At 64.2% G+C, this 57,671-nt stretch carries 41 protein-coding genes and 3 tRNA genes (2 of these 44 cut by a window edge); 14 read left to right on the top strand and 30 right to left on the bottom strand.

Features of this window, described 5'->3' with window-relative positions; genetic code table 11:
* Nucleotides 1-517: the 3' portion of a transcriptional regulator gene (locus ODI_RS06505; protein ID WP_067759210.1), read on the top strand. Its footprint begins 2 nt before the window's first position; only the last 517 of its 519 coding nucleotides appear in the window; its start codon straddles the left edge of the window (only 1 of its three bases is visible, at nt 1); the stop codon is at nt 515-517.
* A 255-nt stretch (nt 518-772) separates the two neighbouring features.
* Here the strand turns inward: ODI_RS06505 and ODI_RS06500 are convergent, their stop codons facing one another.
* Together ODI_RS06500 and ODI_RS06495 are read right to left on the bottom strand one after the other, a co-directional pair.
* Nucleotides 773-2,818, bottom strand: a complete 2,046-nt coding sequence (locus ODI_RS06500; RefSeq protein ID WP_067759212.1) for a ParB/RepB/Spo0J family partition protein — start codon at nt 2,816-2,818, stop codon at nt 773-775.
* Nucleotides 2,819-2,898: 80 nt separating this feature from the next.
* Nucleotides 2,899-3,729 carry a DUF932 domain-containing protein gene (locus ODI_RS06495; protein WP_067759215.1) on the bottom strand — a complete coding sequence of 277 codons (831 nt, stop codon included), beginning with the start codon at nt 3,727-3,729 and terminating at the stop codon, nt 2,899-2,901.
* Between the two features lie 622 nt (nt 3,730-4,351).
* Here ODI_RS06495 and ODI_RS06485 point away from each other — a divergent pair.
* Complete coding sequence (locus ODI_RS06485; protein ID WP_067759217.1) at nt 4,352-5,161, top strand: hypothetical protein; 810 nt, start codon at nt 4,352-4,354, stop codon at nt 5,159-5,161.
* 35 nt (nt 5,162-5,196) lie between these two features.
* Here the strand turns inward: ODI_RS06485 and ODI_RS06480 are convergent, their stop codons facing one another.
* The 6 genes from ODI_RS06480 to ODI_RS06455 all read right to left on the bottom strand — a co-directional run bounded on the left by ODI_RS06480 (nt 5,197) and on the right by ODI_RS06455 (nt 10,502).
* Nucleotides 5,197-5,706, bottom strand: a complete 510-nt coding sequence (locus tag ODI_RS06480) for a JAB domain-containing protein (protein WP_067759219.1) — start codon at nt 5,704-5,706, stop codon at nt 5,197-5,199.
* A 335-nt stretch (nt 5,707-6,041) separates the two neighbouring features.
* The gene (locus ODI_RS06475; RefSeq protein ID WP_074046853.1) at nt 6,042-6,518 is read right to left on the bottom strand and encodes a Mov34/MPN/PAD-1 family protein; all 477 of its coding nucleotides are present in this window, start codon (nt 6,516-6,518) and stop codon (nt 6,042-6,044) included.
* On the bottom strand, nt 6,506-8,137 hold the full coding sequence (locus ODI_RS06470) for a ThiF family adenylyltransferase (RefSeq protein WP_067759221.1): 1,632 nt from the start codon (nt 8,135-8,137) through the stop codon (nt 6,506-6,508). Before ODI_RS06470 ends, ODI_RS06475 begins: the two co-directional genes overlap by 13 nt.
* Entirely contained in the window at nt 8,134-9,276 is a 1,143-nt protein-coding gene (locus ODI_RS06465; RefSeq protein ID WP_049444931.1) for a CBASS cGAMP synthase, read from the bottom strand. Before ODI_RS06465 ends, ODI_RS06470 begins: the two co-directional genes overlap by 4 nt.
* Nucleotides 9,270-10,271, bottom strand: coding sequence for a CBASS cGAMP-activated phospholipase (locus ODI_RS06460; RefSeq protein ID WP_067759224.1), 1,002 nt, complete (start codon nt 10,269-10,271; stop codon nt 9,270-9,272). The genes ODI_RS06465 and ODI_RS06460 overlap by 7 nt, the downstream gene beginning before the upstream one ends.
* Nucleotides 10,272-10,277: 6 nt before the next feature.
* Nucleotides 10,278-10,502, bottom strand: a complete 225-nt coding sequence (locus ODI_RS06455; protein WP_074046854.1) for a DUF2188 domain-containing protein — start codon at nt 10,500-10,502, stop codon at nt 10,278-10,280.
* Between the two features lie 287 nt (nt 10,503-10,789).
* Between ODI_RS06455 and ODI_RS06450 the strand changes: the two genes are divergently transcribed.
* A complete protein-coding gene (locus tag ODI_RS06450; protein WP_007182527.1) occupies nt 10,790-11,182 on the top strand; it encodes a helix-turn-helix domain-containing protein in 393 nt (130 codons plus the stop codon).
* Nucleotides 11,183-11,184: 2 nt separating this feature from the next.
* The gene (locus ODI_RS06445; protein WP_074046855.1) at nt 11,185-12,054 is read left to right on the top strand and encodes an ImmA/IrrE family metallo-endopeptidase; all 870 of its coding nucleotides are present in this window, start codon (nt 11,185-11,187) and stop codon (nt 12,052-12,054) included.
* Between the two features lie 31 nt (nt 12,055-12,085).
* Here the strand turns inward: ODI_RS06445 and ODI_RS06440 are convergent, their stop codons facing one another.
* The 13 genes from ODI_RS06440 to gspG all read right to left on the bottom strand — a co-directional run bounded on the left by ODI_RS06440 (nt 12,086) and on the right by gspG (nt 39,738).
* Nucleotides 12,086-13,255: a PDDEXK nuclease domain-containing protein gene (locus ODI_RS06440; protein ID WP_067759226.1), complete on the bottom strand. Its 1,170-nt coding sequence runs from the start codon at nt 13,253-13,255 to the stop codon at nt 12,086-12,088.
* On the bottom strand, nt 13,252-14,451 hold the full coding sequence (locus ODI_RS06435; RefSeq protein WP_067759228.1) for a tyrosine-type recombinase/integrase: 1,200 nt from the start codon (nt 14,449-14,451) through the stop codon (nt 13,252-13,254). Before ODI_RS06435 ends, ODI_RS06440 begins: the two co-directional genes overlap by 4 nt.
* Before the next feature lie 238 nt (nt 14,452-14,689).
* Nucleotides 14,690-23,875, bottom strand: a complete 9,186-nt coding sequence (locus ODI_RS06430) for a filamentous haemagglutinin family protein (protein WP_157929734.1) — start codon at nt 23,873-23,875, stop codon at nt 14,690-14,692.
* Between the two features lie 246 nt (nt 23,876-24,121).
* Nucleotides 24,122-27,886, bottom strand: a complete 3,765-nt coding sequence (locus ODI_RS06425; protein ID WP_067759233.1) for a two-partner secretion domain-containing protein — start codon at nt 27,884-27,886, stop codon at nt 24,122-24,124.
* 118 nt (nt 27,887-28,004) lie between these two features.
* On the bottom strand, nt 28,005-29,168 hold the full coding sequence (locus tag ODI_RS06420; protein WP_074046856.1) for a substrate-binding domain-containing protein: 1,164 nt from the start codon (nt 29,166-29,168) through the stop codon (nt 28,005-28,007).
* Nucleotides 29,169-29,284: 116 nt separating this feature from the next.
* Nucleotides 29,285-30,424 (bottom strand): substrate-binding domain-containing protein, encoded by a 1,140-nt coding sequence (locus ODI_RS06415; protein WP_082985500.1) that lies wholly within the window; start codon nt 30,422-30,424, stop codon nt 29,285-29,287.
* Nucleotides 30,425-30,759: 335 nt separating this feature from the next.
* On the bottom strand, nt 30,760-31,962 hold the full coding sequence (gene gspF, locus ODI_RS06410) for a type II secretion system inner membrane protein GspF (protein WP_067759235.1): 1,203 nt from the start codon (nt 31,960-31,962) through the stop codon (nt 30,760-30,762).
* A gap of 20 nt (nt 31,963-31,982) precedes the next feature.
* Complete coding sequence (gspE, locus tag ODI_RS06405) at nt 31,983-33,431, bottom strand: type II secretion system ATPase GspE (RefSeq protein ID WP_067759237.1); 1,449 nt, start codon at nt 33,429-33,431, stop codon at nt 31,983-31,985.
* 2 nt (nt 33,432-33,433) lie between these two features.
* Nucleotides 33,434-36,310, bottom strand: a complete 2,877-nt coding sequence (gene gspD, locus ODI_RS06400) for a type II secretion system secretin GspD (protein WP_408635909.1) — start codon at nt 36,308-36,310, stop codon at nt 33,434-33,436.
* Nucleotides 36,311-36,955: a type II secretion system protein GspM gene (gspM, locus tag ODI_RS06395; protein WP_067759239.1), complete on the bottom strand. Its 645-nt coding sequence runs from the start codon at nt 36,953-36,955 to the stop codon at nt 36,311-36,313. It lies immediately after the preceding gene.
* Complete coding sequence (gene gspL / locus ODI_RS06390; RefSeq protein ID WP_067759241.1) at nt 36,952-38,217, bottom strand: type II secretion system protein GspL; 1,266 nt, start codon at nt 38,215-38,217, stop codon at nt 36,952-36,954. Before gspL ends, gspM begins: the two co-directional genes overlap by 4 nt.
* On the bottom strand, nt 38,214-39,260 hold the full coding sequence (gene gspK, locus ODI_RS06385) for a type II secretion system minor pseudopilin GspK (protein ID WP_067759243.1): 1,047 nt from the start codon (nt 39,258-39,260) through the stop codon (nt 38,214-38,216). Before gspK ends, gspL begins: the two co-directional genes overlap by 4 nt.
* Before the next feature lie 16 nt (nt 39,261-39,276).
* Nucleotides 39,277-39,738 (bottom strand): type II secretion system major pseudopilin GspG, encoded by a 462-nt coding sequence (gspG, locus tag ODI_RS06380; protein WP_269460529.1) that lies wholly within the window; start codon nt 39,736-39,738, stop codon nt 39,277-39,279.
* Nucleotides 39,739-40,088: 350 nt separating this feature from the next.
* Here gspG and ODI_RS06375 point away from each other — a divergent pair, with 350 nt between their 5' ends.
* A complete protein-coding gene (locus ODI_RS06375) occupies nt 40,089-41,780 on the top strand; it encodes a dihydroxyacetone kinase family protein (protein ID WP_067759249.1) in 1,692 nt (563 codons plus the stop codon).
* 74 nt (nt 41,781-41,854) lie between these two features.
* On the opposite strand, the gene ODI_RS06370 is transcribed toward ODI_RS06375, so the two are convergent.
* Complete coding sequence (locus ODI_RS06370; protein WP_067759251.1) at nt 41,855-42,454, bottom strand: nitroreductase family protein; 600 nt, start codon at nt 42,452-42,454, stop codon at nt 41,855-41,857.
* Between the two features lie 264 nt (nt 42,455-42,718).
* On the opposite strand from ODI_RS06370, the gene ODI_RS06365 reads away from it, so the two are divergent.
* The 3 genes from ODI_RS06365 (at nt 42,719) to ODI_RS06355 (ending at nt 45,746) form a co-directional block, all read left to right on the top strand.
* Nucleotides 42,719-43,546 carry a class I SAM-dependent methyltransferase gene (locus ODI_RS06365; protein ID WP_173719645.1) on the top strand — a complete coding sequence of 276 codons (828 nt, stop codon included), beginning with the start codon at nt 42,719-42,721 and terminating at the stop codon, nt 43,544-43,546.
* Between the two features lie 95 nt (nt 43,547-43,641).
* Entirely contained in the window at nt 43,642-44,589 is a 948-nt protein-coding gene (locus ODI_RS06360) for a LysR family transcriptional regulator (protein ID WP_067759256.1), read from the top strand.
* 191 nt (nt 44,590-44,780) lie between these two features.
* A complete protein-coding gene (locus ODI_RS06355) occupies nt 44,781-45,746 on the top strand; it encodes a tripartite tricarboxylate transporter substrate binding protein (protein WP_231968209.1) in 966 nt (321 codons plus the stop codon).
* 90 nt (nt 45,747-45,836) lie between these two features.
* Here ODI_RS06355 and ODI_RS06350 read toward each other — a convergent pair whose 3' ends face one another.
* Both ODI_RS06350 and ODI_RS06345 read right to left on the bottom strand, forming a co-directional pair.
* Complete coding sequence (locus tag ODI_RS06350; protein ID WP_067759262.1) at nt 45,837-46,730, bottom strand: NAD(P)-dependent oxidoreductase; 894 nt, start codon at nt 46,728-46,730, stop codon at nt 45,837-45,839.
* A gap of 38 nt (nt 46,731-46,768) precedes the next feature.
* On the bottom strand, nt 46,769-48,205 hold the full coding sequence (locus tag ODI_RS06345; RefSeq protein WP_067759264.1) for an aldehyde dehydrogenase: 1,437 nt from the start codon (nt 48,203-48,205) through the stop codon (nt 46,769-46,771).
* A 150-nt stretch (nt 48,206-48,355) separates the two neighbouring features.
* On the opposite strand from ODI_RS06345, the gene ODI_RS06340 reads away from it, so the two are divergent.
* On the top strand, nt 48,356-49,039 hold the full coding sequence (locus ODI_RS06340) for a GntR family transcriptional regulator (RefSeq protein ID WP_067759267.1): 684 nt from the start codon (nt 48,356-48,358) through the stop codon (nt 49,037-49,039).
* A gap of 180 nt (nt 49,040-49,219) precedes the next feature.
* Here ODI_RS06340 and ODI_RS06335 read toward each other — a convergent pair.
* The 4 genes from ODI_RS06335 to ODI_RS06320 form a co-directional block, all read right to left on the bottom strand.
* A tRNA-Leu gene (locus ODI_RS06335) sits at nt 49,220-49,304 on the bottom strand.
* Nucleotides 49,305-49,443: 139 nt separating this feature from the next.
* Nucleotides 49,444-49,908, bottom strand: coding sequence for a preprotein translocase subunit SecG (gene secG, locus ODI_RS06330; RefSeq protein WP_067759270.1), 465 nt, complete (start codon nt 49,906-49,908; stop codon nt 49,444-49,446).
* 19 nt (nt 49,909-49,927) lie between these two features.
* A complete protein-coding gene (gene tpiA / locus ODI_RS06325) occupies nt 49,928-50,698 on the bottom strand; it encodes a triose-phosphate isomerase (RefSeq protein WP_067759273.1) in 771 nt (256 codons plus the stop codon).
* A 159-nt stretch (nt 50,699-50,857) separates the two neighbouring features.
* Nucleotides 50,858-51,835 (bottom strand): NAD(P)H-quinone oxidoreductase, encoded by a 978-nt coding sequence (locus tag ODI_RS06320; protein ID WP_067759276.1) that lies wholly within the window; start codon nt 51,833-51,835, stop codon nt 50,858-50,860.
* Between the two features lie 270 nt (nt 51,836-52,105).
* On the opposite strand from ODI_RS06320, the gene ODI_RS06315 reads away from it, so the two are divergent.
* Nucleotides 52,106-52,193, top strand: a tRNA-Ser gene (locus ODI_RS06315).
* 50 nt (nt 52,194-52,243) lie between these two features.
* On the opposite strand, the gene ODI_RS06310 is transcribed toward ODI_RS06315, so the two are convergent.
* Nucleotides 52,244-53,260: a helix-turn-helix transcriptional regulator gene (locus tag ODI_RS06310; protein WP_067759279.1), complete on the bottom strand. Its 1,017-nt coding sequence runs from the start codon at nt 53,258-53,260 to the stop codon at nt 52,244-52,246.
* 202 nt (nt 53,261-53,462) lie between these two features.
* Between ODI_RS06310 and ODI_RS06305 the strand changes: the two genes are divergently transcribed.
* The 3 genes from ODI_RS06305 (at nt 53,463) to ODI_RS06295 (ending at nt 56,758) form a co-directional block, all read left to right on the top strand.
* Complete coding sequence (locus tag ODI_RS06305) at nt 53,463-55,673, top strand: FepA family TonB-dependent siderophore receptor (RefSeq protein WP_082985504.1); 2,211 nt, start codon at nt 53,463-53,465, stop codon at nt 55,671-55,673.
* Nucleotides 55,673-56,566: an alpha/beta hydrolase gene (locus ODI_RS06300; RefSeq protein ID WP_067759284.1), complete on the top strand. Its 894-nt coding sequence runs from the start codon at nt 55,673-55,675 to the stop codon at nt 56,564-56,566. The genes ODI_RS06305 and ODI_RS06300 overlap by 1 nt, the downstream gene beginning before the upstream one ends.
* Before the next feature lie 107 nt (nt 56,567-56,673).
* Nucleotides 56,674-56,758, top strand: a tRNA-Leu gene (locus ODI_RS06295).
* A 164-nt stretch (nt 56,759-56,922) separates the two neighbouring features.
* Here the strand turns inward: ODI_RS06295 and ODI_RS22245 are convergent.
* Nucleotides 56,923-57,177 carry a hypothetical protein gene (locus ODI_RS22245; RefSeq protein WP_157929733.1) on the bottom strand — a complete coding sequence of 85 codons (255 nt, stop codon included), beginning with the start codon at nt 57,175-57,177 and terminating at the stop codon, nt 56,923-56,925.
* A 215-nt stretch (nt 57,178-57,392) separates the two neighbouring features.
* Here ODI_RS22245 and ODI_RS06290 point away from each other — a divergent pair, with 215 nt between their 5' ends.
* On the top strand, nt 57,393-57,671 hold the 5' portion of the coding sequence (locus tag ODI_RS06290) for a hypothetical protein (RefSeq protein ID WP_067759286.1). It continues 81 nt past the right edge of the window; only the first 279 of its 360 coding nucleotides appear in the window; the start codon lies at nt 57,393-57,395; the stop codon falls past the right edge of the window.

The raw sequence follows: 57,671 nt of genomic DNA, 5'->3' as shown, positions 1-57,671 counted from the left end.
GAACGATTTAACCCAGCCACTTTCAGAGACTCATCCGCATCTCAGCGGCTTCATGGACTTCCTTGCCGACTTCAACAAAGAGACAGAGCGCGGAACTGCATTAGCTGCGGCGGCAATGCTCGATGATCAACTCGGTCGGATCATCGAGGCATTCCTCATTCCAAACAAAGGAAGCAAAGCTCTGCTCGATGGCTTCAACGCGCCGCTTGGCACGTTCTCCGCACGCATCGCCTCCTCGTTCGCCTTGGGCCTTTTGTCCGAAGTCGAGTACAAGGAGTGCGATCTGATTCGAAAGGTGCGCAACGAGTTTGCGCATCAGATCAAGGTGTCATTCACGAGTGAGAAGGTCGTGAGTCTCTGCGCGCAGCTTCAGCTTTCGGCGAAGAGCTACGGCGATGTACACGTTGACACCAGAGGCCAGTTCACCACAGCCGCAGTCGCACTGATCTTGAATTTGACGAATCGCCCACACTACGTTGGACAAAGACGGCTGCGGGCGGCGAACTGGAAGATCTAAATCTTGCTGCCCGCCGCATCGGGAACACGTCGGTTTTCAGCCCTGGTTCGACTTCCTTGGAACGTCGATCTACCACCACTGGAAGCTGTTTGAGTGGTGGTTATTCTTCAACGCCTACGCGCCGCGCGTGTTCGACACCGGCGGCGCAATCGCGGGCGCAGCGCTCTTGTCGCCGTGCTGGTGTTCGTGGGCATGGTCTGGTTCCTTGCAACGAAGCGCCCCGGCCCGAGCTGGGGCGCAGGTCTGCGGTGAGCGTCAGGCGGCCAATGCCTCGGCCTGTTCATCCACCAGGGCGGCGCTGGCTTCCGTGTCTTCTTTTGGCTCCACCTCCTGCGGGCCTTCGGCCTTGAACACGGCAGGCATCCAGCCGGTTCCATCCGCCAGCCGTTCGGCTTCGCTGGCAATGTCTCCTTTCTTCAACTTTGCCAGCCGAGTAACGTGCGCTGGGGCGTACTGCTCCACGGCTTCCAGAATCGCAGCTTTCGGCACATGCCGGAAATAGCCGTCAGCGGTGGGCTTCCACCATGCCGCCATGTCCAGCCCCACGGCCTGCGCCAGTTCCGCGCCGGGTTGGTGCGACGTGGCGCGGGGCGTCACCACGTCCACCGTGACGGCCACGCATACCGCCAGCAGCCGCACCAGTTCATCCTGCGACTTCGCCAGCAACACGGCGAACAGTTCGGCGCTGTCCTCCGGCAAGGCTTCGCCTGCCACCTGCTGCAATTCGCGCAGCGCCTCGGCGGCGGACGAATCCGGCATGTCCGGGGCGATGCCTTCCAGCCGGTCTTGCGCTTTGAGGCTCACGCCCAGCGGCAACGCATCATGACGGGGGCCGTAGTGGCTTCCCTGCAAGACGGTCTGCACCATGCCATGCACCAGCGCGGCCAGCGCCACTTGTGGATGCCGGGCGACTTCGATTTGCAGCGCGGCGGTGCGGTGGGCGCTCAACCGCTGCGCCAGCTTGTCGGACATGGCGGTGGTCTTGGGCTGCCCGTCGCTGTCTCCGTCCTCGCCTTCGTCGTCGTTCTCGGCTTCGCTGCCGAAACCCTGCCGCAGCCGCTCCAGCGTGCGCAGCGCCTTGGCTTCGGCTTCGCGCAGCAGCCCGCGATGCACCACGGCATCGCCGCTGCGGTCGATAGTGACAATGGCACCGGCTGCGGCCTTCACGGTCGCGCCGTAGTCCTGCAAGCCATCTTCCAGCGCCTGCAACTGCTCGCCCACGGCTTCGCCTTCCTCCTGCAAGGCGTCGGCCTTTTCCTCGTCGTCAGTGTCCAGCGCTTCATCCACGGCTGCGGCCAGTTCGTGCAGCTTGGTTTGCAGCTTCTCGATACGCTGCGCTTCGCGCTTGGTCGGTTCGCGGCGCTCCCTCGGCGCACGCTGGAAAGCGTGCAGGTCGGCATGGGTCACGGCGGGCGTGGCATCCACCCACGCCCAGCCTTCGGCCTTCACCTCGACGGCGATGCCTGCCAACTTGTCTTGCGCCAGCCGTTCCAGCAGCGGGGCATCCGTCAGAGACACGCCTGCGTCGCCTTCCGCGAACAGATCGCGACGGATGCCGCCGCCTGCGCCTTCGTAAATGTCCAGTCCGACGAACCGCACCAGCGGATGCCGGTAGGCGTCAATCTCACGCTCGGTGAGGCGGTCACGCAATTGGGAAGGGTTGCGCTGCCATGTCGGTGCGTCATAGTAAGCGGCTTCCTGCGCGGCATGGTCATCGGTGATGGCAAGGGCCATCAACTGGTCAAGGCTCACGGCTTCGGCGCGGTAGTCCCCCAGCAGCCGGGGCGAGACGTTCGCCAGCTTCAAGCGGCGCTGCACCACCAGCGGGGACACGCTGAAATCGGCGGCTATGTCCTCGATGGGTCGGCCTTCGGCCACCAGCGCGGCGAAGGCTTCAAACTGGTCTGCCGGGTGCATGGCTTCACGCTGCACGTTCTCGGTGAGGCTGGCCGTGCGGGCGGTTCCATCGGCCACCAGCAGGCAAGGCACGTCCCATTCCTTGCTGATACGGCGCTTCTTCGCCAGCAGCTTCAACGCTGCAAGGCGATGGCCACCGGCCACCACTTCGTAATGCTCACCATCGGCGGCGGCAATGACGATCAGGTTTTGCAGCAGGCCCACGCGCTGGATGCTGGCGGCAAGTTCGGGAATGGACATGCGCGGGGTCTTGCGCACGTTGCGGCCAACAGGACGCGACACTAGCCGCGACAGCGGAACCAAAATCAGGTTCTTGGTCGGGTCGGCGGCTTCCAGTGCGGGGGATTGGATGGCGCGGGCTTCGGTAGTGGTAACAGCGTTCATGGTGATAACTCCTATCGGTTCAGGGATGCAGCAGCGAAGAAAGCGGCAAGGGCTGCTGCCTGCCCCTGCCGCATGGGGAATCAGGCTTTCAACTGGCGCAGGCCATCAGCCAGAATCCAGAGAGCGCGATTGAGGCGCACATCGGAATCAATGCCCTGCACCGGGCGGGTTTGCTGGCGGCGTCCGTTGGCGCTGCGGCCATGCAATCCGCCTTTGGTCAGGTTTTCTTGGGTGCGGTTGAACACGCTCCACAAGTCCGGGCGGCGGTCATCGAACCGGCGCGGCATAAGGATTTGCGATTCGGTGATGGGCGCGGGCTTGTTGTCGGTGGGGTCGTACTTCAAGGCCAGCGCGGAACGGGCGAACACCTCGGCTTCGGAGTCATGGAGCGTGATGGCGCGCATCGCGTCGCGGTTTTCCTTCACCCGCTCGAAGCCGCGCAAGACTTCGTAAGCGCCTTCGATGACATGCCCGGAAACGTCGCCTTTGTGGGGCACGCGCACATCGGCCACGGTGTCGCCGCACACAAGGCCATTGCTGCACACGAACCGGAACATTCCGGCCAGCATCTGATAGCTGCTCGTGCCGTCATGGGAGTTCAGCAGCACGATTTCGTTAGCCTCCGCGCCGTTGATCTGGCTGGCGTGGCGCAGGCGCAGCATGTGCTTTGTATGCTCGCGCTTGCCTTCATCGCGCACGCGAGTCTGGCAAACCATGAACGGCTGGAACCCTTCTTTGCGAAGCTCGGCCAGCACGGCGGCGGTGGGGATATAGGCGTACCGCTGCGAACGGCTTTCATGCGGCGCGTCCGCGAAGATGGACGGCGCTACGCGGTGAATCTGGTCATCGGTCAGCGGGTAGTCGCTGCGCAGCGAGGGGGAAAGGGAAGCGAAACGGGATGCGAGTTGCATGATCTTTCTCCTGACGAAAAGGGTTTGCTGTTCACACCGCACACCGGATTCCAAGATTCGGAGCCCAGCCTTTCGGCTGTTCGGTGCGGTTGGCACGAGGAACCCGGTTGGCCCTGTTGCCACCGTCTTTCCTGAGTTCATCGCCCGCGACGGTCAGGAGCCCACGGACGTGGGCCGTCAAGGAGAAAAGCGTCAGGTAGGTGCGGCCCGCAGGCGCAGCCGAGGACACGGCCTGGCGCGCCTTGACGGCACGCGGACACGGGCTACAGTCGCGGACAAGGTGATGAAGTCAGGGGAGACGGCTGGACATGGCAACGGCCGTCCCCGTGTGCTGAACTGCACGCAAGCGCAAGCGCGCAGGCCCGGATCGAGGATTCCGGGCCGAAGGCGTCAGCCGAGCGGAGCGAGGGAACGATGGAAGCCCGTCAGGGGCGAGACGCCGCAGGCGGCTCGATGCGCCACGCGCACGACAGCGCGACCGGCCATCTCCCAGGGTGCCGGGGACGCCCGGATTGCATTGGCGTGGGTACCTCAGAGCCGGTTCATCAACAGTCGCTCGGGTACCGACAAATCAGGCAGGGTTCAATACGCTGTGAAGCATCTAAAACATCAAGGACAGACCGTGAGATCGTCTCAAACCGTGAATCCGCAGCAAGCCTGCGAAGACCTCCTCCTGGAGGGAAAGCAGTACAACATCGAGCACCACATCCTGCCCAGCGAGAACGCGGTCGCGGATCGCCTGCTGGCGCGTGGCGTCGAATTGAAAGACGCCTACGATGAATTGCATGGAAAGCTCCACGCCCGGCCTCCGGCGCTCCAGGTCTTTCTCGGCCTTGTGTTGAGCACTGCCGCTTTCTGGAATCCACAGAAGATGCTGAAGGCGCGCACCGCCCGCAACGACCTCACCAACGTCAATCAGCAAATCGCGAGGAAGGCGAATGAGTTGGCAGAACTGCTGGATCAACGCACCGATCTGCACAACACCTCGGGTTTCAGCAGCGAAACCCACTATCACGTTGGCGACGTGATCGAGGCTGCATCCCAGAACAACTACCTGTTCCAGTCATACGTACAAGAGAAGCTGGATGCCCTCCGGGGCCAGTTCGATCTGAAGTATTGGCCCTCATTGGGCGACTTCATGCGCGAACTGGCATCGGATGCTGAGAAGGCGGAGATGGCGGCCACAGACCCACTGACGGCCGCCGCCACTGCGGCGACCCGTCCCTCCAAGGCCGACTTCTTCAAGGCACTGTTCGCTTCGATCGAGGAAAACAGCACGGAGAACTACGGCCAACTGCCAAGGGCGTTCAAGCTGACCGATCGGACATTGGCCTCATTGGCGAACTGCGCACTGGATCTCGGCCCCGACGAACTGGTGGACGAAGCCTACGTGAAGCGCCTCCGTCAGCGTGAGCGCAACGGAACCGAGTAGCACGGCGCAGCAAAAAGGGGCCGAAGCCCCCTTCGTCAGATCAGGCCACGTTCGGCAAACGATGTGGTGTCGGTGCCTGCAACGATGATGTGATCCAGCACGCGCACGTCCACCAGCCCCAGCGCCTCCTTGAGCCGCTGGGTCAGCGTCCTGTCGGCACCGCTCGGCTCGGGATTGCCGCTCGGGTGGTTGTGCGACACGATGACCGCCGCCGCGTTGAGCCGCAGCGCCTCCTTGACCAGCTCGCGCGGATGCACCGATGCGCCGTCGATGGTGCCTCGGAACATCTCGGCGTACTCGATCAGCCGATGCTGCGTGTCCATGAACAGCACCGCGAACACCTCATGCTCGAAGCCGGCCAGCTTGGCGCACAGGTACTCCTTGACCGCCGCCGGCGACGTGAACGAAGTACCACGCTGCATCTTGCGCTCGATGGCCTGGCGCGCGGCCTCCAGAATCTGCTCGGCAGTCGCGAGGAGGTAGCGCCCCTGCGCGTCACGCACCATCAGCGAGGAATCGAACGAGGAAAAGGACAGTTGCGACATGATCGTGCTCCGGTTGCTCGGGCGGAATTGCCCGGAACCGTGGAGAGCACGGCGCAGCGCAAGCAGTCAGGGATCGGAGACGGCCATCAGGCCGCAAGCGTGCGAGCACGCGCAGTCATTGACGGCGAGAACGCCGTGATACGGTGAAGGGAACAGCAAGACCGCCTACACCCTCCCATTGCACACACTCGCCCTTGTGCAAGCGGAGCGCGCAGGCCCGTCAGGGCCGAAGGCGTCAGGGGTCAAAGCCGAATGGCCGCGATTCGGCACGAAGCGCGGGGCGCAGCCAGTGAACCCGACGGCTGCACGCCGGGACGCACTGGATTGATTGTGCGCTACTCCACGGGAGCGAGTACCAAACCTCGGCCTGATTTCGGCACCAATTCGGCGTATAGAGATTTTCGTCCGACGATGACAGCAATCATTGGCCGCTTGTCCCGACGCTTCGCTGATAAGCGGTTCCATTCCGATCTATCCAGACCAGAAGGGTGAGGATGATCCTCTGGATGAGTGTGCCATTCCCCCAAGTAGCGGATGGTCCCGTTACTCCCCGTCCATCGCGCCAGGGCAATAGATTCGTGACCAAAGGGCATACGCTCGAATAGACATCTGAATCGTTTGTCATATTCCGTAGGGGCCGTTGCTTCCTCGATAATCATGTGAGCCCCATGAACTGAACCAAGCAGAATTCCACCAGCTTCACAGGCGGTATCAATAACCTGAATATGCTGGCAAAAAGTCTCCAGTGTGGAATCCGTAAAATGCAGCAGCGTCCTCCTGTCGCCAGTGGCCCAAGAACTCATGAATTGCATACAGGACATTCCGGGTTCCGCAGCGGATCACAGTCGGGCGTGGCAGATTGCTGGGTACGGTCGATGACCCTCGTTCGAAGTGCGGGGGAATGGACGCCGTTAACCCAATCAAGCGCCATCTCTGCGCCCAGGCTGGCAGCATGCACCGACACCGAGGCAGGAAACGGCACGTATAAGCCCTCACATCCGTGCCCCGCCAAGATGGCAGGAAGAGGATCAACTGTAGAGCGGAGTTCACCTCTTCTATTGCTATGCCAAAGACATCGGTAGCAAGCACCAGACGCGTGCGTTCTCAATAGTGCGCGGACAGCCGTACCCGGCCCCTCTATCCAGACCGAAAGCATGGGCGTAGGTGGTGGATAGTGGCCGCACAGCCAATGCCCGAGGGATTCCTCCCCGGTGGCATCTATGAGAAGGTCCAGTTCTCCCAACTGGGCCTGCCTGACATCAACGGGAAGAGAACGAATCTCGGCCCCTGGCGCCAAGCGGTTCAGTTCCTTCGCCATAGCCTCGGCTTTGTTAGACAGCAGATCTGGAAATCCCAAGCGATGGCGCCCAATGTTCTGCGGGAGAAGGCAGTCGAAGTCCACTAACGTGAGTTTTCCGCCGCCTGTCCCCGCCCCGGCCTTGACCAGCATGTCCGACAGATATCCGCCGATCGTGCCGCATCCCACGACGGCTAGGTTCTTACCTGCAAGCGTCTTTGCCTTAGGCATGTTCCGCTGGGCAAGGTAGCGATCATCTATTCTGACCATTGAGATGGGTATCACCTTCAATCCATAGCTGGAATCCCTGCGATCTGCGAGCTTGCTCTTTTGCACAGGACGTTGGCGGTCATAGAGAACCACGAAGCCATACGTCATCAACGGGGATTCGACGACGATCAGAACGCCCTTGGCCTTTTTCCTTTCTCCTTCCTTGATGCGTTCGTGAATCTTGCGCCGGCACCGAGGGTCAAGGGTGCTTTGCCATGCCAAGATATCCCTCACTGTTTCAGGAGGCCAATGGCTGGTCAGAGGACGGGGTTTAGCACCCGTCTTTACCCGGTAAGTCAGCACCGTTCTATCGGTGACTTGGTAGCCGAGCGACTTCAGTTTTTCTGTTGTTCGATCTTCGTTGTCGGTGATGAACCACAAGGGATTCCCATTGGCCTGCGCGACGATGCAGTTCTGCCGCCCCAAATCCTCGCCTTGCATGTCCACGAAGCAAAGCCCACCGTGCCAGTAGGCGAAGAACTCTTCCGCGAGATCTTCGATCATCTCTCCCTTCAGGATCTGCCCGAACAAGACGGCCGCGTGTTGCAGGCATGCCAGCGACTGTCCGACAGGATCGTAGATGTCCAGGACGACCGTGCCCTTGGCGAGATAGCAAAGACCGCCATCTGCGCCAAGATGAGGAACCGCAGCCGGCAGTTCGGAGGGGATTTCCAGCAGCCGGATGCGAGGCAAGTCAAAGAATGTGGGGTCGAGTTGGACTTCGCACGGACAACCCTTGCCCGCACCGGGTGGGTTCAAACACCCGTGCAGCTTGAACCAGCCGTCATCCGTCTTGCCAACAAACGCGAAGCCTTGCTGCTCAAAGGCCTCGATCACGTTTGCGACCGCTATAGCGCCGCTCATCCGGCCTTCGTTCGTCCGACGAGTTCGCTCGGACCAGCGGCGGCGGGAGCGGCGGCGATGGTGGCGACGATGGATACCACCTTGACCCGATCCGGCTCATTCGGAAAACGCGGGCCGAATTCGCCCTGCATCCAGATACAAGCTTGTGAAGGGCTGCTGGCGTCGGTTGCGCCGCGAAGCACCTTCTCAAATTCTTCGAACGCCTTTGCAGCTTCTTCGACACCGGCTTTGCCCAGCCGTACCGTAAGCGATTCGGATTCATCCACGGGGTTGTTCACCCCCGCACGCAATCGGGCCGGTAGTGCCGCGACGACATCTAGCAACGCGAGGTCGTCGCGCCGATCACGCTTTTCAAATAGCGGAGCCGCGGCGGCCATCAGCAGGATCGAAGAGGGCCCGCCGCTGGACCACCTCCAATCGCGGAATGCCTTCAAGTAACGAACCACGCGGCGGAACTGCTCCCCCTTAGCTTCCACTTCGCCCAGGAACCACTCCTTTACAGGCCTAGGATCAGAGGGCATCCAATTGCATTCACGATGGGCAAGTAAAACCTTGTCGCGCGGTAATGCCGTCCACGCATCTCGCTCCGCTTTGATAATGGCATCCATCACCGAATCGTAGCCATATCGCCTCATTGAGGCCTCGGCCAGATTCACGAACTCCTGATCGGGGATGGCATATAGTGGGATGTCAATGTGGGCATAGGCAGCAATGACAATGCGAATGCAAGTCGGCTTGTCAGTGACAAGCTTCCACCCCTTTTCTTCGACCAGCGGCCTTAACGCCTCTTCCGCAGCAGTAAAGAAAACTGTTGCCGCTGTGCTGGGGCGCTGCGTCTGCGAGACGAAACTCATTGGTAGATAGCAACCATCATCGACATCCGCCTGCTGCGGGCGTTGTGCCGGCGAGTTCAGCGTCTTGTATGCCCACGACCCCTGCGTAAAGAAGCGCGGCTGCGGTACGTCTTCTGTGTATCCGCCAGCTCTCATCACACGAGGAATGCCCGTGCGTAGGCAGCTTCTGACATCCGTCCGTGCACTGGCGATCTTGGTACGCTGTTCAGGCGTCAAATCCAGCTCATCATGGATGCAGGATTCGTCATCAACAGTGGTAAAGAAAAGCGGGCTCAGGTTCAGCATGCGGCCTCCGGTACATTCTTGTTGGGGCCGTGATAGAAAATGGGGGCGCCGGCCTGGTGCGCCCGAAATGGTTGAAAAAGAGGATCGCCAAGCGCGCGCTGGGCCGCGTGGTTGCCACGATCCTTGAGCGTATTCGTGGCGCCAATGGAAACCCGATCCAGCGCCTTCACGTCCTTGCTCTGATCCGGCGTTGCCTTGTCGTCGATCTGGAAGTAGTTGTTCCCCAACAGCTGCCTCAGCATGTAGTCCACGGACGATTCCTGGGCGGAGATCACCAGATCGAAGAGTCCTCCGCGCCACTTACCGAATCCTCGGTCAAGGCTAGCGCCGCCACGGACGGTCGCACCAATCGTCATCGTGCCGATGGAAAGAACCCGAATCCGCACATCCTGTTTCGGTGCCAGGAACGTGTTGACTTCATGCAATCCGAACAGGCCGGGGGCATTACCTACCAGTCCGCCATCCGCGAAGACACCGCGGTCGTTGCGCGCCAGCGGAAAGTAGACGGGCGCGGCAGCGGTCGCCAACGCAACATCGACGATTTTCATGCGGTGATCAAATTCAAAGGAAGGGTGGTGAGGTGTCTTGAAAAACTGTCCGCGACCTGTCGAGTAGTTGACTGCTGGTACAAGAACACGATGCTTCAGGTCGCCTACGGTGGTTCCCTGGAAGCGTTCGGTCAGCACTTCCCGCAACCCTGCCGAATCATGTTTTGCAGTCAGCCAGAATCCCAGAAGCCGTCTTGAAAGACTGCGGCAACCAAAGATGCGGCTGCCTTCCTCTTCGAACAGTGCTTTGAGTTCGCTGGCAGGGATTTCCGCTGCCAGTCCCAAAGCCAACATCCCTCCTGCCGATGTGCCACAAATCAGATCAAAGTGGGAAGCGATAGGCCGGCCCAGCACGGCTTCAAGCTCGGCAAGAACCGTGGCCGTATAAAGGCCGCGATAGCCTCCCCCTGACAGGGCGAGCACATGGTAGGTAGGGATGTCAGTCATGACGTCTCAACCTTTCGGGGGAAAGGAGTCGTTGCCGTGGCTATCCTTGTCACGGATACGGCCATCTGGACGATGGATGACGAGTTCGGACTTCTGGTTGCGTGCAATATCCCGCGCTGCATCTATTGCTTGCTGCTGCGTGTCATGCACAGAGGTCGCCCGCTCGTTGCCAGCGCCTTTAACGGCCCAACCGTCTTGATGAGGAACAACATGCTGATTTTTTCCGGCCATGATGGCACTCCTACAATGGAACTATGGAAGTCCCAGCCAGCCGGCTGGGTTGTCAATGGTCGCCCGCTGTAGCACAATATGTTGCTTATGCAGACAACAGGAAGACCAAGCCAATCCAACCCGTAGCAGGCGTAAAATATGCCTCCGTTGTCTGGCTAGACAACAATGTATCAGAGCATGTGCGCTGGCGCAACACCTGCGCAACATGCGCCTTTAGACTCGACTGAATGTGGGGTTGATGCAACAGAGGGCTACGGCCTTCCCCCGCAACGCAAGGATCAGAACTCATGCCACAAACAGGCTTGGGCGTCGCTATCAAGACGCTACGCGAACGCAGAACCCTTTCCCTGCGTGAAATTGGGCAGCTGTCGTCAGTGGACCATGCATACGTCTACCGCCTCGAAACTGGCGAAAAAACAAACCCCTCCCAAGACCTGATTGAAAAGCTATTGAAGGTTCTTAAGCCAACGGAGAGAGATGCTGCACTCGTAACTTGGCTGGTTGACCATGCGGACGCCGACCCGAACCTCGTCGAATTTGTGCTACAAGATTCGTCTATTGGTATCGACGTATTTACGATGGCGGCCGGCGTCAGGCATCGGGGTAACGCAAGGCCTGATCCCGCCACATTGATTACCCGGATCAAAAAGGCCCTTGAGGACGACGACGAGGACGATTGAACATGGACGAATCGGATGTCAGACAGAAAGCACGCGCGTTCATTGCGAAAGTCGATGTTTTTAACATCCGAGAAGACCTGTCTCCCTATGTGACCGCTGCTAATGCCAAGGTCAAGAAAGATGAGCTTGGCGAAGGAGAGTCTGGCTATACCATTACCAAGCCGAACGGGAAGCACATAATCACTGTGAACTCCCTGGAGACTGAGGAACGCCAGCGTTTCACTATTTGCCACGAGATAGCGCATATCGTGCTCGACCTAGAATCGAGTCACGAGGAAGTCCCGTCCTGGTCTTATGCCAAACGGCATCCCAACGAGATCGCCTGCGACACATTTGCCGCTGAACTGCTGATGCCTTATCAGCGATGGCTTTCTGTCGTTCCCAAGGAAGATCCCTCCTTGGACCTTATCCAGCGCATGGCCGATTTGTTTGGCACTTCATTTCCCGCGGCTGCGTCGAGATTCGCCAGTCTCAGCGATGTGCCGTGTGCCTTCGTCACCATGGAGCGTGGCGCAGTACGGTATGCGGCACGCTCCACGTCTTTGAGACAAGCTGGAGCCTGGATATCACCCAGGTCGGTGATCCCGGCTGGCTCAGTGGCTCATCGAGTCAGATCCTCTGGGAACAGTACAACTGATACGGGGGAAGTCTCCCAGGACGTATGGTTCGACAACTGGGAAAAGGGTCTGGATCTCTGGGAACTTTCAAGGCACTACGCACGCACTGACACCACTATTTCGTTGCTATGGTTTGACGGCGAAGACCTGCCGGAGATCGAAGTGAACCGCTTCGGCGTGCGAGTGGAAGACGATGGCGGCCTACCAGAATTAACTGGTGAGTTGCCGTGGCCAGGGCGCAGCAAGCGTCGCTAGCTAAGCCTGGCAGCATCACGCTGCAACTGCCCTAGTTTTCACTGGGCGTATTGTGGGATGCCGGTCTACGTGATTCGAGCAGACGCCGCGTGTTCTCCAGCTCTTTTTGCAGCAACTCGGCATCCGGCAACACCGTCCGATAGTTCGCCGCCATCACCTTGGTCGGCAGACCATCCAACGCATACCGCGCCAGGGCATGGCCCTTGTCAGCGCACAGGATCAGGCCCACCGGCGGATTCTCCTCCGGATAGGCCCAATGCTCCTTGGCATAGTTGCAGTACAGATGCATCTGCCCCACATCGGCATGGGTCAGACTGCCCAGCTTCAGGTCGATGATGACCAGGCAACGCAGCTTGCGATGGAAGAACAACAGATCCACCCGATACCAGGTCTGGTCGATGCGCAGCCGACGCTGCCGCCCAACGAAGGTGAAGCCTTCCCCAAGTTCCAGCAGGAAATCTTCCAGTCGCTGAATCAAGGCCGCTTCCAGATCAGACTCTGAATACTCGTCCTTGAGGTCGAGGAACTCCAGCACATACGGGTCTTTGATCGCATCATTGGGTGTGACCGCATCCTCGGGCTTGGCCACCGAACCCTTGACCAGCATCGTGGCCTTGTCCTTGGACAAGGCCGTGCGCTCGTAGAACTGACTTCCAATCTGCCGGTCGAGCTGGCGCACGCTCCAGCCGCCGCGCAGCGCCTCGGTCTCGTAGAACTGGCGGGCATGGTCATCCTTGACCGAGAGCAGCCGAACATAGGCCGACCACGGCAGGGTGAAGACCTGGGCCAGTTCGGAGAGGTCGAATTTCCGAGACACCATCTCGGAATTCTCTATGGGCAGTCCGTCTCCAGATTTCCGAGACAGTGTCTCGGAAATTGCCTCAAGGGGGTAAGCGACGTAGAAGCGCCGCATGTTCTCCAGGTTGTCCGGGCTGAAACCGCGCCCAAATCGTTCCGTCAGGTCGGCGGACAACCGTGCCATCAACTGCTCGCCGTAACCAGCCCGCCGCCTGCCTTTCTGCTCGGCTTCGACGATCCTGCGGCCAATCTCCCAATAGCTGGCGGTCATCAACGCATTGACACTGCGCGCCGCCGCCTGGCGCGCCGCGTCCAGCAGCTCCACGATGCCGCCGTGGATGCCGGCATAGCCAGCCGGTACGGCAGCGGGTTTCCGCGTTGCCACGGGCGTCTTCCTTGTCATGCTGTCACCTCCATAGAACGGGACGCCCCGGTGATCGCCAGCCGCCGACTCGCCACCAGTTCGGCCGCATCCCGCACGGGCTTGTCCTCGGTATGAACATAGTGCATAAACATCGCCACGGTCTTATGGCCTGTGAGCTTCATGCCCACCTTGGTTGGCACGCCCGAGTTGGCAATGTCGGTCGTCGCTCGGTGACGGATGCCATGCGTGCCGACGTGCGGGATGCCAGCGGCCTTGAGCACGCGCGTCCAGCCGCCATAGTGTTCGCCGTGGGTCATGTGCCGGGTCGGGTCATTCGGCGACGGCAGGACATAGGGGCAACCTTCCCGGCGCGGCGCTGTGGACAGCAGCTGATAGGCTTCCTCGCTCATGGGCTTGGAAATGCCGCCGGTCTTGCTGTCGGGCCAGACGACACGGCGGTTTTCCAGATCAATCCAGCCCCACTCCAGCGGGCAGATTTCGGAGCGGCGGGCGGCGAACTCGAATTGCAGGCGGATCGCCAACGGGATGACGTAGTTCTCCAGTCCTTCCGCCTCCAAATGCTCCAACTGGCGGAAGATCCGCACCAGTTCATCATCCACGATGAGCCGGGTTTCCTTGCCGGGCGGATACATCGGGACGTGACGGCACGGGTTCGTGCCGTCAGGGCGCAGTCCCCATACTTCGGCCAGGTTGAACATCTTGCGCAGCACGCCGAAGGTGCGGTTCGCCTCGGCCTGCTTGTAGGCCAGCTTCTTCATCAGCGCTGCCACATCGGGGCGCTTTACGTCTTGTACCTTCATCCGACCCATGATCGGGATGATGCAACGGTCGATAACCCCCTGATAGCCGCGCTGCGTGCTGGGCTTGTTGCGCTGCTTGGAGTAATCCTCCATGAAGGTATGGCAGAACTCCTTCATGGTCGGCGCCTTGCGGGCGGCGTTCTTGGCCGCACTGGGGTCGCCCCCCTTGCGCACCTCGGCCAGCCACTCCTGCGCCATTGTGCGTGCCTGATCTACCGTCAGTTCCCCGTACTGGCCCAGGGCGGGCTTGCGGCGCTCGCCCGCGTTCGTGCGGTACTGGAGCATGAACACCTTGCGGCCTGCCGGAGTGATCTTGCACAGGAAGCCGGGCACCACGGTGTCCCGTAGTTCAACGGCCTTGTCTTGGGGTTGTGCCGCATCTACTGCGGACTTGGTGAGCTTGATCTTCGCCATGATGACTCCTCGGAAAGCCCGGTTTCCAAGAGCCGCATGGGAGCCACGCGAGGGGAAGCCGGGTCAGGTTTCAGAAAGCGCCGGCATATCTTGAACTCGCCTAAGTGATTGATAAACCTGCTGTATCGAGCCTTGGCGTAGTCCAGCGAATTGCGGTACTGGAGTCATCGTGAAACAAAAAAACAAAGAGCTAGGGGTTGGGGCCGCCCGACATACGCCAGGCGACTCCTCGGTCAATTTACAAAGCGTTTGCACGCTCCTTCGCAGTCAGTTGCGTACGTTCCGCATCGGAAAGCTGACCATTCCCCACAAGCTGAATCGTGCTGCTCGGATTGTAGCTGACCGGCTGCACCGACGAGGAGCGAGCGGGCGGCGGTGGAGAGACGTCATCCGTAGCGCCACCTTCCGCACCAAAACCCAAAATCTGGACACTGATGATGGAGGGTAAGGCCTGACGCGCAGCCGCACGCGAGCGGGCAACGGTATCTTGCGCGGCATCTGCAGCAGAACTGGCTGCCGCACTCGCATTCGTCAGCGCACCAACATTGACGGCGGCAACCACAGGAATTCCGGTTGCATCACCTTGAACTTGGATGTTGGCAGCATTAACGACCTGCAAGGCCGCGATATTCACGTTACCGGACACGCGAATTCCTGCCTCTCCCGCATCAATCGTGCCCAATGGCGCTATCAAGTCGACGTCACCTGGCACCACCTCTGGAAGCGGATTCAGCGTTGCGATACCTGCCCCCGTGCTGGGAACATCAGGCGAAATCGAGACGTTCCCCACACTGTCGTAGACCCGACGCGGGGGGGTGAACACCACTGTCGTCTTGCTGCCCCGGCCCGCGTTGATATCGCCTTGCGCCGACCAGGCCAGAATATCCCCACCGAAAGTCGTCATGACACGGCTTTGGCCCAACAGGATGCTTCCCAGGGAATAAAGCTGAATGTTCCCTTGGCCTCGCGTGATGAGCCCCGCCGTTCCAGGAGGTTGCGCCCCCTCTACACCGTAGGTTTGCGAACCACCCGGCGTCAAGATTTGAATATCGCCGCCCACATTGGTGTGAATGCCAGCACCGCCATGCATCAAAAGGTCGCCTCGATACACGATTGCCTCGCCGGCGTCATTTGTCTCGGGGAACAAGGTCGCGATGGCATTACGGCCACGCAGGTAACTACCGAAACGTGGGCCGTCGGCGTCGTTGTATTCACGCCCTCCCTCACGCAGCTCTGCAAAATAGACCTGCCTTGCAAAAACGCGCTGCTGAGCGGAAGGCAGACTCATGAATAGCGCACGGGCAGCCTCGATCACCGAACCATCGGTTGGCGCAACAAAACCGTGATGCACAGCCAACCAGTCGATCAATTCACTCTCGTAGGTCTTCACCACGCGGCCAGCTTGGCCAGCCAACGGCAAACCGGTCTGGATCCGGTTATCAGGATCAAGATAGCGAGCCAGGAATCCGTTCCAGTTGGCTCCCTGCGCACCCATGCCAGCCTGCAAGACTATGCTGGCGCCCCGGCGACTGTCGCCCGCGACGATGGGCCCCAAGCTGGTCAAGCTGGCTCGATCTTCCTGAACGATATTGCGCCCGGCGGTGATGTCGAGCGTTCCAGGACCTGCCACCATCAAGTTGTGATAAAGAATGTCTCTTCCGGCCTGAACCACCGACACGTCGTTTGCATGACCATGCACAAACAGATTGCCGTTAAAGGCAGGCCCGGCGCTTGACGTTCCCCCTCCCACTTGCGACGGCAGAGCCAGCGGGTTCTCACCCTGCAACGTACCTGTATTCACGATGTCACGCCCGGCCAGCATCCACACAGGATTTGCACCGATGTAGTCGACCTCTCCCAAGCGTGCCATTCCATTTGTTGCGTAACGCGCCTGCGCGCCTGTCCTGACGCCCACCAAATCTCCTGTGCCCGCGTAGAACCGCACAGGCTGGGAAGGCGAGTCAGACAGTCCGACAGTCTGCCCCACAGTATTCAAGCCAAATACCAGCATGGGTAGCGCACCAGCGCTAACCACCGCAGCACTGTTGGAAGTATTGCTGAAGCGCACCCCCCCGAGCTCTGCCCCCTCCGTGAATCCAGCAAATGCCGGCTGGAAAATCGTGGCCATGATCCGCTCATCGGCGCCGGACTGGCTGATGGGCAAACCACTCGCATATAGAGAATCACCCGCCGCAATTGACAGAGCGCGAGGCCCGATCGGCGCTTGCAGCACAAAACCACTGGCCGCATTCTGATAAGAGGATGACTGGCCCAGATAGACGTTGCCTTCAGGTGCAGCTAGGTTGACCGCGCCAGGCAACATGAACCAGCCTCCCGCCGCAGAGTAGAGGCCCGTACGATCCACACCGAACTCGCTGACTCGCGTATCAGAGGCAAGACTGCCTCCCACGGAGAGCGCCTGCACCGAAGTGTTGGGCGTCCACAACGTGAACCAACTCAAGCCGGCCTGTCCGTTGCGCTCCCCTGAATAAGCTTGATAGTTGCCTGTCCGTGCCCGGCCCGGGTCTCCTGTGCCACCCAGCACCAGGTCCCCGCGGCTAGTCAGCGACGCGGCTGAATCCCCAGTGACCAACATCAGGCCTCCGGTGGAAAGCGTCATGCTTGAGGTGTAGGGATCGGTTGCACGGGTCTCTCGAGGATCTCGTTGGCCTGCACGCCCGCCATAGATACGCTCCATAAGACCAATTTGGCCCGCAGAAACCTGTGTGGCCCCCCGAAGGTTCACCACGGCGCCGTACAAGGAGTGCGCCTGGGCGACTGAACCGTTTTGCTTACGCAAGCGTGCATCGACTCCGGCGTTCCATCCTCCTGACACGCGCAAGTCGAGATCCCCTCCTCCCGTGAATACCAACTCCCCGTCCGGCAACACCCGGCCCGAGCTACCTACGGCAAGCACCAACCCTTGGGAGCGCGGTGTCTGCGACTTGACTTGAGCGGCAGTCGCCACATTGGCGGAGCGCGAGGAGATCAATCCTGCATCTCCTCCAACACGTAGGGACAGGTTTCCACCACCCAGGGTGCCCATACCCGTAAAGCCTGTTTGCGCTGGCCAGAAAGGCGTCGTCACGCCGCCCAGTACGGCTTGGAACTGTGGATCGGCCACGTAAGTACCGAAATTGATCCACCACGCCGTGGGTTGGCTGTTCACACCGGCACTGGCGCCCGTTCCCTGACGCCACAACCAATTGCCAACACCAGTGCTGTCAGTGTTGAGCTGATTGCTTGCACCCCATGCATCTCCCGAGACATTGCCCCCTGCCTCAAGGAAGAAGTTGCCGCCGTATTCTGGATACCAGGCACGGTAGGCACTGGTGCTACCACTGACCAAGCTCTCATACGCGGCAGCCTGAGCTCCCGCCCCCGCTCCCAATACCGACGCGCCCCCAGCCGCTTTGCCACGAGGCTGATTGAACAAGGCATCCATTGCAGCACTCCCCAACGAGGTGGGAGTACCAGCGGTGTAAATGCCGTACGGAGACTGCATCGAGACATCGCCCGAGGAGATGAGATCGAGATCACCCGTACCGGTGCGCACGACGCTCAGGGCAGGTGCCTTGGCATCTACCGCGGTCACGCGCTCGGGGATGACTTCGGCAGGCATCAGCGTGCACGAATACACGCCCGAAATGCATCGGGTACGGTCGATCGCCACGGTGACCGTGCCCCCAGGCGTCGCCCGGGCGGGATGCGCCGTGCCCCCGGGCGGTACATATCCTGCCCCCTGGTTCCAGACCCATCGTTCAGGCTCGTTACGTCCGGGCTCGATGACGACTTGTGCGGAATAATGCGTGTCGGCAAAAACCATCCTGCCAGCCCTGCCGGGCAAGACGCGACGGCTGTCTGCGGCGAGCCTGTCAGCGCCGGCCACCAGGCGGACATCCCATGATTGCGACCCCTCGGCCAACATTTGCGAGAGTGCCCAATTCCTGGTCCCACCCGCTGCTCGCAACGTCACGGCGATGGTTCCACTGGCCAATTTGACGTCCACACCCGCAGGCAGCAGCGCTCCCAGGGGGAGCGTCATCGCACCATCCTGGACCAAATTGACGGGCAGGGGGACGCCCAGAGGCCAAGTTAGACGAGCCACGGTCACGGCCGCAGGCAGCCGGCTGCCTGCCAGGAACTGCGCGCCCGCCGGCAAGACGAGCCCGCCAGCGGATACCGATGCGCCTGCTGCCAGCAACACGGATCCATCGGAGGCCAAGACATTGGCCGCCAACGCGGTTCCCTCCGGCAAAGTCAGCGGCGCGCCCAAGGTGACCGCGACCGGCAGCAACGTCCCGACAGGAAGCGCGACATTACGTGCCGTAACGGCATAGTTGAGCGTCTTGCCCTTGGGATAGACCGTGCCATCAGCAAGTTGCACACCACCGATAGGGATACGGACATCACCGCCAAAAGGCTGCACACCCGGAACAAGCACCCAGCCACTATCGTCGGGCGTTGTCGGAGCAGGTGCAAATCCATCATTGATGCTGCCAAGAATCTCCAGACCTTCCTGCGCACGAACGGTCAGCGCACCCGCTTCCCCTCCGCCGTAGGCGGGATTCGTCGCCGCTGCGCCAGCGACATACGGACGAACCGTCGGATTCAGGCTGGCATAACGATGCCGGGAAATATCCAGGTCACCCGTCACGACCAGCGCACCCTCGCTGGTGATCTCGACGCCGGGACGTAGATGGAAGGCATCACGGTAACGGTTGTTGTTAAGACCAGCGAGCTTCTGCTGTGTCAACGTGCTATTACCCAAAGCGGCATTGATGAAAGCTACGCTGCGATCATGTTTGGCGTCCAGATAAGCCTGGTTGATCTCACGATAGGCCTCGTCATCCGCCTGATTGTTGGCATCAAGGCGTGGCGTGGCCCCGCCGTGGCGCCAACGCTGGACCAGCGCAGGATCCGAATCGTCATATCGCTGCATTGCATAAAGCGCAATGGAGCGGGCGCCTTGGATATCGATAGAGTTGCTCGCATCCACCAATATGTCGCCGCCCGTCTCGCTGACACGCGGCGCATACAGACTGAGCTGGCCCCGTGCAACAGCATCATGCAAGCTCGGGTCTGCTTGCACCCGCGCGTCAGCCGTGCCGTGCCGCAGATCCATGCGCGCGCCACCCGCCAATGTCAGCAATCCATCACCCGCATTCAAGTCAATCACGGCGCGATTGGCAGCGTCGATCACTTGGCCGTAGCTATCCAGTCGCAACACCGTGCCATGCGCATCCAGCATGGCGGTGCTGGCAATTGTCAGCCCTTGCTTGCCTGCCAGCCGGATGGTGCCGACTTGGGAACCGCTGGCATCGATGCGGCCCGCAACTGTCAGATGGCCAGCATCCAGGGACACATCGACCACACGCCCGGCAAGCTCATCCCCGATAGAAAGGTCGCCCTGCTTCAACTGGAACTTCCGCTCATCCAGGAAACCACCAGCGGTCAAGCGTGCATTGACGTCCGCGAACGCCTCGCTCAGCGAGCCGCCCTCCCCTATATGTTGAGCGCGAATATCAACGCCACCCGACCGGTGCGGCACCCAGGTGCCGCCCGCGTCATGCGTTCCCACGGTGGTCCCACGCAGAGCCCCACCCAAACTCACCCGACCCGCGCTGGCGTCCAGCGCAAATGCCGAAATCAAACCTGCATGGTTATATTGGGCTGACACGTCAATGAGCGATCCAGCGGACTGCAGAATATTGCCCGCCACGCTTTCAAGCACCACATCGCCGCCCCAACCGTAATAGCTCGCATCATGGACGTCGACGCGGCGACCAGCCAGATCGAGTTGAGCGCCATCCAGCAGGCGCAAATCGCCTTGTGACTTCATTGAAACCTTGCCGCTGGGCATGGCGATGCGGGTATCAACCGTGACCGTTCCTCCTTCCAAGGCCAACTCGGCGCCCGAGGCAATCGTTGCGGCCGGTGCTGCTGTAGCCCCGGCCCCGCGCAGCACCAACGCCGCACCCGCCTTCAAGCGATTGACCGACCCGCCTTCGCCGGTCACCAGAGGTGTCGTCAAAGTCAGGTTGCCCCCCTCATACTGCGGTCCCTGCTCATCCACACCAGACTGGCGTGCATAAACAGCAAGACTGCCCTTGTGATTGGCGGTAAAGCGTTGCGCGGCCTGGAACTCGACACCCTGAAAACCGAGGACAAGCCGTGCATAGTCGTCAATGCCGTTGGGCTGGGTGTTGGGGCCATAGCCCATTTCGATCACGTCCGCCGCGATGCGCAAGCTACCACTGCCCGTCCCCCGGCCGCCCTGGATAGGGGCAGGCGCAGCGCCTGACAATGCCGCCCAGGTCAGCGTGCCTGTCGAAATCGTGGCGATATCGCCAGCTTGACCATGACCATAAATGGCTGGGGTGGAAAGGACCAAATTGTCCAGCGTCGAGCGACCGGTGATGGGATCTCGTGTGGTCAGCGCGACGTTCCCAAACAGATTGAAAGACTGCCCGGCCGTCAAGACAAGTCGTTCCAATGCAGGCGCGCCATGCGCTTGGTCTCCCTGCAGCAAGCGATCGAGCAATCCCTGATTCAGGCTCAGACCGGGCGTCAATACCCCCCGTGCCGCTGCATCTTCCAATGCGGCGCGTTCGCCTGCGTTGACGGTGGACACCGCCAGCACCAAGTTCCGCGTGCCATAACGGGCGGTATCCGCCATCTCGAAGGCACGCGTGGTTGCCGCGAGAATGGTGCCTTCGGAATAGAGTTGGCTGCCCGCATGGCAACTTACCGTGCACGTTCCAATGCGAATCGCACCCGCGCCGCGAACTGGCGCCGTTGCATCGGGCTCTGGCGCCAGGACATCCAGCCAGGCATTTGACACAGCGAGAACGCTGGCAGGGCCCGGCCGATACACGTACCCCTGCTCAGACCCGTAGGGCACTGCACCGGCCCCAATCGAGATAATGCCCGCTCCATCCTCGACGGTGATGCCACCGGTGGCCGTGTTCGTGGCCAGGAATACTTCAGGCGCACGCAAGACGGCACCACTACGCAGAACGATATTGGCCGCGCTAATCGAGAAGTCCAAATAATTGCTTTCGTTGGTGCCGTTGCTCTGTTCCCCATGGAAACTCACGGCAATCCGACCACCCACGGCCAAGCGTGGCGCACCGATGGCAGTCAGGTCCGACGCACGCAGTGTCAAGCCATTGAAGCCGGTCGTAGCACCTGCGCCTGCGCCGACAATCTCGACGCTGCCTTGGTTCGCCAACGGGGACACCGTGGCCGTGCCGCCATATCCTCCCTTGGCAGGCGTGAAGCGCGCCTCCCCCTGGAAGCTAAAGTCGCTGCCAGACGCGGCGACCAGGCGCAACCACAAGGATTTTCCATCTTCAGGCAACAGTGCCCGGGGAATACCTTGCAACGCCGCTTGGTTGCGCAGGAAATCCGAATAGCCGGTTTCGTTGTACTGAGACATCCGCCTGACGACATCGGCTGGCGTGACGATCCACTGTTCAGCCAAACCAGCGACGTTGTCTGTATTCGCCGTCCGTTGCACGCCAGCCACGACAAAAGAACCGTTGCGCAAGCGCACGCTTTGCCGAGAAACGCCAGCCAGTTGCCCTCCGTTGCGTTCCACACGGAAAGCGCCTGGCAGTAGCGAATATTGGGAAGGCAACAGCGTATAGGTTCCGGCGGGCAATCCGGGCACGCCCGCACCGATCACAACCTGCCTTCCTACCGCTGGGTCTATCGCGCCGACACCATCCCATGCGGGGGTGTAGGGGGCAGCATAGCCGGGCACCAGGGCATAAACGGGGTTGGTATCCAGGCCGGGCAGATCAAAGCCCGTGCCTGTCAGGCGAATCATCGGATTCAATCTGGCATCAGTCGACCCACCGCGCCCAGACACGAACCCCGCGCCGGTCAGTTCGCCGCCCCCCGACAAATCAAGAATAGCGCCTGGCTGGACAGCGATGGATCGGCCCGCAAGGATCACGGCACCTTGAAGCGTACTGCCGACACCCTGCGGCGTGATATCCGCATCACGATAGCGATAGCTGACGCCGTCCATCGTGCCGCCGTAAGGCATGACCAGGCCCATTGCGCTGACCGACGTTTCGCTGCCGGGCGCAAGCACGACGTTCAGCACATCCTGGGCAGTGCCCAGCGTCAGCGTCCCCAATGGGGCGCGCAAGACACCGCCCTGATAGATATTCGCGGCTCGAAGCGTCAGGCCGCCGAAAACAGAATAAGGCTGTGCGGGCGACGACGCGTCTCCGACATGTGCAATACGCAGTTCCGCCTCGGGATTCAATCCCGAGGCCGTGCGACCCGCCACGACGCGGGCCTGCACATGCGTGGCCGGATAGACCTGGCGCGCCGTCATCATGACATCGCCAGCCGACAGCAACTGGGCGGTAAACGTGTTGACCGGCGCGCCTTCCAGGAAGCGGATATCTCCCTCGCTGCGCAACTCGGTGCGCGCGAATCCCTCGCGCTCGACCGCCAAAGTGCCAGTCTGGAGCGGCAATGTCGTCTTGACGCCCAGGCTGACGCTGCCCTTGATATCGATATGATTGCCCGATACCAGCAGTTGGCCATCCGTTGGCCCCGACCCTGCCGCCGTGTCGGGGCTGCCGTCCACCACGGGACGGATGTGGGTATCTGCGGGAGAGTTCGTATCCGTGATACCGGACAACAACACATAAGGCGCGGCCAGGCGGACCTGCAACTGCGCAGCGGCGTCCTGGGGCTTGGCAAACGCACCGGAATAGATCCGGAGCTCTCCTGGCATGGTCAGGTCCAGGGAGCCGGCCACGCTGACCAAGCCTTGGCTGAAGAGCGTCAAGCCATCGAACCCACCGGCCTGCACCTGATCCACACCAAGCGCACCCTGCCCATACACCAACGCCGAGGGCAGGGTATCTGACGCAACACCTCGCGTTTGGCTCAGCACCAGCTCCCGAGGAAGCCGGACCGCGTTTTCCGCTGCACGCAGATAGGCAGGCACATCCAGCCCGACTGTGAGTCGCCCACCCGCAGCGCCCTCGCCACCCGCATGGGCGCGCATGACGCCATCCAGGTAAAGGCCACGGCCCGACACCAGCGAGATGTCGCCGCCATCAGAGTAAAGCGTCCGGGCGCCCCTGCCATCCAGGTCCAGGACGGCGGCACCTCCCGAGGCATCCAGCACCGCACCGGGGCGGATCACGATGAAGGCATCGGAAGCGGGCGCACGGCTGCCCGCCTCCAGCACTTCCCCGCCCACCACGATACGACCGCCCGCCAGGAGCTGCCCATACGGGCGGGCTGCGGGATCCAATTCGACGTGGCTTGCCGCCGACACATCCACGACGGCATGCTCACCTAGCCAGATCGCACGCTGGCTGGCACGGGCGTCTGCCTCGTTCCCCCCCTCTTCAATGGGCAACGTGGAAAAACCGGTACGCGCCCCCATCAAACTGATCGCTCCGCCTCTTGCCGTCAGCTCGCCCTCCATACGCAAGTCAGAGCGCGCAGAGAGCGAGATGGACTGACCTGCATCCACTGCCAACCGGGCACCGGCGCCAATCGTCAGCGTCCCCGCATCGCCTGCCTGGGCGCCGATGCCCTGGCGGCCCGCCGCCAGGGAGACGCTTGCGCCGCCCCGCTGGCCAACCGTGCGAGCAGCCTGATCAACAAGATACTCGGGAGGCAGCCAGGATTACAGGAATTCCTGTGTCACAGCCTCGCCGGCCTGCCCGCCCTGCCAGACAGGCCGGGTAGCTGCCAATTGTGTTCCCGGCGTGACCACCAGACCGTGATGGCCACGCACCTGGTATTGCGCGAAACCTGACTGGAACAGTTCAGGCGCCAGCTGCGTCAGGCCAGACACTTTGACCGGCCGAGACAGGACGCTGCCCGCCTGCAAACGCAAGCCCGCCCCGAAGGTGATGTCCTGCGGTGCGATGCTGCCTGCGGCCAGCACGACTTGCGCGGGCTGGTTGATGGGGGACAAAGGCACCCCAGAGGGGAACACATCGGCAGAGACAGTCCAACCAATTGGTGCCGACCTGGGATTAATCACGAAAGTCGTCAGGACGGTCCCAGCCGGAATCGTCGGACCGGTCCCGAAATTTTGCATCCAGTTTCGGCCGTCAGCCGAAATGATGATGGGCAGGCTACCGTCAAAAACCGCAAATTCGGGCGGAAGCTTCCAGTCAGCCTCGACCGTGATTGTTCGTCCCGAAGCGGGAAGAATGCTTACCCCGCTCGTGGCAGACAACGCCATGCCAGGCAACAAAGTCCAGGAGTCGTAGCGATGCTCTACCGGCAGCACCTCTCCTGCACGAATGATGAAATCTTCCGCTGTGATGACATCCACAGGTAAAGCCTGCCCGACCCGGACCAGATTGCCCGAATCCAGCACCTCGCCACCAATGACCACCGCGCTACGCGACTCGATGTCGAGCGTTCCAGACCGGTTGCCTCCCAAGGCCCGAATATCACCATCGAGCGTCAACGTTGCTGCGTCCGGGCCATCCAGCAAGCCAGCGCCCAGGCGGACAGAACCGCCACCGCCAAGCTGGATTGCGCCCTTGGCATTCACCACCGCCCCGGCCGATGCGTCAATGAGGCTGCCGTCCGACAGGCTGACGTCATGAGTGCTGCGCAGGACAATCGAGCCGCCATCGATGTACGGCATGGCGTGAAATGCCGCGGCATGCTCGTTCGCCTGCAGGCCCCGAACGTCCAGCGTGGCTCCCTTTCCGATAAACACACCCGGCTGCACGGAGGACGAGACTGGCAGCGCGACATCCTGCACGGGCGTATCGGCCAGCAAGGTCGGTTGCGCCAGTACATTGCCCAGGAGGATGCGCCCTGAACGCGCTACCAGGTCGGCCCCGACATCCACGCGGGAGGCATGCAGCGCGATCTCGCCCCCGGGCGCAACGGAAACCGATTCCGCCACGGTTACTGCATCCTTGGCCGCGACACGAAGCGCTCCTAATTGCGCGGTGTTCAGCCAGCCGGTATCCAGCACCAGTTTTCCTGCACGCGTCGGCGCCACCGCCTCATCCAAAGTCAGCACTTCCGCCTCTGGACCACCGGACTCGCCAAGATGCACCTGCTCAGCCAACGCGGACAAGCGATAGCGCAACAAACCTTCTTTCGGGTAGTAGTGCGGGATATATTCGCCAACGATCAATTGTCCTCGACGCGCCACGGCCGCCTGCGACTGGTACAAACCGTCCAGGCTGGCCTGCGCCGCCTGCGTCTGGCGCGCACCTTGGTAGACATCGCTGACGATCTCGCCCTCGAGCAGGGCACTGGTCGTGCCGATGACAAGCCGCCCTGCGTCCCGCCCGACGGTGTAGCCCGCTTCCTGACGCTGCGTGGGCGCCATCATTGCATCGTAATAGCGGCGCGTCTGGCCCCAGCGGGTCGAGTGAACTTCGTAGCCCCGATAAATGCCTTGGTACAGCAGGTCAGCGGGCGCCCGGTCCGCAACGTAAAGTCTTCCGTCCGCGCCACGCAACCAGGTCTGGCGCAGTGCGCCATCCTGCACGTCCAGCGTGCCACCTGACAGATTGATGCCGGAGCCCGCGCGGGTTACCACATCCGCGCCCGCAAAGCTGACGGTGCCCCCCTGCGCCATCCACTCGCCCACGGTCCGGCCACTGGTCGCAAGGTAACCGCTGACTTCAAGCAAGCCGCCCGCGGTGTACCAACGATCCGTGTCGTAACCCTGGGTGCCAGCCGGAACATAGACAAGAGAGCGCCTGTCGAGCCAGATGTCCGAGCTGTTCAGGTTTCCACCGTCCCGGTTGATGGGCGCATCTCGCTGCTCATTACCCTGGGCATTGATGCGCAGGTTATTGGCCTCCATGGCCACTCGGACGCCCATGGCCCCGGCGACGTCCAGCTGGGCGCCCGCCCCCAGCAAGGCTCGCTTGGCCGCCTGCACCACGATCTGGCCGCCCGTCGCCAAGGTCAGGGAGCCTTCCGCATCAGCGGTATTACCCTGGAATTCGACCGTGTTGTCACTGGTGATTTCGATGCGGGACAGGTCGCGGAAATCATTCAAGGCATAAGGTGCGTCGGCATCGCCGCCCGTGCTCGGATTTGCCCGGCCTGCTTCGCGTTGACTGTCGAAGGCAGTGCTGGCGCTGTCATCCAGCACCACCGCGGTGACGCTGCCGGGCGCCAGGGTTACCCGGCCCTGGCCATCGCTGGCCGACACAGGGTTCAACAGGTGCACGGTGCCTCGCACCGACGTGGACGTGGTGGCGATGACGACACCGACCTGCACTACTTCACGTCCCGTCAGTGTGATGTCGCCGGTGGCGGCCTGGATCAGGCCCGCATTGGTGACACGGCCCACGCCGCTGGCGGCGTCCGCCAGATGGGCGGCGGACGACGCGGGCGTCACAACATTGCCGCGCGTGGTGGAAAGCGGGTTGCCATCCGTGCCATAACCCCTGGCAATGACGAAATTTTCACCCGCAGCCAGAAGTGCCTGGCCATTGGGCGTGGAAATGGCGCCCGCGTTGACAACCTGCTGCCCAGCCAACAGCACATATCCCCCTCCCTCCGTCGCTGAGGTCGGCACAGGGGTATTCAGGCGGGCTCCCGCCCGGACCTCAATATTGCCTAGCGCCTCTTTGAAAGTGGGCGTCGTGCCGTTGGAATAAATGCCGCGAGCCAGAAACTGCGCGTCCAGTTCGGCGTCCGGCTTGGCCGCCGCAGCCACCAAATTTCGGACGTCGACCTGACTCGTGCCGCTGAAGACCACACCGTTCTGGTTCACCACCATCACCGTGCCGGCGGCCTGAATCCTGCCCTGAATCTGACTGGGCGCGGCGCTGGCACCCACGACCTTGTTCAGCACGGCGTCCGTGGCCTGCTGGTCGAACTTCAGCGTGGTGTTGCGGCCAACGTTGAAGGTTTCCCAGTTCAGGATTGCGCGATCTGCGTTCTGCTTGATAGCCACCGTGCGGCCATCGGCCGACACCACGGGACCATCCGCCCCCACCCATCCCGCCTTGGCACCCGTGGCGACCTCAAGACCGCCCGCCACCAGGCCATCGGGCACTGAGGGCGGCGCCTGGTACGCCAGCGCGCGCGCAGCTTCCTGTGACGCTTGCTGCGCGGCGATGGCATTGGCCGTGCGATTCAGGTTGGCGATGGACTTGGTCAGTTGTTGGCGCGCCTCCCTCTGCTGGCGCGCCGCCGAAGGCGTTGCCATCCCCTGGACGGGACCTCTCTGCTGGGCGCGTGCCTGGGCGCCTGCCTGGGCACCCGCCGCGAACCAGTTTCCTGTGGCGTGAGCGGGAACCACCGAGGACCCAACAAAAAACAGGGACGCGATCGCGGCAGCCAAGGGCGTGGCCCGGATTCGCGCTCGCGCTTGGACGGTACTAAGCCGGAAGAGAGGCAGGCTACGGATTTGGGTGTGCTTCACAATGCGCTCCAGATTGCGGGTCATCAGTAAGACGAAACCAACCTCTCGAAAGCGACACTGTGCCGGATGAAGATTTCAACTAAGTGGAGGTTGAAATAAAACCGACACACATCCTCAACCCATCGCCGCCTTCGAATAAGCACTACGGTGACTTCCGCCCCTTATTGCTACAGGTAACAGCATTGCCAATGGCGAGCTCACTTGTTGGAGTCAGAAAGGCCATATTGATGGCATTTTTCCAGGCTGCAAACAAGGGAAGAGCCTGATGCTCCCGCAGCAGTTGATCTGAGGCCAAGATGCCTGCCAACAGCGCTGCAACGGCCTCGGCTGTGCTTTCGTCCTCATAACATTGCCCTATAGTCAAATTACCGTAGCCCATCACGGGATAGGCACCCGGAACAGGAGGAAATGAGAACTCAGGGGACCACGCCAGAGGATGTTCCCACTGGGGCGGAGACGGCGGCGACGAGGTTACGTGCGCTTGCATCAAGGTCGTGCTCAACAAGGAAGGAAGAACACCCCGTACACGAGCCACCTGGGCATTGTCGTTAACGTCCACATGGGAGGCCGCAACATATCCCAAGCGCCCCTGAGCTTGTTTGGTCACGAGCGCCATGTTGCGCCCTCCATGAACGCCTATCCAATTTGCCCTAATGCCTCCTACGTTACTCATGACCTGAGCGAAGTTGTTAGATACCTGAAAATTTTGGGCACATTGAGACGAGAGAAACCTGGCCATGATTTCCGTCGTCCCGCTTTCGTCAATTCGATATACCAAATCAATCGTCCCGGAGGCACCGGAGACCAGTTGACTCCAATTCGTGATGTTTCCCGAAAAAATGGCGCATATCTGTGCGTCAGTAAGATTCAAGTCACTTATTCCAGAATTTCGATAGGGAAATGTCACCGTTGCGACCATGTATGGAACCTGCACTACAGGACCAAAATCAGCCACCAATGAGGCAAAGCCATTGTTATATCTATGGTTATATTCATCGAGCTGAGAAATAGTCAACTTGCTTTCACTGCTTGAGTAAGCGACCAGCACCTTTGGCACATAGACAGGGAACCCTCCTATCGTGAGATTATCGGAATCATTCTCCAGATAAGCCTGCTTTCCTTTTCCGCTGCCGATCCCTACATACTCAGCGTCGATGTCAGTTTCGGAGAAGAATTCCTCGAAAAATCCCTGTGAAGCGGTGGATCCTCCTCCGACCAATGGTTGGGCGTTCGCTTGGAATACCAAAAACATGCTTGCAATACATAGCGCAAGGACACACCGCTTCCCGAAAATCAGTACCAACATAATGATGAAATCCTAAAAAAAAGGAAAAAACCGGCCGAGATTTCCTCGGCCGGCTGCATGACACATCAAGGGAATGTCAGTGAACTACTGATCCCGTCACCCCTTCTTTCACGACATCAGGGACGGCCGTTCGTGCCGCAGGCAGTCGCGTTACCGATGCCCAGCGGGCTGGTAGCGTCGAGGAACGTGCTGTCGATGACAGTGTTCCACGCCGACGACAGCTTGATGAAGTTGTGCTGATCGATCAGGTTGGCGGTGGCTTCGCTGTTCAGCGCGTTGATGCGAGCGACGAACGCCTTGACGTTGGCTTCCACGGTGCTGTTCGTGTAGCACTGGTTCACCAGCAGGTTCGTCGTGCCGAAGATCGGGTAACCCGAGGCCGGCAGTTCATAGGCAGGAACCCAAGCCAGCGGGTTCGCACGGTCGGCCACGTCCGGCGGCGTGGGCAGCGCGGCTTGGATGGCGGAAGCCAAGGGCTGGGCGCCGTTGATCGAAGCCACTTGGGCCGGGTTCGAACCCGTGAACACGGGGTCCGGGCTCAGGTAGCCAATGCGCGCATTGACGTTGGCCAGGTAGGCAGCTTGGCCCATGGCACCGCTGCCGCTCACGCCGATCCAGTGCGAGGGAATGGCGCCGATCGCACCCGAGACGACCGTCGAGAACTGGTTCGACACCTGGAAGCCCCAGCCTTCGCAAGCTTGGCTCAGGTAGTTGGCCAGCAGTTCGGTGGTGCCGCTGCCGTCAGTACGGTAGACCACGACCACTTGGTTCGTGTCGCCGTTGCCCAGGACTTCGCCCCAGGTTTGGTCCGGCACGCCGAACACTTGGCAGACTTGCTCATCGCTCAGGTCCAGGCCCGTGGCCGGGGCGCTGGCCAGACGATAGGGCAGCAGAACGGGCGTGGCGAAGGCCGGAACCTGGATGACCGGGCCCCAGTTGCCGCCGCTGGTGGCGGCGTAGGTATTCAGGTTGCCTTGGGTCAGGGCCGAGTCGCTACCGGCGTAGTGCGCGGAGCCGATGGCATTGAACAGCGATCCGTTGTTGGTGACGAAAGCCGTCTTGCCGGTGCCACTACCCGTGCCGACGTAGGGAGCGAACTGGGTCGAGAATTCGGTGCTGATCAGGTCGGAATAGAAACCTTGGGGCAGCGTAGCACCGCCCCCCACCACGGTTTGAGCCGACGCCGCAGCACCGACCATCGACAGGCCAGCCAGCACGACGGCGGCGACCGACTTCTTCAGATTGAAAGCGTTCACGGAATTTCTCCTTGGCACTACGTTGAGAAAAATCTGGGATTAACTCGAGCCGCAAACGGATTAAGTGTGAGAGGCCTTGATCCGTTTACGACTGCCGTCTCGCTGACGGCCAGAGCATCTTCTCAACCGATGGTGACAATCTACAGACTAATGTCGCGGGACATTTTCCTTAAGGAGCGTGAAAAATCGCCCGGATAATCACTCAATAATGACAACTGAATTAATCAAGCCCCGGGACATTCATTAACTGTCATACGCGGAAGAAAATCCATCGCGGGAAATGCGAGCCCAAACATGAAAACTCACGCCTCCCCCTCCCAGAACCCGCGCCAGCCCTACACCAGCGTGTTCATCTCGATGATCGGCATCAGCACCGCCAGCACGATGGTGAGCACCACGCCGCCCATGATCAGGATCATCAGCGGCTCCAGCAGCGCCGTCATCGCCATCGCGCGGCGCTCGATGTCCCGGGACAATGTGGCGGAGGATCGCTCCAGCATCGCCGACAAAGTCCCGGTACTTTCGCCACTCGCGATGAGGTGGATGAGGAGCGGCGGAAAACTTTTTTGTAACTTCAGCGCCGCGCCCAGCGAGACGCCCTCGCGCACACGGCCGGTCGCGTCATCGACCGCGGCGCGCAGGCTGTCGTTGCCCAGCGTTTGGCGCGCCGCATCCAGCGCGCGCAGGAGCGGCACGCCGGCATCGGTGAGGATTGCCAGCGTGGAGGCGAAGCGCGCGGTGTTCACGCCCAGCGTGAAGCGGCCGATGAGCGGCAAGCCCAGCACACGGCGGTGCCAGGCAAGACGGGCCGCGGGATCGCGCAGCCACATGCGCCACAGCCAGTACGCACCCACCAGCAACAAGGCCGTCAGCCAGCCCCAGTTGCGCACGAAGTCGCTGGCGGTGAGCATCGCAATGGTGAGGCCAGGAAGATCCTGGCGCGCCTGGCTGAAGGCGCTGACGACCTGCGGCACGACGTAGCCCAGCAGGAAGATGACGATGCAGACGGACACCACGCCGACGATGGCGGGATAGATGAAGGCCGTGAGCACCTTGCCGCGCAAGGCGTTGCACTCTTCGATGTAGTCGGCAAGGCGCTCCATGACGCGCGCCAGGTCGCCGGAGTCTTCGCCAGCCGAGATCAGCGCCCGATAGATCTCGGGGAAGTCGCGGGGCCGCGCGGCCAGCGCGTCGGTCAGGCGCGTGCCGCTGCGCACGTCGGCGCGCACGGCATTGAAGGTGTCAGCGATGTGCTTCTTTTCCGCCTGGTCGATGGTGGCGGTCAGCGCGGCTTCCAGCGGCAGGCGCGCGGCCAGCAGGCTGGCCAGCTGGCGCGTGGCCCAGGCCAGGTCACTGTCGGACAGGCGCGGGCTGAAAGCGCTGCCGCCCGCGCCGGCCTTGCGACGCTCGGCCAATGCGATGGGAAACAGGCCTTTGCCGCGCAGGGCGGCACGCGCCGCACGTTCGCTGTCCGCGTCGATGGAACCCTGTTCGATCTTTCCGCCCGCGTCCGAGGCTTCGTATTGGAACGTGGCCATGCGGCCCTCCCCTGTCGGTCCTAGGCGTCGCGCGTGACGCGCACGATTTCCTCGGGCGTGGTGGCGCCGCTTTCCACCCAGCGGCGGCCGTCGTCGCGCATGGTGTGCATGCCATGCGCCACCGCGGCTTCGCGCAGCGCCTGTTCGCCACGCCCTTCATGGATGAGGCGGCGGATGTGGTCGTCGACGACGAAGAGTTCGTGGATGCCGGTGCGGCCGCTGTAGCCCACGTGATTGCAGTGCTCGCAGCCTACGGCGTGATAGACGGTGCTGCCATCGGGCAACAGCTCGGCGCGGCGGCAGTGCGGGCACAGCCGCCGCACCAGGCGCTGGGCCAGCACGCCCAACAGCGACGAGGCCAGCAGGAAAGGCTCCACGCCCATGTCGGTCAGGCGCGTGACGGCCGAGACGGAGTCGTTGGTGTGCAAGGTGGCCAGCACCAGGTGGCCGGTGAGCGAAGCCTGCACGGCGATCTGCGCGGTTTCCAGGTCGCGGATCTCGCCGATCATGATGACGTCCGGATCCTGGCGCAGGATGGCACGCAAGGCCAGCGCGAAAGTCATGTCGATCTTGGCGTTGACCTGGATCTGGCTGATGCCGGGCAGGTCGTATTCCACCGGATCTTCCACGGTCAGGATGTTGCTGGTGCTGGCGTCCAGGCGGGCCAGCGCGGCGTACAGCGTGGTGGTCTTGCCGCTGCCGGTGGGGCCGGTGACCAGCACGATGCCGTGCGGTTGATGCACCAGGCGGTCCAGCGGCTGCAGCACGCCGGGGGCCATGCCCAGTCTTTCCAGTTGCAGGCGGCCGGCCTCCTTGTCGAGCAGGCGCAGCACCGCGCGTTCGCCGTGGCCGGTGGGCACGGTGGACACGCGGATGTCGATGGGCCGGCCCGCCACGCGCAACGCGATGCGTCCGTCCTGGGGCAGGCGTTTCTCTGCGATGTCCAGGTGCGCCATGATCTTGATGCGCGAGATCAGCGCGCCGTGCAGCGCCTTGCGGGGGCTGACGACATCACGCAGCGTGCCGTCCACGCGATAGCGCACGACCGAGTGCGTTTCGAAAGGCTCGATGTGGATGTCGCTGGCGCCGTCGCGGGCGGCCTGGGTGAAGAGCGCGTTGATCATGCGGATGACCGGCGCGTCGTCCTGGGCATCCAGCAGGTCGGTGACCTCGGGCATGTCCTGCATGAGCCGGTCGAGGTCGATGTCGTTTTCCGCGGCGCCCACCACCGAGGCGGCATCGCCCGCGTCCGCATAGGTGCGCGCCAGCAGCGTGTCCATTTCCGCCTCGCTCAGGCGCGAGAGCGGCAGCGGCACGTCATCGCCCAGGCGGCGCTGCACTTCCGCGATGGCCCAGCCGGGCGTCAGCGGGCTGACGGCCAGGCCCAGCGTGTCTGCCTCGGCGCGCAGCACCAGCCGCTGCGCCTTGGCCCAGGCATACGGCAGCTTGGCGGCCAGCGGCGCGCCCATGGTCACTGCCCCACCGAGATCGCGGGCCGGTAGCCCAGCTCGCGCAGCACCTGCACGGCGGCATCCGTTGCCGCGGGATCGCGTGACACATCGGTGCGCACGACATAGCCCATGCCGCCGGGCCCGGCCATCGTGTAGGCCTTCAGGCCGCTGATGCGCACGCGCTGGGCGATCTGCTCGGCGGCGGACTGGCTTTGCACATCGGCAATCTGCAGCACGTTGGTATCGGTGCGCGTGTGGCCGTAGAAGGCATCCGGGTCGGAGGCAATGGTGAGCCCCGTGGGCAGGCGCGTGCGGACCGTCTCGCCGGGCGCGGCATTGTCGGCGGGCGTGGGTTGCTGGCGCAACGCCGAGGACTGCGTGACGGGCGGCGGCGCCTGGCGCTGCGTGTCCTCCCAGGACCCGGGGCGCAGGTCATAGGCCTGCTCGCCCGCCGCCTGCGGCACGCCGGGGGGCGGCAGGATGGGCGCGTTCATGTCGGGCAGCGCCCAGTGCCTGCCGGGCTGGACGGCGGCCTGCGTGCGGCGCATGAAGTTGTAGCGGTCTTGCGTGAGGCCGGCGCCCGCCTGGGCATCGCGCACCACGTAGGGGCGCAGGAAAACCATGAGGTTGGTCTTCACGCGCTGGCGCGAGTCGTAACGGAACAGGGCGCCCAGCACGGGCAGCGAGCCCAGCAAGGGCACGGCATCGGTGGTGGTGCTGACGCTGTCTTCCAGCAGGCCGCCCAGGACCATGATCTGGCCGTCGTCCAGCAGCACCGAGGTGTCGATGGCGCGCTTGTTGGTGACCACGCCCGCTTCGTTGCTGAGGTTGTTGTCGATGCTGCTGACTTCCTGATAGATGTCCAGCTTGACCGTGCCGCCTTCGGATATCTGCGGCCGGATGTTGAGCTTCAGGCCGATGTCCTCGCGCTGGATGGTCTGGAAGGGATTGTTGCTGCCGCCGCTGCCCGAGGTGACGTATTGCCCTGACACGAAAGGCACGGTCTTGCCCACCATGATGCTGGCGGGCTCGTTGTCCAGGGTCAGCAGGTTGGGCGTGGACAGGATGTTGGCGCCGCCCTTGGTCTGCAAGGCGCGGGCCAGCACTTTCAGGTTCAGGATCTCGCCCACGCCGGGCAGGTTGACGGTGCCGTCGATGATGCCGATGTTCATGCCCCGCGGCACGGCGTCGATGGTCGTGGCGGCGTTCACGTTCAGCCCGCTGCCGCTCAGGTTGGCACCGCCGAAATAGCGGCCGTTGCCTGCCATCCACTGGATGCCGAGTTCCGCCGAGTCGTTCTCTGTGACCTCGACGATGAGGCTTTCCACCAGCACCTGGGCGCGGCGCTGGTCCAGCAGGTCGATGACCTTGCGCAGGCTGCGATACATGGGGTCCGGCGCGGAGATGATCAGGGTGTTGGTGGACGCATCGGCCTGCACGGTGACGCCGCCCGCCGAGAACGCCGAGGAACTGCCCTGTCCGCCTATGCCCCCCTGGCCGTTCTGGCCAGACGCGCCGCCCATGCCTGTGCGGGCGATGCGCGTGTTGCTGCTCATGCCCGAACCGCTGCCGCTGGTGGAACCGCTGCCCGAGGCACTGGCGCCGTTGGCGGCCGATGACCCCGACGCGCTGCCCGTGCCGCTGTTCATGCCGCCGCCGCCCAAGGCCGCGCGCACGGACTCGTCGCTGCCCCCACCCATGCTCCCCTGCCCACCGCTCTCGCCCGTCAGCAGGCCGCGCAGCACGTCGGCCAGGTGCAGGGCCTGGGCATTGCGCAGATAGACCACGTGCAGATTGCCCGGGTCGCTCTGGACGTTGTCGAGCTTGATGATGAGGTCGCGCGCCAGTTGCGTGCGGGCCGGGCTGCTGGCGCGCACCACCACGGAATTCGAGCGCGGATCGGCCACCACCACGATGCGCTGGGTGGGGTCGTTGCTTTGTGCGTCGAGCAGGTCGGCGGCCATGGCGGCGATGTCCAGCGCGATGCCGTTATGGATCTTGATGACGTCGGTGTCCAGCGCCGTCGGCGTGTCGATGGACGCGATGATCTGGGCGATGCGCGCCAGGTTCTCCGCGTAATCAGTAACCACCAGCGTGTTGTTGCCGGGATAGGCCGTGACCGGATTGTTGGGCGGCACCATCGGACGGATCACGTTCACCAGGTTGGTGGCGTTCTCGTAGCTGAGCCGGAAGGTGCGCGTGGCAAGACCGCCTCCCCCGGCAGGCGCGTCGGCGCCGAGCACCGTGCCGCCGATGAGCTTGGCATCGGCCTCGGGCACGACGCGGGTCAGCCCTTCGGACTCGACGATCGCGAAGCCCTGCATGCGCAGCGAGCCCTGCAGCATCTGCAGCGCCACGCCAGCCGGCACGGGCTGCTCGGACACCAGCGTAAGCTGGCCTTTCACGCGCGGGTCGACCAGGAAATTGCGGCCGGTGAAGCGGGCCAGCACGCGCAGGACGGTGGGAATGTCCGCGTCGACGAAATTCAGCGTGACGGTTTCGTCGTTGCCGGCGCCGCCTGGACGCGCCGCCGCGGCCGGCATGGGCGCGGCCGGAGGCCGGACGGCCGACCGCGACGCGCCCGACGTGGGACGGATGACCGGTCCCGGCGGCACTGGCGACGACGCACGCTCGGCCGTGGGCGTCGCACGGCCAGGCTCGGCCTGGCCACGGCGCGTTGCGGGCGGCGAGCGCAGATCCACGGGCTCGGCCTGCGCCTGGACGAGCGGGTCGGCGGGCGGCACGCCCGCCGCGGAAGGCTTGCGCGTGACGTCGTCCTGGCCGGGCGCCGCGCAGCCCAGCACGCTCAGGCACAAGCACACGGCGCTGGCCACGCGGGTGCGGCGCAGGAGACGGGCGCGCCGGTCAGCGCGGCCTTGCGTGGGGTGCTGCTTCATCTAGGGTGAATCCTTGGAAGGAAGGGACGCTGGCAATGCGAGGCGCACGTCGCCGCGCACGCGTCCCGCCAGGGCACGGACATCGATGTCGGTGTCCGGCGGCAACAGCTCAGCGGATTGGGTCAGGGACACGCCGCTCACCGCCAGGCCCAGCTCGGCGGGCGCCTGGAACAGCCAGGCCATGACGGCACCTGCCTCGGCGTCATCGAAACGCACGCGCCAGGCTGGCGCATCGGCAGCAGTCTCTTCGTCGGCCACCAGGGTATAGGCGCCCGGTGCCACGGCATCCAGGCTCCGGGCCAGGCGCGCGGGCAACTCGCCCGGCGCGGGGAGGACAGGTGTCACGGGCACGGCTGCCTCATCGAGCACGGCATCCAGCGCACTGGACTGCGACCGCAAGCGGGGCAGTTCCGTTTCCCAGTGATCGATGCGCTTGAGCGCCGGCTCGATGGCCAGCACCCAGCCGCCCACGACGACGACCAGCACCGCGCAAAAGAGCACCAGGCGCCGCTCGCGCGCGGCCAGTTGCGACCACTGCGCGCGCGCCTGCGCCGACCAGGCATCCATGCGCTTGCGCAGGACGGGCGGCCATCCCGGCCGCCGCAGTCCCAGGCCGGCCGGCCTGCTTGCTGCGGGGCGCGTCATGATCGTGTCCGGCCAGGCTGGCTGGGTTTGGCCTGCCGCACCGGCTGGCTGGCTGCCCCTTCGGAAGACGGCGCGCTGGCGCGCACGTGCCATCCGCTCTCCGCCGGTTCGACCGAGAGCCCCGCCTGGCGGGCCTTTTCGACCCAGGCGGGCGACGTCGGGCCATCTTGCACGGCGCCAGGCGTATCCAGGTCGAAAGTCAGTTGCCCATCGGCGTAGCGCAGGGTCTTCACCTGGCCATCGGCGAATGGACTGTGCAGCAGCGTCAAGCCTAGCAAGCCCGCGAACCCTTCTCGCGCAGCCGCGTTGGCGGCCTGCGTGCGCGCGTCCCGCTGCTGGCGCGCCTGCTGCAGGGGGTTCATGATGACGCCCAGATTCGGAAACGCGGCTTTCACGCGCGCATGCATGTCTTGCGTCATGGCTTGCCCGGCGGACGCGAGGCGATGGGCCTGGACGTTCAGGCCCACCACCCAGACCAACGCTGCGGCGATTCCCGCCGTGATCGGCCAGCGCCAGGCGCCTGGCGCCACGCCTCGGGATTGCGCGGCGCACGTCAGCGACCAGGCAGGCGAGGCAGCCAGCCACGCCTGCGCCGCGTCGATCTCGGAAGACGGCACATCCAGGGCGATGGGGCGGAAAGGTGGCACGCTGCCCACCCACGCGATGTGGGAAGGCGTGCCCTGCACGAGCAAGGGAGACAGTTCGTCGGCCTCCCACTCCGCTGCGCCAGGCAAGACACGCGCCCGCGGATAGACGAAGCCGGTGTCCATGCCGGTGCGGACGACGGCGTAGCCCTCTTCATTCAGGTGCACGGTCCAGCCGGCGTCCGGCACAGGCAAGGCGCAAGGGGCGGGAAGGAAACCGGAGACGGTGAGCTGGCAGCCGCGCAGGCAGGCTTCGGCCCGCTGCAAGGGTTCCCGCGCCGTCCAGGCCACGGGTACCTGGCCGTCTGGTGCGCGAGGGCCATGCGCCAGGATGACCTCGTCGGGATCGCCCAGCAGCAGGCCGTCCATGGCGCCGGCTAGGGCCGCGCGCAGCTTGGCAGCGGGCAACGGCGGCAAGGCGACGCTGGCCAGCACCGCGTCGTGGGGGTGCAGGATGGCTTGCACGCGCGCGCGAGGCCAGCGGACAGCCAATGCGCTCAGGGGAAAACGGCCGGCGGCCTGGAAGCCACCTCGGCCATCGCCTTGTGCCGCATCGACCTCGGCATCGGCGTCCAGCCGGCTGAGCCGGGGCAGGCGGATGCGCAGCAGGGTTTTCATGCACCCTCCCGCAGCCATACGACACGCGGGACAGCACGGGGGCTGCGCTGGCGCTGGATCAAGGCCTGCATGGGCACTGTGGCCTGATCCAACGTTGCGACGCTGGAGAGACGGAACCACTGGCTGAAGGCGCTCATGCGCACCCTGGATATCCCGATGTCCAGCCGCCGCAACCGGTTGACCAGATCGCCCCGGTTGCGGAACCACTGGCCCGCATCCCTTTCATCGGTGAGCGCTTGCGCCTGGGTCACGGTCAGATCGGGTATGGCGGCAGCCAGGACACGCGCCGGCGCGGTATTGATATTGATGGCGGTGTTGGCAGGCAGCACCGTGACATAGGGACGGAGGCTTTCCAGCACGCCCGCGCTCATGCCATCCAGGGGAAGCAGATCCTCCAGCACCCGGATCATGGGCGCCTGGGCCACTTCCGGCAGCGCGAGCGTGGCGCGCCCTTCCCGGCCATCGCCCCCTTCTGCGGCATCGTCTTCGGCCTCGGCGTCATCCCTTTCGGTCTCCTGGCTCTGGCCGCGCGGGTGGGCCATCACCACCCGCTGCACGATACGGCTGGCAAGCGCGGCGTCAATGCCAAGCTGCGCGCACAAGCGGCCGAACATCTCCACGTCCTCGGTGCTGACCTTGCCCTGCCGCACGACATTGCGCAAATTGAACTTGGCCTGCTCGTCATGCAGCCTGCCCGAGAACGTGCCGACCAGGCGCGGATTCTCGCTGCCGAAGCGGCTGCGCAGGATGGGCCTGGCCCAATCACCCCCCAGGTGCGTGACCGGACCGCGCTGCGCATCGGCCTGCAGCACGCCGCGCGCCCAGTCCAGCCCGCCACGCAGGAGCCAATGCGCCTGTCCCCGCGCCTGCTCGGCCTGCACGGAACGCAGCAAGGTGGCCTGGCGTTGCGTCAGGCTGGCAGCCACCACGGTGACGAACGCCACGATGAGCAACGCGCTGATGACGGCCATGCCTTCCTGGCGGCGCGCCACCGCGACGCCCCCCGTCAGGGACGGCGCGGCGCGAAGCGGGCATTGCTGCATGATTGGAACCCCAGCCTCAGAGTTGCCAGGAGCCGATGTCGGCATCCACGCCCTCGCCGCCCGGCTTGCCATCGGCCCCGAAGGAGAACACGTCGATCTCGCCGTTGGCGCCGGGATTCAGGTATTGATAGGGATTGCCCCAGGGGTCGTCGGGCAGGCGCTCGAGATACGAACGCGCGGCGGCGCCCGAGGCACCGGCAGGCGGCTTGACCAGGGCGTCCAGGCCTTGCTCGCTGGTGGGATAGCGCGAGTTGTCCAGGCGGTAGAGCTTCAGGGCCTGCATCAGCGCGGAGATGTCCTGGCGGGCGGCCACCACGCGCGCCTGGTCGGGACGATCCAGCAACCGGGGCACGACCAGGCTGGCCAGGATGCCCATGATGACGACCACGACCATGATCTCGATCAGCGTGAAACCGCGCTGGAACCGGGACGGGCGGGACTGGCGGGGCATGGCGGGGAAAGGACGACGTGAGGCCATTGCGGGGTCCGCTCCGTTGAGGTGACACAGATAAGCTACCGGTTGCGATGTTCGCAACGGCATGTGTCAGCGACATGGAGAATGTCCCGGGACATCGGCGGGCCTGGCTGGGGCCAGCGTGTTGCCCCATCAGCCGACGAAAGCGCCCACAAGCCGCATGACCATTGGCGCCGTGGCCTCTCCCGCCGGATCGGCGGTGAATGTCGAGGCACACCACGGACGCGACGAGTCCCGGGACATTCCGACTGAACGGCCGGAAAGAAAGACGCCATACTTCCCCTTCGAACCCCTGCGGTGGCATGCTGGCAGGCTACGGTTCCTCCGCCCTCATCCGTCATACAGGAGCACGCATGAAGAAGCTGATCAACGACCCTCGGCACGTGGTACGAGAGATGCTGGAGGGTCTGGTCGACACCCACGAACACCTGGCCTTGATGGACGGCGAGAACGTCGTCCTGCGCGCGGAGCCGCGCTCGTCCGCACAGCGCCGGGTAGCCGTGCTGTCGGGCGGCGGCAGCGGGCACGAGCCCGCGCACGCGGGCTACGTGGGCCAGGGCATGCTGAGCGCTGCCATCGCGGGCGATGTCTTCACCTCCCCCAGCGTCGACGCCGTGCTGAGCGCCATTCTTGCGGCCTCGGGCCCCGAGGGCGCGTTGCTGGTCGTGAAGAACTACACCGGAGACCGCCTGAATTTCGGGATGGCCGCGGAGCTTGCCCGCGAGAAAGGCATTCCTGTCGAGGTCGTCGTCGTCGCCGACGACGTCTCCCTGCGCGAACTCGTTCCCGCCGATCGCCGCCGCGGCATCGCAGGGACGGTATTCGTGCACAAGATCGCGGGTGCGGCAGCCGAGCAAGGCTTGCCGCTTGCGGAGGTCGCCGCTGTCGCGGCCCGTGCCGCCGCAGCGCTGGGCTCCATGGGCGTGGGCCTGGGCGCGTGCACGGTTCCCGCCGCGGGCACGCCCAGCTTCACGCTGGGCGACACGGAAATCGAATACGGCCTGGGCATCCACGGCGAGAAGGGCGTCGGCCGTCGGCAGATCCAATCCGCGGATACGATCGTGGACGACATCCTGGCCCATATCCTTCCCGAGCTGCCTGCGGATACGCGGCGGGTTGCCGTGCTCGTCAACGGACTGGGGGGCACGCCGCCCATGGAGTTGCAGATCATCGCGCGTCACGCCTTGGCCGCGTTGCGCAACCAAGGCCTGGTGCCTGAGCGTGCATGGGTCGGCAATTTCATGACCGCGTTGGAAATGCCGGGCTGCTCGCTGACGGTGCTGGCGGTCGACGATGCCCTGCTGTCCCTGCTCGACGCGCCCACCCAGGCGCCTGCATGGCCCGCATCAGGCCGCATTCCCGGCACGCGCACTGCGGCGCCCGCACCGGCGGGCGTGGCCGAGACGCCAGCGCCCGTGCCTGCCGGTCCGCTGGCTGAAGCCTTGCGGCGTGTGGCGCTGGGCGCTGCCGACACGATCATCGCCGCCGAGCCGGAGCTCACGGATCTCGACAGCCAGGCCGGAGACGGCGACCTGGGCGCCAGCATGGCGCGCGGCGCCCAAGCCCTGCGCGCCCTGCCCGGCCACGCCTTCCATGCCCCCGACGTGTTCCTCGCGTCGCTCAGCCAAGCCATGCGCCGGGCGATTGCCGGCAGTTCCGGCCCGTTCTATGCGATTGCCCTGCTGCGCGCCAGCCGCGAGCTGGCGGGTGTCGCCACGCCCACGCCGGCGCAGTGGCAAGGCGCCTTTGCTGCCGCCATCGACGCGATCATGCAGATGGGTGGCGCCAAGCCCGGCGATCGCACCATGATCGATGCACTCGCTCCCGCGGCCCGCGCCTGGCATGACGCGCTGACAGCCGGCCAGCACGGCCTCCAGGCATTCGACGCCGCGTTGCAGGCGGCCCGCCACGGCGCGGACGAGACCACCCGCATGAAACCTCGCCTGGGCCGCGCCAGTTACCTGGGCGACCGCGCCGTGGGCATTCCCGACGGCGGCGCGGTCGCCGTGGTGCGCTGGCTGGAAGGCATCCGCGCAGGGCTGTGAATCCCTTTGGCGCTTGCATGAAAAAACGCCTGGCACTTTCGTGCCAGGCGTTTTTTCATGGTGCTGCCAGCCGATCAGCCGGCCACGCGGAAACGCTCGGCGTCGTCCATGAAAGCCTTGTCGCCAAACGGCGCTTCGTTCGAGCCGAAGGGCATCTGGGCGCGCAGCTTCCACGACGCGGGGATGTTCCACTCGCGCGCCACGGCGTTGTCGATCAGGGGGTTGTAATGCTGCAGGCTGGCGCCCACGCCAGCGACGGCCAACGTCGACCACACCGACAGCTGGGCCATGCCGCCTGCCTGTTCCGACCAGACCGGGAAGTTGTCGGCGTACAGCGCGAATTGCTCCTGCAGCTTCTTCACGACGTCCTGGTCTTCGAAGAACAGCACGGTGCCCACGCCAGCGGCAAAGCTCTTCAGCTTGGCTTCGGTCTTCTCGAATCCCTCTGCCGGCGCGACCTTGCGGACCTCATCGGTCGCCAGCGACCACAGCTTGTCGCTTTCGGCGCCGAACAGCACCAGCGCGCGCGAGCTTTGCGAATTGAACGACGAGGGGCTGTGCTTGATGGCGTCCTGGATCAGCGCAACCAGCGCATCCTTGGATTGCGTGACATTGCGGCCCAGCGCGTATTGGGTGCGGCGCTGCTTCAGGGCGTCGAGGTATGCGTTGCTCATGGCGTCATATGCCTTACAGAGGAATGTGGGTGGGAGATGTCGTGGGAAAAATTCTACCCAGCAGCCCCTGACACCGCCATGGATCGGAGATCAAAAAAGGGGGGGTCAGCCGGAACAGATTGTCCCATTAAAAACGCCAATGCATGTCCATATAGCCGTAAAACAGGACGTTGCCGCCTATGGCCTAATGATTTCGGCATCCCCCAAATGAGGATGATATTCATTTCTGCTTTAATGTACTGGTCGATATCCCCCGCTGCGCCCATGCCACCCGCCTCTTCTCCCCCGCTGTCCGCCGTCCCTTCCACCCTGCGCATTCCACTCGCCGCGCGTGCCCTGGGCGGCACGCTGTTTCCCCAGCTGGAAGTCGGCGACACCCACGCTTCCCGCCTGCTGCAGGCAATGGGAGACGATGGCCAGCAATGGTTGCAAGACAGGCAAAGCACCTATGGCGTGCTGGCGCGCACCCTGTGTTTCCGGGATCATGCCCTCGCCTTTCTGGCCCGCCACCCGTCGGCGCACGTGGCCAATCTGGGTTGCGGCCTGAGCCATTACCTGCAATGGCTGGACAACGGCCAACTGCGCATGACCGACGCCGACCTGCCGGAAGTCATGGCATTGCGCCGGCAACTCCTGCCAGCCCAATCGCCACGCCATGTGCAGACCGAGCTGGACCTGAGCGACCCGCGATGGTGGGATGCGCTGGGACTGCCCGCCACCCGGGACGAGCCGCCGGTCTTTCTTTTCAGCGAAGGCGTCTTCATGTATCTCACGCCCTCCACCGTGCATGCCATCCTGGCGACCTTCGGAAAACGCGCGCCAGCGGGATCGGCGCTGTGCTTCGACGCCATGTGCTGGCTGGCGATGGGCCGCGCGAAGCACCACACGTCGGTGCGCAAGACACACGCCGAGTTCCAATGGGGACCGAGGAAGCTGGCAGACCTGACGCGCCCGCATCCGCGCCTGCGACTGCGCAACAGCGATGGCGTCATGGCGGGATACAACCTGTTCTACCGCTTGCTGGAACCTGCCTTCCGCACACTGGCCGGCGTGCCGTTCTATGCGGTCCATGCGCTGGAGGCAAAAGCGTGAGCCGTCGGCGGATTGATAGAATGGGATCACCCTTTCCCAAGCCCCCCAGCCGCTGACAGACCCTCCGCGCCCATGGCCGGACCCTGGGCCAGACCATGGCACTGAACATCAAATACCGGCCGCTCAAGGCGTTCCTGCTGGCCGTGCAGACCAAGTCGTTCACGCACGCCGCGTCGCTGCTGGGCGTGACCCAGCCGTCCTTCACCGCCTTGATCGCGGACCTGGAATCCGTGCTCGAGGTCAAGCTGTTCGAGCGCACGACGCGACAGATTTCGCTGACCGCGGCCGGCGTGGAATTCCGCGATCGCATCGAGCGCCCCATGGCCGATCTCGAGGAAGCCTACCGCAGCATGCAGGACCTGGCGTCCGTGCGGCGAGGCGCCGTCGTCATCGGCGCCCTGCCATCCACCTCGCTCACCCTGGTGCCGCCCGCCCTGGGCGCCTTGCGCCAGCAGCACCCGAAATTGCAGATCCGCGTGGTCGAAGCCCACAACGACGAGCTGATCGCCATGCTGCGCACCAACCAGATCGAGTTCGCCCTGGCCACCCTGCTCAGCGACGCCCCGGACTTGAAGTTCAGCCCCCTGGTCGCGGACGCCTTCTTTGCTGTCTACCCTTCGCGCCATCCGGTGGGACAACTGCCCAGCCTGCATTGGGAAGACCTCACGCCTCTCGATCTGGTGCTGCTGGCGCAAGGGTCCAGCGCACGGCACCAGTTCGACCGCGCCGTCATCAGCGACAAGGCGGCCACGGGTTTGCGCTATGACGTCACGCACATGACGACGGCCGTCCGCCTGGTCAGCCAGGGACTGGGCGTGGCGGTCTTGCCGCGCCTGGCACTGCCGTCGCTGGGACTCGGCTCCCTGCGCAGCCGGCCCATCGAGGACGAAAGCGCGCGGCGCACCATCGGCGTCCTGCATCGGCAGGACCGCCTGCTGTCTCCCGCCGCGCAAGCATTGGTCGATACGCTGCGCCAGGCCGCCGTGGAGATCGAACAGGCGTTGCCGCCGCTCGCGCAGCGCGCAGCGGCACGCAATAAATAGCCAAAAACTAAAAATCCCAGACAAATATCAATTTGTGGCTATGAATACGGGCAGGCACTATGCCGCCAAGGGACTGTAGACCGGACACGGTCACGGCACCCGCCTGAGTGGGGCGGCGCGCCCGCGCCGCCATGAGAAAACAAACAAAGTACGGCCGCATCACGGCCAGGAGACATTTGCCCATGTTTGCCATGAAGACTTGGCTCGCCGGTTTCGGCGCGAGCTCGATGGTGCTGGCCACGGCGCTGGCCGCCACGCCGGCCGCTGCCGCCCAATGGCCCGAACGTCCCATCGAATTGATCGTCGGCTTCGCCGCCGGCGGCGGCACCGACATCACGGCGCGCACCCTGTCGGTCTTCCTGGAAAAGGAACTGGGCGGCTCGGTCGTGGTGGTCAACAAGCCGGGCGCATCGGGCGCGCTGGCAATGTCCATGGTGGCCCGCGCCAAGCCCGATGGCTACACCCTGGGCATGACCAACATGCCCGGCCTGCTCACCCTGCCGATCGAGCGCCCTGCCGGCTTCTCGGGCAAGGACTTCACCTACCTGGCCACGCTGGTGCGCGATCCCAGCGCCTTCAGCGTCAAGGCCGACTCGCCCTACACGTCGCTCAAGGAACTGATCGATGCCGCCCGCGCCAAGCCTGGCATGATCAGCTACGGCTCGACTGGCGTCGGCACCGACGACCACCTGGCGCTCGTCATGTTCGAAGCCGCCACCGGCACCGACCTGAACCACGTGCCCTTCAACGGCGCGGGCCCGCTGCGCAATGCCGTCCTGGGCGGCCACGCCGACGTGGGCGGCATGAACCTCGGCGAAGCCATGCCTTACAGTGGTTCGCAACTGCGCATCCTGGGCCAGGCCAGCGAGAAGCGCTCGCCGCTGGCGCCGGATGTCCCCACCTTCAAGGAACAGGGCGTGGACCTGGTGTTCGCTTCCGAGCGCGGCGTCATCGGCCCCAAGGGCCTGCCGGCGGAGGTGGAGCAAAAGCTGGCCAAGGCCCTGGAGACCATCGCCGCCAATCCCGAGTTCCAGAAGAAGATGCTGCAGCAGTTCACGGAAATGGATTACCTGCCGGGCGACAAGTGGCAGGCACGCCTGAATGAAGCGGACAAGCAGTTCCGCGCCATGTGGGCCAAGCAGAAGTGGCTGGACTGATGACGCGAGGCGCGAAAGCGCCTCGCGGCCTTTCCCTCCAGCAATGAAATAGGCCCCGCATTCGCGGGGCCTATTCGCTTGGCGCGCGGATCAAGCTTGCGCCGGCACCGCGGGCTTGCCCCAGTCCGCCCATACCTTGGCGATCGCGGCATAGTCGTCACGGCCGTGGCCCGCCGCGACGGCGATGTCATAGATGGTGTGCGAGCCCTGGATCGCGAAGAGCGGCACGCCCAACGTCTGGGCCAGCTCCAGCGCCAGCACCGAGTCCTTGCGCGCCGCATCCAGCGGCATGCCGCCTTCGTAGTTGCCCTGCACGATGCGCTCGGCGTAGCGATGCGTCAGCGGACGATGCAGACCCATCTGCGGATCCGACAGCAGCCCCACCAGCTTCTCGATGCTGACGCCCGATGCCGTCGCCAGCGAGCCGGCCTCGGCCACCACCACCATCACCGCGTGGGCAACGGCGTTGTTGATCACCTTGGCGGCCGCCCCGGCGCCGCTGTCACCGAAATAGATCTGCTTGGGCGCAATGGCATCGAGCACGGGCCGGGCATCGGCAACCGCCTGCGCGTCGCCGCCCATCAGCAACATCGCGGTGCCGGCCTTCATCTGGCTCACACCGGCCATCACCGATGCATCGACCAGGCGCAAGCCGAACTTCTCCAGCAGCTTGCGGCTGGCATGGATGTCCTTGGGATTGACAGTGCTGGTTTCCAGCACCACGGCATGCTTGGGCAGCCTGGCGGCAATCTGGTCCAGCACCGTCAACGAGATCGCGGGGCTGGGCAGCGACAGCACCACCACATCCACATCGCCCAGGTCATCCGGTCCCACGATGGGCACGGCCTTGAAACGCTCCTGCGCGCGGCGCACCTGCGCCGCATCCAGGTCAGCCACCTTGGTCGTGAACTGGCTGGCAATGCGCTCGGCCACCAGATAGCCCATGTTGCCCAGGCCATAGACTGCGACAGTCGAAATGTTCATGTCGTAAGACTCCTACAGATAAAGACGGGGCGCGCAGCTTATTTCGCGACGGACAGCGGGTTGGCGTGCAGGCCGAAATACATGCTCTTGACCTGCGCATACAGCTTCATGCCGTCGATGCCCTTCTCGCGGCCGATGCCGCTGTTCTTGAAGCCGCCGAAAGGCGTGCTGGTCACCGACTGCTTATAGGTGTTGATCCACACCGAGCCCGCCTCCAGGGCACGGCCGATGCGCCAGGCCTTCTTGAAGCTCTCGGTCCAGATGCCGCAGGCCAGCCCGAAAGCGGTGCCATTGGCCTGTGCGATCAGGTCCGCCTCATCCTTGAAGGGCAGCGCCACCAGCACGGGCCCGAAAGCCTCTTCCTGGCAACTGGCGGCGTCGGGTCCCAGGCCATCGATGATGGTGGGCAGGTAGAACGCGCCCTTGTCGTAGTCGCCGCCCGCGGGCGCCTCGCCGCCGCACAGGATGCGGCCGCCTTCGGCGCGCGCGCGGTCGACGAACGCCGCGACACGGTCACGATGATGGAAGGAGGCCAGCGGCCCGACTTCCACGCCCGCGGCATCCGGCAAGGCCACCTTCAGCGTCTTGGCGCGCGCCACCACGACTGCCAGCACCTCGTCGTAGATGGCTTCCTCGATGAAGAGCCGCGAACCGGCCACGCAGGACTGCCCCGACGATCCGAAGATGCCGGCCACCACCGCCGCCACCGCATGCTCGCGGTCGGCATCGGCGAACACCACGTGCGGCGACTTGCCGCCCAGCTCCAGCGCCACGGGCACCAGGCGTTCGCCGGCCACCTTGCCGATGTGCGCGCCCGCGACCGTGCCCCCGGTGAAGGAGATCATCCGCACGCCCGGATGGGCCACCAGCGCCGCGCCCAGGTCGGCGCCGCGCCCCTGCACCACTTGCAGCAGGTTCTCGGGCAAGCCGGCTTCCCGCGCGATGCGCGCCAGCTCCGGCCCCAGCAGCGGTGAATCCTCGGAAGGTTTCAGGATGACCGCGTTCCCCGCGGCCAGGGCCGGCGCCACCTTGGTGGCATCGTTCATGATGGGCGAGTTCCAGGGCGTGATGGCGGCGACCACGCCAAAGGGCTCGAGCACGGTGAACGACACGTAGTCGCCGCGCGGCGGCGTCACGTCGGTTTCCAGGGTCTCGCAGACACCAGCGTAATAGCGGAAGGTGCCGATGGCGGATTCGACCATGCCGCGGCACTCGGCGATCGGCTTGCCGTTATCGCGCATCTGCAGCTGGGCCAGGGCCTCTTTTTCGGCCATGATACGATCGGCGATCGCGTGGAGCACCAGCGCGCGGCGATGCGGCAGCAGCGCTTTCCAGCCCGATTCCTTGAACGCCTGCCAGGCGCGTGCAACGGTGGCGTCGAGTTCCGCCGGCGTGGTGATCGCCACGCGTCCGATCTCCTGGCCGTTGGCGGGATCGATACTGATGATGTCCTTTGGTGTGCTTGAAGCGTTCATGCTTGTCCTTGTTGTTCAGCGCAGAAAAGTCTAGGGACTGCGCGGAGCCAAAACAACAAGCACGTTGTCGCCAATCTTGGCAATGAAACTATCAATAAGATTCCTCGCCAGGCCGCCTGGCCGGCGGCACGGCAGCGAATTGCGCCCATCATGAGCCTCAGCAGTTTTTCCTCGCTCATCCTCTCCGAAGCCAAGCTTCCCGAGCAGGTCGCTAAGGTCATGGAGGCGATCGAGACCGACATCATCCGCGCGCGCATCCTGCCCCGCACCCGCCTGATCGAAGACCATCTGATGGAAGACTACGCGGCCAAGCGCCACGTGGTGCGCGCCGCGTTGGCCGAGCTGCAGCGCCTGGGCGTCGTGGTCAAGCCGCCCCACCTGGGCGCGCAGATCCGCCGCTTCAACAAGCAGGAGCTGGAAGACCTGTATCACATGCGCCGCGTGCTGCATCACACGGCCATCGAGATGATCGAGTTTCCCGTGGCGCCGGAACGCCTGGCGTCGGTCGAGGCAGCCTGCCTCGAGCATACGCGGGCAGCGGCCTCGGGCGAGCTGATCGCCATCCACCGCAGCAACATGGCGTTCCACCGCGAGTTCTACGGCCTGTGCGACAACCTCTATCTGGCCGAGTCCATCCGCCTGCACGACTGGCTGAGCTTTCCCGTGCGCGCCTATGGCGTCGCCGACGCCGGCGCGCTGGAACAGGCTTGCCGCGAGCACCAGGCCATGGTGGACGCCGTGCGCACCGGCAACCGCGCGGCGCTGGACGCCCTGTCGGTGGCGCACATGGGGCGGGCGCGGGACATCTATGAAGAGAAGTACCTGACGCGCTGAGGCTGGCGCGAGACCTTCCGGCAGCCCGAGGCCACCGTCGCCGAGCGGGTCCTGCAGGCATCTCCGCAGGCCTTGTTCGACTTCACGGTCCTGACCACGGATGCATGATTGGCATGCAAAGCAAAAAGCCCATGTCTCGTTCGAGAACATGGGCTTTTTTTGCTTGCGGACTTGCTTGTCTGGTGCCGACGGCGAGACTCGAACTCGCACAGCTTTCGCCACTACCCCCTCAAGATAGCGTGTCTACCAATTTCACCACGTCGGCTTGGGGTACTGCCTGACTGCCATCCCAAGCACGTTTGCGCTTGGGTTCAGTCACTCTTTCCGCCTTGCATGGGCCGTTTGAGGAGTTCGGCCTAGGCAGAAAAGCCAAGCATTCTATCACGAATGCCTGGCATCACCTATCACTGGGCGGGCTGGGCCGGTGCTGCAGGCACCTCGGCGGCCGGGGCCGGCTGCTGCTGGGGCGCGGCGGGCACGCCCGGGGCGGGCGCCTGCGGGGCGGCAGGCGCTTGCGGCACCGAGCTGGCGCCTTCCGGCGAGGCCGGCGCGGTCTGGCCAGGCAGCGTGGGAACCGAACGGTCCTGGTAGTCCTGCATGACGCCGCCGCCCGTGCCGGTGCGGCTGCCGGTGTTGTGGCCCAGGTAAGCCAGGCCGGCGGTGGTGGCGAAGAAGACCACGGCGGCCCACTTGGTGGAGCGCGACAGGAAGTTGGCCGCGCCGCTGGCGCCGAACAGGCTGCCGGCCGAGCCGCTGCCGAAGGACGAGCCCATGTCGGCGCCCTTGCCCTGCTGCAGCAGCACGAGAACGATGATGGTCAGCGAGGAAATGACCTGCACGGCAAGCAGGACGGAAAGCATCATGGACATTGCAAAAGACTCCGGAAACTTAGGCTGCGGCGATGCGCAGGAATTCGTCGGCGACCAGCGAGGCGCCGCCCACCAGGCCACCGTCGATGTCGGGCATGGCGAAGAGGCTGGCCGCGCTGGCTGCCTTGACGCTGCCGCCGTAAAGGACGCGGACACCGCCCGCGCCAAGTTGTTCGAGGGACTGGCGGATGGCCGCGTGCACGTCCTGCGCCTGTTCGGGCGAGGCGGTGCGGCCGGTGCCGATGGCCCAGACGGGCTCATAGGCCAGCACCATGCGCGACACGGCGGGCGCGCCCAATGCCAGCACGGGCGCCAGTTGGCGGGCAATGACGGCCAGCGTGTCGTCGGCTTCGCGCTCGGCCAGGGTTTCGCCCACGCACACGACCGGCGTCAGGCCGGCAGCCAGCGCCGCCTTGGCCTTGTCGGCCACCTGGGCATCGGTTTCCGCATGCAGGCTGCGGCGCTCGGAGTGGCCCACCAGCACCCAACGGCAGGCGAAATCAGTCAGCATGGCGCCGCTGACTTCCCCGGTGAAAGCGCCCTGCTCCTGGGCGCTGACGTCTTGCGCGCCCCAGCTCACGGTCGAGCCGGACAGGGCCTGCTGGGCCTGCGCCAGATACGGGAAGGGCACGCAGACCCCCACTTCGGTGCCGCCTGCCTGCACACCCTGGGCCAGGGCCGAGAGCAACGTGGCGTTGTCGGCCTGGTTGCCATGCATCTTCCAGTTGCCCAGCACGAGGCGCTGGCGCGTGATGGACGAGGCCTGACGGGGATTCACATCTGCATTCATGCGGCGGGGAATCTAAAAAGGGGGAACGGGGATAAACCCAGCATTGTATCCTGTTACGCCGGTTTTTAGGGCAGACCCGCCCAGGCGTGGTGCGCCCGGCACAACCGTGCCAGGCGGCTGACCCGCCCCTTTTCACCTGCCGGCACCCGTAAGGGCTGCTCAGTTGGTCAGGATGACCTTGCCGATCAGGTCGCCCGACTCCATCAGCGCATGCCCGTCGGCCGCTTTTTCCAGCGGCAGGGTCGTGTGGATGACGGGCTTGACGGTGCCGCGCTCCAGCAAGGGCCAGACATGCTCGCGCAGGGCCTGCGCAATGCCCGCCTTGAACTCCACCGGGCGTGCACGCAGCGTCGATCCCGTGATGGTCAGGCGTCGGCGCAACACCTGCCCCGCGTCGAAATTGGCCTTGATGCCGCCCAGCACCGCGATGATCACGATCCGGCCGTCGTCGGCCAGGCAGGTCAGGTTGCGGGCGATGTAGTCGCCGGCGACCATGTCCAGGATCACGTCCACGCCGCGTCCGCCGGTGGCCTCCTTCACGACCGCCGCGTAATCCTGGGTCTTGTAGTTGATGCCCAGGGTGGCGCCCAGCGCCTGCACCGCGCGCACGCGCTCGTCGCTGCCCACGGTGGCATACACCTGGTGGCCCAGCGCACGGGCCAGCTGAATGGCCGTGGTGCCGATGCCGCTGGCGCCGCCATGCACCAGCAGCGTTTCCTCGCCCGACAGGCGGCCGCGCTGGAACACGTTGCTCCACACGGTGAAATAGGTTTCCGGCAGGCCCGCGGCCTCGACCAGCGACAGCCCCTTCGGAATCGGCAGGCATTGCACGGCGGGGGCCACGCAATACTCGGCATAGCCGCCGCCCGTGACCAGCGCGCAAACCTGGTCGCCCACGGCAAAGCCGCCGGCCTCGGCGTCACCCGCCACGATCTCGCCCGCGACTTCCAGGCCGGGCAGGTCCGACGCGCCCGCAGGCGGCGGATAGTGGCCCGAGCGCTGCAGCACGTCCGGGCGGTTGATGCCGGCCGCCGCCACTTTGATCAGCACCTCGCCCGGCCCCGGCACCGGCACCGGACGCTCGATGGGACGCAGGACCTCGGGACCGCCGGGGGCGGTGATCGCTATGGCTTTCATGCTGACAGGCTCCTCAAATAGTGTGGGAATACAGGCCCCTTTTGTCGCCGGGCCGTCCCAAGACAAAAGACGGCTCCCTCGGAAGGCAGCAAGCCGAAGGCGCGGCGTGGGGGCCCCTATTATGACCGCCGCGGCGGATGCCCTGTCCCGTGTCCATGCCAGGGCGACAGGCAGCGCGCGAGCGCGCCGGCCACGTACGCTACACTCTCGCTCTTCGACGGGACGGACGGGCTGCGCAACGCAGCCGTGCCAGCTGTCCCGGACAGACCAGGAAGCGTGGCAGAGTGGTCGATTGCACCGGTCTTGAAAACCGGCAACGGGCAACCGTTCGTGAGTTCGAATCTCACCGCTTCCGCCAGGTCCAGCCTTGCAGGCCCCCCTCCCCCACCCAGACCGACCGCGCCCGCCTTACTGGCTGGCCCGCACATGCCCCGGCGCCACGCCATAGCGGCGCCTGAACGCCGTGGAAAAATTGGCCGCGCTGGTATAGCCGGCCTGCCACGCGGCCTGCGCCACGCTCATGCCCTGCTGCTCCAGCGCCACGCGCGCGCGCTCCAGCTTGGCGTCCCTCAGGTAATCGAAGACCGTCCGGCCCCAGGCCGCCCTGAAATGCCGCTGCAGGGTGTTCACGCTCATGCAGGCATGGCAGGCGATGGCCTCCAGGCTCAGGGCATCCGCCTCGCCGCTGTCCAGCCACGCGCGCAATTGCGCCATGCGCTGCACGTCACGCGGCCGCAGCCGGGCGTTCGGCTCGCTGGCCACCGTGGGGCCGGGTTCGGTCTCCCAGGCCGCGAAGGCCTCCGCCAGCAGCCCCAGCGCACGCGACTCCAGATACAGGTTCCAGAGCGTCGGCACGGCAATGGCCGGCATCAGCATCTGCTCGACCGTCGCCACGGCCTGCGGCGACAGCGTCCAGCTGCGCACGGCCAGGTGCTCGCGGGCGAAGGCACGGATGGCAGGCCCGTTGGCCCCGCGCGCCAGCCACGTATCGAGCCACGGCCATGGCACCGTGATGGAAACCGTCCGTTCGATGGTGCCCCGCATCCCGCAACGGCGGAACTGGTCAGGGCGCGCCACCGCGATCATCGTGCCCTGCACGGGCTGCGCCGGCCGCGCTGCCGGCCCCAGCTGCAGCGAGAGATCGCCAAAGCAGACATCGGCCCGCCCACCGACGACCATCGCAATGCGCAAGCCCTCCTTCAGCACCGCCTTGACCTGGGAGCCCTGTAGATCGCGGGCGTCGACGCGATGCACGATCAGGCCGCTGGGCAGGACCGTGGTATCGAACACGCCGTCCAGGACGGGGCGGTCGATGGCGGGCACGGACACGCTGTAGTTCACCGCGGCGTGGGCGGCCAGGGTTCGCAGGCGCTCGGCGGGCACGCTGGCGCGTTGGTGGGCGGTGTCGGGACGAAGTTCAGGCATGGGCGGATGAATGGCGATGGCGCAAAGGGTTTCGGTGGCGGGACAAACTCACGCGCCCCGGGCGCACTGCACAATGTCTAGCCGCAAAGCTAATGCAAATCGTTATCAATTAAATCATGAGCTTGGCAGCGATCAAGGCCGACCCAGACGTCGACGCCCCATGTCGTTGCTTTGCCGCAACGTAGCGCCAGACACAACGACAATGACCGCCACTCACCGCTCCCTCCGCATGTACCGGCTGCACCATGCCGCCGCCCTCGCCAGCGTGGCCTTCGCCCCCGCCTTCGCGCAAACCGTCCCCGTCACGCAACTGGAATCCGTCAGGGTCCTGGGCACGGCCGAAGAGGAGATCAAGGAATCGCTCGGTGTCTCGGTGATTTCCGCCGAGGACATCGCCAGGCGTCCGCCCGCGACCGACCTGTCCGAGATCATCCGGCGCGAGCCCGGCGTGAACCTGACCGGCAACAGCGCCAGCGGCAACCGGGGCAACAGCCGCCAGATCGACCTGCGCGGCATGGGCCCGGAAAACACGCTGATCCTGATCGACGGCAAACCCGTCTCTTCCCGCAACTCGGTGCGCTACGGCTGGAACGGCGACCGCGACACGCGCGGCGACACCAACTGGGTCCCGCCGGAAGAGGTGGAACGCATCGAGGTGATCCGCGGCCCGGCGGCGGCCCGCTACGGCTCTGGCGCCATGGGCGGCGTGGTCAACATCATCACCAAGCGGCCGACCGACAAGCTCAGCGGCTCGGTCACCTACTACACGAACCAGCCCGAGAGCGGCGAAGAAGGGGAATCGCATCGCGCGAACTTCCGCCTGAGCGGCCCCTTGAGCGACAAGCTGTCGTTCCGGCTGTACGGCGGCTACAGCAAGACCCGGCCCGACGCGCAGAACATCAACGAACAGAACACGACCGTCGACCAGACCCAGATCGCCGGACGCGAAGGGTTCGTCAACCAGGACCTGAACGCGCTGCTGAGCTGGGCGCTGACCAGCCGGCAGACCCTGGAACTGGACGCCGGCTACAGTCGCCAGGGCAACCGCTATGCGGGCGACACCATGCTGAACAACGGCGGCGGCAATCCCGCTTTCGTCAGCAGCCTGTATGGCAGCGAAACCTACGTCATGTACCGCAACAACGTCGCCCTGACCCATCGCGGGCGCTGGGACTGGGGCGACTCGCGCCTCTCGCTGGCCTACGAAGGCACGCGCAATGCGCGCCAGAACGAAGGCCTGGCGGGCGGCCCCGAAGGCGCGCCCGCCGAAGGCGAAGGGTGGTTCGCCTCGCGCCTGAAGAACTGGCGCGCCAGCGGCGAGGTGAACGTGCCCTTCTCGCTGGGCTTCGACCAGGTTGCCACCATCGGGGCTGAATACCTGCGCGAATCGCTGGAAGACCCGGGCTCCCTGCGCAGCAACTTCTGGGATCCGCCCGCAGGCGCCATTCCCGGCTTCAGCCGAGGCGCGACCCGCAAGCGCGCCAGCAGCTATGCCCTGTACGCCGAGGACAACATCGAGGTGGGCACGCGCACGACGGTCACGCCCGGCCTGCGCCTGGATCACCACGACGACTTCGGCAACACCTGGAGCCCGAGCCTGAATGCCTCGCACCGCATCACCGACAAGTTGACCATCAAGGGCGGCATCGCGCGTGCCTACAAGGCGCCCAACCTGTACCAGGCCAACCCCAACTACCTGCTCTTCAGCCGGGGCTTCGGCTGCAACCAGGCCGAGGTCAACAGCGGCGGCTGCTTCCTGCAGGGCAATGCGGATCTTGCCCCCGAGACCAGCGTGAACAAGGAACTCGGCCTGGCCTATGACTCGGGCACGTGGCGCGCCAGCGCGGCCTACTTCCGCAATGACTACCGCAACAAGATCGTCGCCAGCAACCAGTACGCCTATCAGTTGCCCAATGGCCAGCGGGTGTTGCAATGGGTCAATAGCGGCAAGGCGGTCGTCGAGGGCGTGGAAGGCAACCTCTTCATTCCGCTGACCGCCGCACTGGACTGGAACACCAACTTCACCTACATGATCGAGTCCAAGGACAAGCGCACCGGCGAACCCTTGAGCGTGATTCCCAAGTACACCGTGAACACCACGCTGGACTGGGCGGTCACCGATCAATGGCGCATCCAGGGCAACGTGACCTGGTACGGCAAGCAGGAAGCCCCCGGCTTCACCGCGCGCCGCAACCTGCCCATTCCCGATGGCAACCGGACGGCACTCTCGCCCTATGCGCTGGCAGGCCTGAACACCAGCTATACCGTCAACCGCAACCTGCGCTTCACCGTGGGCGTGAACAACCTGTTCGACAAGAAGCTCTATCGCGAAGGCGTCGCCGACTATGCCGGCGCGGCGAGCTACAACGAGCCGGGCCGCTCGTACTTCGCCTCGGCCACGGTCTCGTTCTGATGGATGTCCGGCGCAGACACCTGATCGCCTGCGCCACGCAGGCGCTCCTGCCAGGCATTGCGCTGGCGAAAGCGCCTGCCGCCATCCAGCCCATGTCCCACTTGCAGCAGACTTTTTCGCTGGCGCGTCACGATGGCTACACCGCCTGGCGGGTCACGATCCGTCAGCCGGCGGGCCCGGCGCCTGCCCAGGGCTGGCCTGTGGCCTACATGCTCGATGGCAATGCCGTGCTGCAGGCGCTGCCCTCGCATGCGCCCCTGGCCCAAGGCCTGTTGCTGGTGGCCGTGGGCTACGACACCAACGACCGCTTCGACACCGCAAGCCGGGCGTGGGACTACACCCCGCTGCCACCCGGCGCCCACGGTTCGGCACCCGACCCGCGTTCCGCGGCGCGCCTGAATGGCGGCGCCGACCTTTTCCTGGCGTTCCTGCTCCGCTTGCACGGCGAGCTCGCCGCACACTGGCACATTGATCCCAGGCGACGCACCTTGTACGGCCACTCCTATGGCGGCCTGTTCGTGCTGCACGCCCTGCTCACACAACCTGGCGCCTATGACCGCTATGTCGCCGCAAGCCCCTCGCTGTGGTGGCACGCGCCGTTCATGGCGCAGCGCATCACGGGCGCGCCGCAACGCCCCGCCTCGATGCCGCGCGGCGCCTTGCTGGTGCTGGCAGGGGGCGCCGAGCGCGTGCGGCAGGAACGTTGCCAGGACTGTGCGTCCGGCGCCCCCACGCCGGGGCAGGCCGAGCGTTTTGTGCAGGACATCTCGGCACGGCCGGACCTGCATGCACGGTTCCGCATGCTGCCCGGCCTGTCCCACGGCGAAACATTGAATGCGTCGCTGCCTTGGGCGCTGCGCATGGCGAGTGCGGCAAGCGCTTGCCTGGACTGAACGGCAGCCGCCTCGCGGGACTGCCGGCGGGCCCTGCCATGATTTGCCGCAGCCAGGATTATCTGGGATGATGCGCGGCGCCCAGGCTCAGGCTCCGCCGCGCCCTGGCCCGAGTGGTGAAATGGTAGACACAGGAGACTTAAAATCTCCCGACCTCAGGTCGTGCCGGTTCGAGTCCGGCCTCGGGCACCAAGGAAATACGCCACTCTCAGAGCGCCCGCACCTTGAGCAAAGGGCGGGCGTTCCGCATTTGTTCCGCAGCGTGTTCCGCGTTTTCGATAATGATGCCTGGCCGGTGCGACGGTGCGGCGACAGGAATGCTGAACGGCATCCGACGCCATTTCGCCTTTGGATCGCTAGTGCTTTGACCGCGTGGCTGGCTTACCCACCACGCCGGTCCTTGCGCCCCGACGCTTTTCCATCAGGATGGGCGTGTCGTCCCGAGGCTTGAACATCCCTCCCGCTTCATCCGCCGTGGGGTTCGGGTTGCCATCAAACCGCGTGGCCCGATGCTCCACATCATCCGGATGGGGAAACACGTCTTGCTCCGGCCTCCTGCCTTCCGGAGCTTTATCCGCTGGTTTCTCGATATCGCTACGTCGTGCATTCATACAGGCTCTCCTCGTATTGGTTGGCCTGTACCCACCGTAACGTGATGCGCATGTCTCATTGAGAATCAGAACGTTAGCGCAGCAACCAAGCGCGTCAGTTACGAGAGCCAGCCCCCGCAAGCTTGGGTTGATAGACAAGGACTGTTTCATCTTTTGGCACCAATCCGTCGCCTATTTTTCCCGGCATACACTGTACGCCCATCCAGTGAATTGCCATGTCTTTCCGCCCCTACCTAACCGACGACGAGCTGCGCGAGATCACCGCGCGATCCCACCCCGGGACCGATACTTGGCGGCTGCTATGGGAGATCCGGCGCTACCAAGCCTTGGCGCTCCGGTTCAACCAGGTGATGGCCTCGCTCGGCCCCCATCCCCGCATCAATCCCACCGTCGCCAGCGTGGCTCAATCCGAGCTGGCGGATGTGCCCGTGGTGCAACGCAAGCGTGCCGACAAACTGACGTTGGAGCCCGCGGGGCCTGCCAAGCGTAAATGC

It is taken from the genome of Orrella dioscoreae, from assembly GCF_900089455.2.
In the GTDB taxonomy this organism is placed as follows: Bacteria; Pseudomonadota; Gammaproteobacteria; order Burkholderiales; family Burkholderiaceae_B; genus Orrella; species Orrella dioscoreae.
Note: the sequence above shows the minus strand (reverse complement) of the source record. Positions and strands in the feature narration are given on the sequence as shown.

Bases quoted from the DNA above. Each gene is read 5' to 3' on its own strand.
- ODI_RS06500 (WP_067759212.1), bottom strand. From the start codon at position 2,818: ATGAACGCTGTTACCACTACCGAAGCCCGCGCCATCCAATCCCCCGCA.
- ODI_RS06495 (WP_067759215.1), bottom strand. From the start codon at position 3,729: ATGCAACTCGCATCCCGTTTCGCTTCCCTTTCCCCCTCGCTGCGCAGC.
- ODI_RS06480 (WP_067759219.1), bottom strand. From the start codon at position 5,706: ATGTCGCAACTGTCCTTTTCCTCGTTCGATTCCTCGCTGATGGTGCGT.
- ODI_RS06475 (WP_074046853.1), bottom strand. From the start codon at position 6,518: ATGCAATTCATGAGTTCTTGGGCCACTGGCGACAGGAGGACGCTGCTG.
- ODI_RS06470 (WP_067759221.1), bottom strand. From the start codon at position 8,137: ATGAGCGGCGCTATAGCGGTCGCAAACGTGATCGAGGCCTTTGAGCAG.
- ODI_RS06465 (WP_049444931.1), bottom strand. From the start codon at position 9,276: ATGCTGAACCTGAGCCCGCTTTTCTTTACCACTGTTGATGACGAATCC.
- ODI_RS06460 (WP_067759224.1), bottom strand. From the start codon at position 10,271: ATGACTGACATCCCTACCTACCATGTGCTCGCCCTGTCAGGGGGAGGC.
- ODI_RS06455 (WP_074046854.1), bottom strand. From the start codon at position 10,502: ATGGCCGGAAAAAATCAGCATGTTGTTCCTCATCAAGACGGTTGGGCC.
- ODI_RS06450 (WP_007182527.1), top strand. From the start codon at position 10,790: ATGCCACAAACAGGCTTGGGCGTCGCTATCAAGACGCTACGCGAACGC.
- ODI_RS06445 (WP_074046855.1), top strand. From the start codon at position 11,185: ATGGACGAATCGGATGTCAGACAGAAAGCACGCGCGTTCATTGCGAAA.
- ODI_RS06440 (WP_067759226.1), bottom strand. From the start codon at position 13,255: ATGACAAGGAAGACGCCCGTGGCAACGCGGAAACCCGCTGCCGTACCG.
- ODI_RS06435 (WP_067759228.1), bottom strand. From the start codon at position 14,451: ATGGCGAAGATCAAGCTCACCAAGTCCGCAGTAGATGCGGCACAACCC.
- ODI_RS06430 (WP_157929734.1), bottom strand. From the start codon at position 23,875: ATGGGGGCGCGTACCGGTTTTTCCACGTTGCCCATTGAAGAGGGGGGG.
- ODI_RS06425 (WP_067759233.1), bottom strand. From the start codon at position 27,886: ATGACCCGCAATCTGGAGCGCATTGTGAAGCACACCCAAATCCGTAGC.
- ODI_RS06420 (WP_074046856.1), bottom strand. From the start codon at position 29,168: ATGTTGGTACTGATTTTCGGGAAGCGGTGTGTCCTTGCGCTATGTATT.
- gspF (WP_067759235.1), bottom strand. From the start codon at position 31,962: ATGGCCACGTTCCAATACGAAGCCTCGGACGCGGGCGGAAAGATCGAA.
- gspE (WP_067759237.1), bottom strand. From the start codon at position 33,431: ATGGGCGCGCCGCTGGCCGCCAAGCTGCCGTATGCCTGGGCCAAGGCG.
- gspD (WP_408635909.1), bottom strand. From the start codon at position 36,310: ATGAAGCAGCACCCCACGCAAGGCCGCGCTGACCGGCGCGCCCGTCTC.
- gspM (WP_067759239.1), bottom strand. From the start codon at position 36,955: ATGACGCGCCCCGCAGCAAGCAGGCCGGCCGGCCTGGGACTGCGGCGG.
- gspL (WP_067759241.1), bottom strand. From the start codon at position 38,217: ATGAAAACCCTGCTGCGCATCCGCCTGCCCCGGCTCAGCCGGCTGGAC.
- gspK (WP_067759243.1), bottom strand. From the start codon at position 39,260: ATGCAGCAATGCCCGCTTCGCGCCGCGCCGTCCCTGACGGGGGGCGTC.
- gspG (WP_269460529.1), bottom strand. From the start codon at position 39,738: ATGGCCTCACGTCGTCCTTTCCCCGCCATGCCCCGCCAGTCCCGCCCG.
- ODI_RS06375 (WP_067759249.1), top strand. From the start codon at position 40,089: ATGAAGAAGCTGATCAACGACCCTCGGCACGTGGTACGAGAGATGCTG.
- ODI_RS06370 (WP_067759251.1), bottom strand. From the start codon at position 42,454: ATGAGCAACGCATACCTCGACGCCCTGAAGCAGCGCCGCACCCAATAC.
- ODI_RS06365 (WP_173719645.1), top strand. From the start codon at position 42,719: ATGCCACCCGCCTCTTCTCCCCCGCTGTCCGCCGTCCCTTCCACCCTG.
- ODI_RS06360 (WP_067759256.1), top strand. From the start codon at position 43,642: ATGGCACTGAACATCAAATACCGGCCGCTCAAGGCGTTCCTGCTGGCC.
- ODI_RS06355 (WP_231968209.1), top strand. From the start codon at position 44,781: ATGAAGACTTGGCTCGCCGGTTTCGGCGCGAGCTCGATGGTGCTGGCC.
- ODI_RS06350 (WP_067759262.1), bottom strand. From the start codon at position 46,730: ATGAACATTTCGACTGTCGCAGTCTATGGCCTGGGCAACATGGGCTAT.
- ODI_RS06345 (WP_067759264.1), bottom strand. From the start codon at position 48,205: ATGAACGCTTCAAGCACACCAAAGGACATCATCAGTATCGATCCCGCC.
- ODI_RS06340 (WP_067759267.1), top strand. From the start codon at position 48,356: ATGAGCCTCAGCAGTTTTTCCTCGCTCATCCTCTCCGAAGCCAAGCTT.
- secG (WP_067759270.1), bottom strand. From the start codon at position 49,908: ATGTCCATGATGCTTTCCGTCCTGCTTGCCGTGCAGGTCATTTCCTCG.
- tpiA (WP_067759273.1), bottom strand. From the start codon at position 50,698: ATGAATGCAGATGTGAATCCCCGTCAGGCCTCGTCCATCACGCGCCAG.
- ODI_RS06320 (WP_067759276.1), bottom strand. From the start codon at position 51,835: ATGAAAGCCATAGCGATCACCGCCCCCGGCGGTCCCGAGGTCCTGCGT.
- ODI_RS06310 (WP_067759279.1), bottom strand. From the start codon at position 53,260: ATGCCTGAACTTCGTCCCGACACCGCCCACCAACGCGCCAGCGTGCCC.
- ODI_RS06305 (WP_082985504.1), top strand. From the start codon at position 53,463: ATGACCGCCACTCACCGCTCCCTCCGCATGTACCGGCTGCACCATGCC.
- ODI_RS06300 (WP_067759284.1), top strand. From the start codon at position 55,673: ATGGATGTCCGGCGCAGACACCTGATCGCCTGCGCCACGCAGGCGCTC.
- ODI_RS22245 (WP_157929733.1), bottom strand. From the start codon at position 57,177: ATGAATGCACGACGTAGCGATATCGAGAAACCAGCGGATAAAGCTCCG.